The sequence below is a fragment of the Zymomonas mobilis subsp. mobilis ATCC 10988 genome (assembly GCF_000175255.2).
GTDB classification, from domain to species: domain Bacteria; phylum Pseudomonadota; class Alphaproteobacteria; order Sphingomonadales; family Sphingomonadaceae; genus Zymomonas; species Zymomonas mobilis.
The window spans coordinates 1,500,001-1,557,450 of record NC_017262.1 but is presented as its reverse complement, the minus strand read 5'-3'; the positions used below and the strand labels follow the sequence as shown (position 1 = coordinate 1,557,450).

The following is a 57,450-nucleotide window of genomic DNA, read 5'->3' as shown; positions in this document are numbered from 1 at the left end:
GAACGGATTAAAGGCGGTGCGGCAAAAGCTAAACGGTCATTTTCATGACGAATAGGCACCAGTCCAGCCTGACATTCCTGAATAATAATAGACTTTTTCGGACGACCACCAGCCTGTAGCCAAGCATGACAGCTCCCTAAAGTAGGATGTCCAGCAAAGGGCAATTCGGCGCGCGGGGTAAAAATCCGTAATCGGTAATCCGCATCAGGAGAGGTTGGCTTTAATAAAAAAGTCGTCTCGCTCAAATTCATCCATCTTGCAAAGCTTTGCATCTCTTCAGTGGATAAATGATCGGCAGAAGCCACAACCGCGACCGGATTTCCCTTAAATTTACCAGAGGTAAAAACATCAACTTGCTGGAAATCATATTCCATAGTGAGCCATCCTAATAACCCTATTTTTATAGTGATATTCGACAGAGTATAGCCGGAGGTCGCAAGATGAGAAACAATGTTATTTAATACATTTTATAGGATGACTTTAAAGCCCAAGGAAGCACAGCTTTTTCACCTGTTATTATTGACTCTATCTTTTCGGTGACTTTATTTAACAAAGAATATATTTTATTATCTTTGATAAGAAGATTCTGTCCGATAAAAATTGTCTCACTCGGGATAATAAGACCGGACTGGTCAGGAAAAGGAAATGCGATGATTCGTTCCGAACTGATCCAAACATTAGCCAATGATAATCCTGAACTTTCATCAGAAGAAATAGAGCATATTATAGATGTTTTCTTTGACGGGATTACCCATCATTTGGCCAAAGGTGGTCGGGTAGAGATTCGGGGTTTTGGTGCCTTTTCCACCCGTTTTCGGGACGCCCGTCTGGGCAGGAATCCCAGAACCGGCGAAAAAGTCGAGGTCGAAGCCAAACGTGTCCCCTATTTCAAACCGGGAAAAGAGATACGAGAACATCTTAATATTGAAATTTAGCTTGCATTTTACCCCCAAGCCCCGCTATGCGGATTCGGCATAATGTTGCGGGCGTGGCGGAATGGTAGACGCTACGGACTTAAAATTTTGAGTGCCCCTTCGGAAACGAAAGGTGCAGAACTGCTCAAATTCGGGGAAAGCTGTAAAATGCCGATCCCGAGCCAAGCCTGATTTTTTCAGGAAGGTGTAGAGACTAGACGGGCAGCACCTACCCCCTTTTTCAAAGGGCAGGGTGAAGGGATAGTCCAGACCCCAAACACTGCATAAGCAGTGGCGGTGAAAGCCGTGGCAGGTAAGAAAATCCGTTGGGCATTTGCCCGTGAGGGTTCGAGTCCCTCCGCCCGCACCATGATGCGTTCAATGAAATGAAGTGATTTATTTTAGAAATATCGGGTATCAAGATTTCTAAAACAGCCTGACAGGCTATGCCCCTGTAATAGGGCTTCCCTTGACCCCTCCCCCCTTTTTACGGCAAAAGGCCAAAAAGGGGACTGCATGTTAAAAAAATATTTTGGCTCTCGTAAAAAATTTCGTTCACTTTCTTCACAACAGTCTCACCCTCATAAAAAAGACCAAGCGCTTTCCCGTAATTTGTCATGGCCGCATCTTATTGCCTTAGGTGTCGGCGCGATTGTCGGGACAGGTATCTATACATTGGTAGGTGTCGGCGCTGATCGGGCGGGACCTGCTGTTGTTATTGCCTTTATTATTGCCGGCCTTATCTGTGCTACGGCTGCCCTTGGCTATGCCGAGTTATCCACATTGATACCGGAAGCCGGTGGCGCTTACACTTATGCCTATATGGCGATTGGCCGCCATATGGCATGGATTGTCGGATGGAGCCTCATCCTTGAATATTCACTGGCAAGCTCGACCGTCGCCGTTGGATGGTCGGCCTATCTTGTCGGATGGCTTCATTCTTTTGGTATCAATTTACCCGCGGCATTATTGGCGGGTCCTCATGATGGCGGGATTATCAATTTACCGGCGGTTATCGTGGCCTTGTCTATCGCCCTATTGTTGACCGCAGGTGCCAAGGAAAGCGCGACTCTGACTTTGGCGCTGGTTATTTTAAAATTATCCGCCTTGGTCTTATTTGTCGTTTTGACAATGCCCGCTTTCCATTTTGAATATTACCATCCTTTCATGCCTTACGGTTTTGTCAGCCATATTTCGCCGGATGGAAAAGTCAGAGGCGTTATGGCGGCCGCGGCTATTCTGTTTTTTGCCTTTTATGGATTTGATACTGTCGCCACAGCGGCAGAAGAAACCAAAAATCCCAAGCGGGATTTGACCATCGGTATTATCGGTTCGATGACTATTTCGGTTCTGATCTATATTGGTGTAGCGGCCTGCTTATTGGGGGCGGCACCCTTTAGCGAATTTATCAAAAGTGGCGAACCGCTGGCCCTTATTCTTAGAAATTTACATCATGAGACGGCAGCAAAATGGATTGCGGCGGCTGCGCTTGTTGCCTTGCCTTCGGTTATTATGGCGATGATTTACGGACAAAGCCGCGTCTTTTTTGTCATGGCGCGAGATCATCTGTTGCCGCCTTTTTTGGCAAAAGTAAACAAGCATGGCACCCCCAGTCAGGTGACCCTGTTTACCGGTATTGTCATTGCTTTAATTGCCGGTTTTTTCCGATTGGATGAATTGGCAGAATTAGCCAACGCTGGCACTTTGGTGGCCTTTATCGCTGTCGGTCTCTCTTTGATTATTCTGCGCGTTCGAGAAGGGGAAAGGACGCGGCGTTTTTCTTGTCCATTTCCTTTTGTGATAGGCAGCGTCACCGTTATCGGTTGCCTTTATTTATTCACCAGTCTGCCACTTCATACGACGATCCGCTTCTTGTTATGGAATGCGATCGGCCTTGTTTTTTACGGCAGCTATAATCTGTATAAGCGCAAAAAACAGAAATCTTTGTAACCACTGTTCCTGCTTATAGAGTGGAAATATTCCATTCTATAAGCAAAACAGGAATTTCTTTAGGCTTTAGCCTTCTGTTCCAGAAAGTCAGTAACTGATTTAAAATCAGGGCAAGTTACCTCAATCGGCACGCCTTCAATGGGCGTTCCATATCCATAAGAGGTAAAAATAAACGGAATACCAAGCGCCGCCGAGGCTTCCTGATCGGTTTCACCATCGCCGATAAACCAGCAATTCTGACTATTGCCCTTCATTTCTTCCAAGGCGACATTCAACAAAGCAGGGTTAGGCTTTCGAGGTAGGTCAGGTCTGGCACCGACCAGCGCGACCATATATTTATCAAAGCCAAGATCGCTCATGATTTTTTCGACCAGATTTTGCGGCTTATTAGAACAGACCGCCATTTTCATACCCAAGGCATAAAGCCGTTCGATACCTTCCCGCACCCCGGGGAACAAGCTGTCATCATGGGTATCGCGACCAGCACAAAGCCGCCGATATTCAGCCACATCAACCAAAGGATCGACACAATCATCGCCGAACAAACCGGCAATCATCGCCTCGCCCCCTAAAGTAACGAGCGGACGCGTTTCTTCTGGCTTGATAACCCGACGACTACCGCGTTCTTGCAGCATTTCATTCAAGACATCAGAAGAAACATAAACGGTATCGACTAACGTCCCGTCCAAATCGAATAATAAATCAAAAGTCATAAGCTCTTCCCAACCCAACACTATTCTATCTTTGGCGATAACACGGACTCAAATGGCAAGCGCGAGATCCCTGACGGATAAGCGAAAGTTTCAAATCAAAAAGCTCTATCGCCCAAAGTAACTATTTATCCTGTTTCCTATTTATGAAGCTGGTCAGAACAGAATGACAGCAAAAAATCCTGTAAGCGGCATAAGCCCATCAGACAGAGAAAAAGCGCAAAAGGAATTAAGAGCCTTTAAAACCCACACGGTCGGCATCAGTAATAGGCCGTATCACCCGACAAGGCACCCCTGCCGCAATCACATTGGCCGGAATATCTTTTGTGACGACGCTTCCCGAACCGATGATACTGTTATCACCGATTGTCACACCCTGATTGATGTTAACGCCACCGCCGACCCACACAGAATGACCAATTGTCACGGCTTTGGCATAACAAGCTCCGGCCTTCCGCTCATCGGGGTTGATCGCATGATTCGAGGTATAAATACCGACACGAGGGCCAAATAGAACATTATCCCCGATGGTGACTTCGCCCCCGTCTAAAATAATGCAGTCAAAATTGGCGTAGAAATTGTCGCCGATGCTAATATTGAAACCAAATTCACAACGGAAGCGCGGCTCAAAATAGGCATTTTTGCCTATTTTCTTCAATAATTGCCGCAGATAGCTTTCTCTTTTTGCCGGAGCTTCACCAAAGCTATCATTATAAAGATTGGAAAGCCGAACCGCCTCTTCTCTTGCCTTTATCAATTCAGGGGTGAGATCATTATAATAAGCGCCGCTTAGGATATGTTGGCGTTGCTGCGCGATATCCATATTCATTTGTCCTTCTTTTTTCAGATTATCTTAAAATAAAAAATAACGGCGTTGCCTTATTTAACATTTCCCAAATGTAACAAAACCTTTTTGCAACAAAGGTGAAACAAAATTGCAATCAATTGAATTTAAGAGGTTTTTATCAGGAATAATATTTTGAATAATAGCAATATTAGGAAATATCTTAATGTCTTTCCAAGTAAATTCAAAAACAGCTATTATTATAACGCTCAGTCTTGGAACAATAACATTACCGGCCGGATTACAGGCACATCAATATACTGAAACCAATAATAAATCAGATAATCTATCTTTGTCATCAGACCCTATTTCAGATTTAAAATCTTCTTTGCCTGATAAAAAAAACGATAAGGAAAAGAATTTTCAGAAAAATGAAGCGGATCATCACTCTAAAGACGAAAAGAATGTCTATTGGAGCGGCAAGGAAATAACCGTTATTGGGAAGGCCGAGCGTCTGGCGCCTTCCTCCGTACCTCTGAACATCACACAGCCGACATCCATCATTCAAAGTTCTTTTATGGCCAATAATATTATTCCCTTGGCCAGTGTGGATGACATTATCAAATATCAGCCCAGTGTCTGGACACAAAATCCCAATGGCCCCGGTATTGGTAAAGCTGAAACGATGAGCCTAAGAGGCTTTCAGGATGGGCAATATAATATGACCTTTGATGGCATCCCTTTTGGAGATGCCAGCGATCTACATCATTCGACCTCATCCTTGTTTATAGCCCATTTCCTCGGTCAAGCTGAAGTTGATCGCGGCCCCGGCACAGCTTCCACTATCGGGAATGCTACTTTTGGGGGAACCATTGGCTTTACCTCAAGAAAACCTTCTGAAAAATTTGGTATTACGCCCTATGGAACCTATGGCAGTTATAATACCCGCGCAGGTGGTTTAGAAATCGATAGCGGAGAAACCATTGCCGGAAAAATGGTTCTTGATTTGCAGCATGAAGCCACGGATGGCTATTTGACGCATTCAAATGAACGCCGCAGCAACATCATGTTTAAAGATGTTATCAAATTAGGGTCAGACATCACCCTTACGGCGGCCACTACCTTCAATAAAGAGCATCAATATACCACCCAAGGCGCAACCTTGGCCGAATATGCCCAATATGGGAAGAATTACGGCTTATGTAATGATCCTCAATTACAGTGTTTTTATAAATATAATCCAAGCACCTATAAATCTGATTTTAGTTATATCAGCCTAAAGGCGAAGCCGCTCTCTTGGTTAGAATTAGAGAATAAAGTCTATTCTGTCGGCTTTGAACATTCTTATACAAAAACAACCGATGCCAGCCAAAACAGTCCCTCGGCAAATGGGGTTACTTTTTATAATGCCGCCGGTAAAAAAGTCGGCAGCTATGCCAATGATGTTCCCGGCAAATATGCCGATGCTCAATTTCGAGCCTATGGGGACACGCTGGCTTTAAAGGCGAAAACACCTGTCGGCGATATTTTAACGGGGGTCTGGGCAGATGTTCAGAATGATCGACGCTATACCTATGCGGTTGATCTGTCCCAAAATTCTATCATGGTTCCGGGTAAGAATGGATCGGCCTACAGCTATAATATCCATGACATCAATACGACCCTACAGCCTTATTTAGAATTCGACTGGCATCCGATGAAAGGCATGACCGTAAAACCGGGTATAAAATATTCTTATTTTCACCGGAATTATGATGCGGCGATCAACAAGAATACCAAAACCGCGTTAAAGGATAACCAATCATTCAAATCATGGCAGCCCTCCATCGCAATCAATCAAATATTGATGAAAGGTTGGAGTGCCTATGGTCAAATTGCACGTGGTTTCCTAGCCCCGCCCCTCAGTGTCTTTCAAACGCAAAATGTCGGTTATGTAAAACCGGAAACAACGTGGAATTATCAAGTCGGAACGGTTCTTCAAAAGAAGAATTGGACGATTTCTGCCGATGGCTATTATATCGATTTTTCAAACTATATTGCTTCTGCCCAAATTAACGTCCCCAATATCGGCACAGAAACGACTTATGTGAATAGCGGCGGCGCAATTTACAAAGGATTGGAAATCGAAGGCCAATATGCCATCGGATATGGCGTTTCCCTTTATGGAAACTACAGCGTCAATAGCGCCCATTATAAAGATTCCAAAATACGGGTGGCCGCATCTCCAAAATCTCTGGCCTCTTTCGGCGTGTTATACGAGAAGAAAGATGGTCCCTATTTCTCTTTTATCGGGAAATATGTCGGCAATCATTGGGGATTGGATAGTACAACAGACACAGCTGGAAACACCGTCTTTAAAAACCAGTATTTAATACACAGTAACATCACCGCTGATATGGCGTTTGGCTGGCATTTCAAAAATGTCGGTGGCAATATCCTAAGAAATATCACGCCCAGCATTAAAATATCGAATGTTTTCGGTAGCCATGCCATCAGCGATTTTGCGGGTAATCAATCGAAAACCACCGCAGAATATCCAAATGGTGCGCCGCTATACTGGCGGTTGTCAGGAAGAAGCGTGTTCTTTAATTTAACGATGACGATTTTATAAAAAGACATCAAAAAAAAGCCTGCCCTTTTTCAAGGACAGGCTTTTTAACTTTAAGCCTTCTTTTTCTTTTTAGGGACAGTTTTGGGATCAACCAAAAGCGGCCGATAAATCTCGATCCGCATCCCTTCTTCTAAAGGCGCATCTAATTTAGCGACTTTACCAAAGATACCGACCTTCTGTTTTTCAAGATCGATCTCAGGGCACCGCTTTAAGATACCGGAAGCGTTAATACCGTCTTCGATAGTCGCGCCTTCTTTGACTTCACATTCAAGCCACCACTGGCGTTCCGGTTTGGCATAAGCGACGGATATCTTCATCTTTTTGCCTCCCTAAGCCCCATGCGCGCCGGACATAGAAATTTCTTTGCCCTGTGCCACGTCGATCATTCTTTTCCCGACTAAAACGAAGCCAGTCACCAAAAAGCCCCCCGGCGGTAAAACCATCATCAAAATATGACAATCCGTCGGTAACAGATGACATTCCAGAAAACGGAAGCTTGATCCCAGCAATAAAGCCGCATTGGCAAAAAGAGTGCCTGAACCGATAATTTCACGCAGGCCACCAATGATCGTCAGGGCAAAGGTAAAGCCCAATCCAGCAAAAACACCATCGGTTAAAGAGGCCAGAGGCGGTTTTTTGCCCGCAAAGGCCTCCAAATGGGCAAGCGGCAAGCAGTTTGAAACGATCAACGGAATGAACAGCCCCAACACCTTGTAAAGCGGGTGCATATAGGCATTCATCACCAGATCAACCAAGGTCACCATGGCCGCCACAATCAGGATATAAACCGGCACACGTACTTCATAGGTAATATGATGCCGAAACACAGAAACCAAAAGATTGGAAGCCGCCATCACTGCGGCGGTTGCCAATCCCATGCCCAAGGCATTTGTGGCACTGGTCGTAACAGCCATTGTTGGGCAAAGCCCCAACAACATACTTAGAATACCGTTATTGTCCCAAAGACCGTCTTTGGCGATACGGAAATACTCATTATTGGACATTTGAACTCTCCAACAGAGTGTTTTTATGCGTCTCGAAAAATTCCAGACCACGATGGATCGCCGCAACAACACCACGTGGCGTAATCGTTGCACCGGAAAATTGGTCAAACTGACCGCCGTCCTTTTTGACTTTCCATTTGCTTTCTGACGGATTGGTCAAAGACAGGCCGGTAAAGCGCAAGATCCAATTCGATTTATTGGCTTCGATCTTGTCACCCAGTCCTGGGGTTTCTTTATGAGCCAGCGCCCGCACCCCAAGAATATGACCTTCGGCATCGACACCCATCATCAAACGGATTTCACCACTATAGCCAGTGCCAGAAATTTCATAGGCAACACCCGTCACATGACCGGCCTTTGTCGCGCGAAAAACCGTTACATCATGCCCTTCGGCATCTTTTAGATGGAGCGGATGAGCAGAGATATCATTGTCATGAATCGAGGCAGGAATAACCTGTTCCAAAGAAGCCTGCTGATCTTCGACCCCGCGCGCTACGATTGTTTGAGCGGTCAAATGATAAGTTAAGGCCAATAAAGCCCCAAAGCCCAAACAAAAGGCGGCCAACACAAGGCCATGAAAGAAGAAAGCCTTCTCTTTCTCTGGCTTATCCCCTTCATGCATCGCCTCATCGGCCTGAAATAAAGCGTCTTGTTCGACGGCTTCTTTCCGGTTTTCGGCTTCATCCTTTTGATCGGTCATTTCTTGTCCCCAAATGCCACCGGTTGTCCTTGGCGAGTGCGACCGAACACACGAGGGCGGCTATAGTGGTCGATGATGGGGGTCGTCGCATTCATCAGCAACACGGCAAAGGCCACCCCTTCTGGATAACCGGCAAAGCTACGAATAATCCATGTCAGGAAGCCTACCCCAAAGCCGAATATGACCTGACCTTTTTTCGATACCGGAGAGGTGACATAATCGGTTGCAATAAAGAACGCGCCCAGCATCGAAGCACCGGACAGCAATTCAATAAGACCAGAAGCAAAGCGTGCCGGATTGATAGCTGAAAACAGACTTCCCAATAAAAACAGCGTCAACAACATTGAAACCGGAATATGCCAGCTAATAATCCGCCGCCACATCAAGAACAGACCCCCTAACAGAATAAAGATTGCCGAGGTTTCACCCATAGAACCGGGCTTAATCCCCAACAGCATATCTTTTAATCCGGGCAAGGTCTGAACCGTGCGGGTGACCGGAATCCCCCGCGTCAATTCAGTTTTGATATGACCCAGCGCAGAAGCCGCCGACAAAGAATCCAGATTACCTTCACAACCCAAAGTAATTTTTAGCCCTGTCAGAATATCTGGCGCATGGGCAGTCAATAAGGGATGTGGGGCAGCAAATTGCGTCATTTGTAACGGAAAAGAAATCAGCAAAGCGACACGGGCAACCATGGCAGGGTTAAACAAATTTTGTCCCAAACCACCAAAAACCTGTTTTGCCAAAGCAATCGCGAAAATAGCCCCCAATAAAGCAATCCACCAAGGTGCCCAAGGCGGTAAACTCATCGCAATAAGCCAGCCGCTTAAAATCGCAGAACCATCTTTTAACGCCGGAAGCACCGGACGTTTTGCCAGCATCAGGCATCCCGCCTCAATCAAAAGACAGAAAAGAATAGTCAGACCAAAAAGGAAAATGGCAGGCCAGCCAAACAGCCAAAGATCAAACAAGGTCGCTGGAACAAGCGCCAGCATAACCGTCTGCATGGTGCGCGAGACACTGTTATCCGCATGGGTAAAGGGCCCGCTGATTGCGATACTGCCACTCATTAAACTGCCTTTTCCTCTTTATTGGCGGCAGCTTTGGCGGCTTTCGCCCGCTCTGCCGCAAGTTGCCTCTGGCGCAAGACTTCAGCCAGACGCGCCTCTTTGGCAGCGGCCAAGGCCTTGATCTTGTTCTGTTTTCTCTCTTCGTCACGCCGATTCCAGATTTCGCCCTTGGCATAGTTGAAATATTGCACCAAAGGCAAATGGGACGGACAAACATAAGAACAGGAACCGCAAGAAAAGCAGTCCATCACCTGAAGCTTTTCAACTTCTTCCAATTTATCACGCCGGATCAAACTGGCCATTTCAACCGGACTTAGACCACAAGGGCAAACATCAACGCAACGGCCACAACGCAAACAGGCTTCGGTTGGGCGATGATCCATTTCTTCGGAAGTCAAAGCCAAAATACCGGCGGTGCCTTTGATAACCGGAACATCAATATTCGGCAGGCCGACCCCCATCAAAGGGCCTCCGGTGACGATCTGTTCGGCTTTTTCATTCATGCCGCCGCAGAAATCAATCAAGGCTTTAACCGGTGACCCAATCGGTGCATCTAATGTTTTCGGGTCATTCATGCCGCCGCCAGAAACCGTCACAATACGCGAGATAAGCGGCTCGCCATAACGGGCAGAACGCCAAACCGCGCGAGCAGTCCCGACATTTTGAACCAGAACCCCAACATCAGCGATACGGGTGCGGGCTGAAATTTCTAGACCGGTCAAGGCTTGCACCAAATGACGGGCAGAACCTACCGGATATTGCGCCGGTAAATCCGCGATCTCGACATTGTCATAGGCTTCGGCGGTCTTTTTCATTATCGCGATCGCTTCGGGCTTGTTCCGCTCAATCCCGATCACGACCTTCGGCGCACCTACCGCATGGGCAATCAGACGGCCGCCGGAAATAACTTCATCGGCATATTCCTGCATTACCCGATCATCGCCCGTCAGATAGGGTTCGCATTCGGCACCATTCAGCACCACCATTTTAATGGGTTTCTGGCTGCTCTGTTCTAATTTGACAGCTGCCGGAAAAGCCGCGCCACCCAAACCAACAACGCCAGCCCAAGCCACCCGTTCACGAATTAACTGCGGATCGACGGCGAAAGGATCACTATAGGCTTCGGGTAATTCCGCCCAGCTATCTTTGCCATCCGCTTCCAAAACCATCGTCATCCCCGGCAAACCGGAAGGATGAGGCGCGGTCATATTCTGGATTGCCCGAATAATACCAGAGGTTGGAGCATGAATAGGCGCGGATATCCGGCCAGCCGGAGCCGCCAAAAGTTGCCCCTTCCCAACATGGTCACCAATATTAACAACCGCTTCCGCCGGAGCGCCGGAATGTTGCCGCAAAGGCAGAAAATAGAATGGCACAATCGGCAAAGGCTCTATCTTTTTAGCTGTAGTCGCCTGTTTCCGATAACTGGGATGGATACCCCCACGGACTGAAAATAATTTCATCTCTGCTCCCCTAGCCCAAGCTTTCTTCTTCGGCTTCTTTTTCAAGAGAAGCTTTATAGGCTTTACCCTGTCCACCATCGGATTCATCCGTTATCCGATTGGCCAATGCCTGCGCCGCAAAGGCTGGATTAGCTAAACTATCCTGTATTGCCAGATTGGGTTTATCCCAATGCCAGTTGTCCAACGTGACCGCCACCGGCACCATTTCGATAGCCCCCGTCGGACAAGCCGTTTCACATTTGCTGCAACCATGGCAGACATCAGGAATAATCGTATGCACCTGACGCGCCGCCCCGATAATGGCATCACTGGAACAATCGCGAATACAGGCCGTGCATCCGATACATAAATCTTCATGGATCAAAGCGGTTTTGGGGCCAATATCTTCCGCTTGTGACAGATCAAGGCTGACACCCAAGGCCTTGGCCAAGGCTTCAGCAACACTTCTACCCCCAGGGGTGCATTGGGTTACAGGCGCGCCATCATGCGCCAAAGCGGCCGCATATTGTGAACAGCCGACATAACCGCATTGCCCGCATTGTGATCCCGGCAACAAAGCCTGTAACTGGCCTTCAATCGGATCTTCTTCTACCCGCAGCAATTTCGAGGACAGCCCCAGCATCAGGCCAAGTGCCAGCCCCATGACAGTCAGGCTTATAATGGCTATCAACATCGTTCTTTCTTCCCGTCTAGTGGACAGACATTCCAGAAAAACCCATAAAAGCCAGCGCCAGCAAACTTGCCGTCACAAAACCGATAGGAGGGCCTTCAAATAAACGAGGCGTTACCGATAACGCCAATCTTTCACGTAATCCCGCAAACAGCACCATAACGAGGCTGTATCCAACCGAGGAAGCAAAAGCGAAAACCGTGCTGTCCACAAATCCATAATGCTGTTCTACCAACAGCAAGGTAATGCCCAAAACGGCACAATTGGTTGTGATAAGCGGCAGATAAATGCCCAAAAGCCGAAACAAAGTCGGCGAGAATTTACGAAAAAACGATTCCGTCAGCTGAACCGCCGAAGCGATAATCAGAATAAAAGTGACCGTCCGAAGATATCCCAGACCAAAGGGGGCGAGTAACCAATGCTCCAAAGCCCAACTTGCCATAGAAGAGGTGGTAATAACAAAGGTGCAGGCCGCCCCCATCCCGACAGCAGTATCAACGCGCGTAGTTACACCCATAAAGGAACATAAACCTAAAAAGCGCGTTAGAATAACATTGTTGACCAGACAGGCACTTACCACCAGAAGTAGTATATCCGTCACTGTTTTATTCCTTCCTCAGGAGGTCTGAAGGCGAAAAGCTACGCCCCCTTGTTCATATTCCCGCCGGATATATCAACTGACAGACGAAATATGGAATGGGTTCTTTGTAAATTTTTTGAGCAAATCTTATGCCACTCTTATATTTAGCGCTAAATTGGTGATTTTTCAGAGCAAATGCGCCTTTTCTCGGCATTTATTGTCGCAAAAGTGACAAAACAAACACATTATGTCGCTGAAAAGAAAGCCTTTCCGTAAAAAGTTCAAGAGATTTTTGAAATTAAACTCTGCCGACAACAAGAATTTTTGAAAAAGATTTCACAAAAAAGCGACAAGTAAATCTTTTATAAAAAGACAAGAGCGGAATCCGCGTCTTGACGCTTTTTAATAATTAGAAAAGCCAAGCCGGATATTCCAAAAAATACCCGCTTGGCTTTTGACATCATGAGCGAGGAAAAGAAGAACGACTCCCTAAAGGGTGCATTCCAAAGTAAAGGAATAGGTTCGCGGTAAACCGGCATAAGCACTGTTGGTGCCTCCGGCAGCCCCATTGATAGAAGATGGATAGACCGAAGCCCAATAATGTTCGTTCATGATATTATTGACGGTAAAACGGGCAACCCAAGGTTTATTCGCCATTTTGAAAGGATAGCGGATACCAATATTCGCCGTTACGAATTGGGGCGCATATGTCGTATTGGTGTTATTCGCCGCCCGCGTTCCAGTGTAACGGACGCTCCCGTTAATCGCCAAACCATTTGCCAAACTCTCTTTTGAAAATGGCAAAGTATAATCAATCAGAATATTCGACTGGACAGGTGGCACCCCGACAATTTCCTTGTGGGAAGTTGTCAGATTGCCCGTCGAACCGACTTTGGCATCCAGCCATGTCACCCCACCCAATACCGACAGGTCATGACGGATATGACCCGCCATCTGGAATTCAAAACCCCAATTCCGCTGGGTGCCATACATGCCATAAACATTCGTGGTTGTATCGACATAGGCATAAGGTCGGGTCATTCTGAAACCGTCGATATTCAAGGACAAATTGCGCCATTTCACCTTATAGCCCAGCTCATATTGCTCGCTTTCATAAGGGTTAAGAATCTGGCTGACATTGGCACTTCCAGCCGGTGCCGTCATGCCCTGCTGAATACTGCGCCCCCATGTAAAATAAGCGGTATGATTTTCAATAGGATGATAAATCAGGCTGGTATTCGGGCTAAAAGCGCCTTGGGTATAATTATGGGCAGTACGGGTTCCGGCCTTATTCCAGCTTGAAGATGTCATCCAGCTCCAACTAAAGGCACCCAAGATCGACCAATGCTTGTTAAAGGTAATCGTATCGCTGACAATCAGCGATTGATTGCGGGCAATGGCTGAACGATAACTACCCGAGGAACGGGGGCGCGTGCCATCAAATCGGGTAGGATTATAAAGATTGCTGGTGCCTAAAGAAAAACTCTGGCTACTGGTTGGGTTATAATTGCTCATGACATAGCCATTGGAACCCAAAGCCACATCATGACGCACAAATCCGGTATGGAAATGCCCGTTTAAATAGGCAAGATTGCTGGCAATTTTAAATCGATAGGCCGTGGCAGCCGAGGCAATCGTCTGTTTATAATCGCCTATATTATCAATCAAAGTATTGGCATTGGCAAAGACATCCCGCCACGCATTCTGAAATAAGCCTCCGGCAACAAGGCTCCAATTGTCACCGAATTGATGTTTGATTTTACCAGAGGCCGTATCTGTCTGGGCGTTATATCCAGCATAGCTTTGCCCCAGATAAGGAGTGCTAAGATCGGGCGCCTTTGGAAGTTGAATATTGTTACTGTAAGAAAATCCGGGTGCGCCGCCTTTGATATCATAGACATAATGGCTGGCATTCAATTCGATAACGGTTTGGGGATCGACATGGATGTCGAAACTGCCACTCACCAAATTACGATTGATATGCCCTGTTCGGACATAGTTGGAACCGGCACCATGCACCAGATTGACGCGATAGCCGAACCAGTTGTTTTTACCCGTCGATCCTGAAATATCAGCGGCTTCAGTTACGGTGCCACGGGAGTCGATTCCGACCGAAAAATCCTCCATCATTTCGGTGGTTGGTCTTTTTAACGTATATTCAAAGGTGCCTGCCGGATTTTGAGGGCCATAGATCGCACCGGCCAACCCATTCAAAACTTGGAGATTTTCAAACTGCTCGGCAGCATAAGGCGTGGTGGTCGCAATATTAAAACCATCCATGCGGCTATTGGCAATCACATCCGCTTCAAAGCCTCGTGATTGAGGGCGGGAAGTTCCCGGATCACCGCGCATTTCCAGCTGCACCGAAGGCAAATATTGCATCAAATCATTCACATTCCGCGCTTGCTGGTTGCGGATAACATCATGAGGCACACTTAAAATTGAAAAAGGGGCGTTTTCCGGCTTTATATCACCCAAAGGGCCAAAATTGACGACCGGTAAAGCGGTTCTCGCTCCGGTACCGTTTTCTATTTTGGCATTAACGGTGATGTCTTGTGCGGAAGCGACCTCTTGCCCTGATTTCTGATGGGATATCGACGGCTTCTTTTTATTCGAATCATTTTGAGAAGAGTCGCGATCCAAAACAGAATCATTTTTACTGTAATCAACGGGGGGTTCCGCTTTGCTTTCGGTCATCAATCCTATTGATAATATTGCAGAATATAAAAGCAGCGTCTTATAGGATTGCCTTTTTTGCATTACCCGCCCCATCAAAAAATATCAATGATCGGGCAATTTTAAAAATTTTATTATAAAAATCAAATAGAAATAAATATAAATATACAAATTGAAGGTAATAATCATTATTAAATTTCAAAAATACAAAGATAAAAGCAAGAAAAATCTAAAGAGTTATCTCAAATAGCATCGAGTAATAAAATATTATATAAAAATAAGTGATTGTAATTTTATATTTCAATAATATTGGCTATGTAAAAAAAACAACCAGATAATCATGATATCTATTTCAAAAAATTTTATAATTTTAAGTTACAATGTTAAATTTTAATAAAAGCATAGATGAATATTTTGTTATTATTTTATTTAACACAATATCTTTCTCCCAAAATTCGATATTTTAAAATCGGACAAAGGACAGGACGAACCCCCCTGATATCTATCCTATAAAAAATAGGCGGCTTTCATTCTGCGTGTTAAATGCTAGTAACTTATTTATATTTAAAGCATTTTTTATCTTATAAAAATCCATATATTGATTCTTATTTATTTTATTGTTGCACTTTGTTGATGATGAGCTATCCTGACTTTCAATAGAGCTCGAGTAATTTCGACCTCATCAAAAGCCATTTCTCCCCCCGTTTAGATAACAGAATAGGGGATCTGACCATGCCTTCAAAACAATTTGCTTATAAAGATATGTCGCTAGGGAACAGAACGGCTTGGCCAGATATGGCCTTGTTCGGCCTTTATGAAATTTCAAAAATTCTCTGTGCGCCGATGGAAACGGTCACCCTTATCAAGCGGGTCATTTCTGTTCTTGAAAGCTTTATTGATCTCGATCATGCGATTATTGCATTTTTTGATGAAGATCAGGAAGCTGAAATTCTGGTTGGTGCGAAAAGTGACCAGCAAGGTGCCAAGATATATTTTGATTCTATCCCCGAACAAATTGTCGGACAAATTGTGACGGGCAAAATGCCAGTCATCATCAGGGATATTTCCAAAGACCCGTATTTTTCAAATAGCCGGTCTCATATTTGGCATATCAATCAAAAAAGCTGCGTCATCGGCGTTCCGATTTTGGATCGGAATAAAGTCTCCGGTATTTTATTGATAGACCGCCCGACGCCCAGAAATGAAAGAGAGGCTCTGGCACCGGATAGAGATGCCCGCCTGTTATCGATGGTTGCGGCTCTTTTGGGACAAACGGCAAGACTGCATCAGATGATCCGGCGCGAACATGAATTTCTGCTCCGGCAATCAAGCCATACCGCTCCTCGGCAGGCAGAAGATATGCCTCACCCCCGTATTATCGGGGACAGCCCAATCATTCGATCGATCCTCCAAAAAATCAATCTGATTGCCAAAAATAATGTGACAGTCTTGCTACGCGGAGAATCTGGCACGGGGAAAGAACTTTTCGCCCAAGCCATTCATCAGGCATCCCCCCGAAAAGAACTGCCTTTTATCAAATTAAACTGTGCAGCCTTGCCGGAATCGGTTCTGGAATCCGAATTATTCGGGCATGAAAAAGGGGCTTTTACCGGCGCTGCCCAAATGCGGAAAGGCCGTTTTGAGCTGGCAGATGGCGGCACTCTTCTTCTGGATGAAATCGGCGAAATATCACCCAATTTCCAGGCCAAATTATTACGCGTTTTACAAGAAGGCGAATTTGAACGGGTTGGCGGCACCAAAACCTTAAAGGTTAATGTCCGTGTCATCGCGGCAACCAATGTCAATTTGGAAGAGGCGGTCAGCCGTGGCAATTTCAGAGCCGATCTTTACTATCGCCTAAGCGTCATTCCCATTTTTCTTCCCCCTTTGCGTGAACATCCGTCAGATATTCCTCTGCTGGCGAAAGAATTCTTGCGGCATTTCAATCTGGAAAACAAAACCCATCTGACCATTGATCAAAATGCCTTGGATGTTCTGTCCCATTGTTATTTTCCGGGTAATATCCGAGAGCTTGAAAACTGTATTCGGCGGACAGCTACTCTTGCCAGAAATACAGAAATTACCGCCGAAGATTTCACCTGTTACAATGACAATTGTCTGTCCTCTATTTTCTGGCATCGCGAAGAAGAAAAGACTCCGCATGTCTGCAAAAATCATGGTTCAGAAGGCGAGATAAGCGAATGTCCTTCTGCCCAGCATTGTCAGGCTGCATCCAATGCGGAATCAGACAAGACAGATTTAGCTTTTCCCAAGGAAAAAACGACACAATCGGAATTTCGTAGCCAGAAAGAACAACTGATCGACGCTATGGAACAAGCCGGTTGGGTGCAGGCAAAAGCCGCTCGTATCCTAGGCTCAGGACTCATTCTTTGAGATAGAAGATGAAACTTGCTGCGATATGGATTGCTGACATGAATGTGTGAGCGCACCGGTCGTATCGTGTTGCGACACGCCGCCAGTCTTTGAGCTTTGCGAACATATTTTCGATGAGGTGACGCTTTTTATACAGATGCCAGTCGTAAGGCGGCTTTGATTTCCGGTTCTTCTTCGGCGGAATACAGGCGGTGATATTCCGGTCTGCGAGAGACTGTCTGATTTTATTACTGTCGTATCCCCGGTCCCCGAGAATTTCTTGTGTTTCTTCCGGCAGATTTGCCAGCAGAACATCCGCGCCTTTGAAGTCACTGACCTGACCTGCGGTCAGATGCAGCCGGACAGGGCGGCCCTGACTATCGCATACAGCGTGAAGCTTTGAGTTCAGTCCGCCTTTCGTGCGTCCGATATGGCGGGGAAAAGCCCCTTTTTGAGCAGGGAGGCCGCTGTCCGGTGTGCTTTCAGATGTGTTGCATCGATCATCAGACGCTTCGAACGGCCTGCCTGCTCCGTCAGGGCGACGAAGATCCGGTCAAAGACACCCAGGCGGCTCCACCGGATAAACCGGTTGTATAAAGTCTTGTGCGGGCCATACGCTTTCGGGGCGTCTTTCCACTGAAGGCCGTTGCGGATCACGTAAACGATCCCGCTCAGGACACGACGGTCATCGACACGCGGCACACCATGCGCCAGTGGAAAAAACGGCTTAATCCGTTCCATCTGGTGCTCAGACAGCAAAAACACGTCACTCACAGCTTCACCTCTATCGGTAAACCTGTGAATCACAACAGCCCGCTCAACTCAAGAAATTAACAGGTCCTGAGCCTAGGCATGACCCCGCGCCAGATAGGCTATGCGCTGCGGAAAAACGGGATATCTATCAAAAAATTCTAAAGCTGTTTTTTTGTAATGCCATTACTTTATTTTTGGCGAATAATGTCTGATTATTCCAAAAATTTTACCGATACCGACAATTTTGTAAGAGTTAAGACAATTTATGTCTGAGACAAAAAGGCCATTTTCCTGAATTTAAAGCGATGTCAGCTTATGGCACGCCCATTGCATATCCTTTTGGTAAAGCGTGTTAGCCGTTAGGAATGTTATGTCCCAGCTCATCCATATCCAGCCATTGGAACCCAACGGGGGTATCCCTAGCCCCCGCCCCGCGACACAGGGTTGTGCTTCATCGGCCTGTGGTAAAATGTCAGATGCAAAGGATTTGGCAGATGATATCTGGGAAAAAGTCAAAGACCACCCCTGCTATTCCGAAGAGGCACATCAATATTTTGCCCGTATGCATGTAGCGGTCGCTCCGGCTTGCAATATCCAATGTAATTATTGCAACCGAAAATATGACTGCGCCAATGAAAGCCGCCCGGGGGTCGTCTCGGAAAGGCTGACACCGGAACAAGCGCTGCGAAAAGTCATTGCCGTTGCCAATGAAGTCTCTCAGCTTTCAGTTCTGGGTATCGCAGGCCCCGGAGATGCCTGTTACGATTGGGAAAAAACCAAAGAAACCTTTGAACAGGTAGCCAAGGCTATCCCTGATGTAAAATTCTGCCTTTCAACCAATGGATTGGCTTTGGCGGATTGTATCGACGACATTGCCAAAATGAATATTGATCATGTCACTTTGACGATCAATATGGTTGATCCTGAAATCGGGGCAAAAATCTATCCTTGGATTTTTTTCGAGAATAAACGCTGGACGGGGAGAGAAGCCTCCCGAATTCTGCATGAACGGCAAATGCTGGCTTTAGAATTGCTGAAAGAACGCGGCATTCTCACCAAAGTCAATTCAGTCATGATACCGAACATCAATGACACGCATTTGTTAGAAGTTAATCGGGTCGTCAAAGAAAAAGGCGCATTTCTTCACAATATCATGCCGCTGATTTCTGATCCGGCACATGGAACCCATTTTGGCCTGACCGGACAGAGAGAGCCCAGCCATCAGGAATTGATGGCACTTCAAAATCAATTAGCCGATGGCACAAAATTGATGCGCCATTGTCGGCAATGTCGGGCGGATGCCATTGGTTTATTGGGGGAGGATCGGGGACAAGCCTTCTCGATGGATAAAATCCCAGAAACACTGGAATATAACCCCGCCAATCGTGCCAGCTATCGTGAAATTGTTGCCCAAGAGCGGGGTGAACATTTGGAACAGAAGAAATCGGCTGAGAAGAAATTGGCCGAATTAGAGGCCAAGCCAACTATCCTTGCTGCCGTTGTTTCCAAACAAGGCGGGCGGATTAACCAGCATTTTGGCCATGCCCAAGAATTTCAGATTTACGAAGTTTCCCCTTATGGCGTAAAATTCATCAGTCATCGCAAAATTCCGCTTTATTGTGCGGAAGGCAATGGCGATGACCAACGGCTGGATAGTATTATCACAGCCTTAGAAGGTATTCAGGCGGTTTTATGCGCCCGTATTGGTGATTGTCCTCGGGAAAAACTGGAAAAAGCTGGTATCGAAGTCAATGTCGATTATGCCCATGACTGGATAGAAAGTGGCCTTTCTTCTTGGTATGCGGCACGGTTTTCCAAAGAGAATCGCCGGATAGCCTGAATATCCGTTTATCATTACTTTAGTAGAAGGATTGGAACTATGTCTTATAAAATTGTTGCTGAAAATTGCACCGCTTGTGGCGCTTGTGAATTTGAATGCCCCAATTCAGCAATCAAAATGAAAGGCGATGTTTTCATCATCGATCCCAATAGCTGCACCGAATGCGACGGTCAGTTTGACGAACCGCAATGTGCGGCCATCTGCCCGATGCCAGACACCTGCATTCCGGCCTAATTTTAAATTCTGACTTCGGGAAAGGCTGAATGGATGAATGACGAAAATGAAATTCAAAAAGCACCGGTCTTTCCCGTTGGAACCAAGGTAAAATCACGCCTTTATATCAAAAATGACGGGACTTTTATCGGTGCCGATATTGGCGAAATCCTGATTAACAAAGGCGATGTCGGTTATATCCGCGATATCGGTGTCTTTCTTCAACGCTATTATATTTATGCCGTCGATTTCGTCGAACGTGGCAAAATTGTTGGTATGCGGAAACGAGAATTAGACATCGCGCTTTAGACTTCTTTCGGAGACACAATATGAAAATAATGCTGCGCCAAACAGCAAGAGGGCTTTCCGTCTATGTTCCGAAAAAAGACCTTGAAGAAGCGGTTATCGAACAGGAAAAGCCTGATATTTGGGGCGGCTGGATACGCTTAAAAAACGGATGGACATTGGAATTGCCAGATATGGCCGCCGATACCCCATTACCGATTACTATCGAAGCGCGTAAACGCGCAGAAGAAAACTGATGGATATCCTGTCAGATATTTCTGACCATTTATCGCGTCAGGCGCTCGCTTTTTATCTAGGCCCCGATGTCACCGCGATCACCGCCAATCAGTGGACGCCGGTTTCCATAAAGGGGCTAGCCGATTTTTTCGGGAAGAAGGTCGCCCTTCCTAAACGGGCAAAAGGTAATCCTTGGGCTGCCGCGCAATATATCGAAAGCCGCCGCCATCGAAAAACCCTGACGGCGATTATGAATGCCGCCTTTGAAAATCCGGTGCCCCCTTCCCCACTGCATCAGCTTATCGCCGCGCTTCATCCCCCGCTTATCGTTGACAGTTGGTATGATGGCGCCATGCGTCAGGCTTTATCCCAAGACAAGACTTTGAACTGGGGCGAAATTCAAGGCATCAATCACGCAGCGATTAACGAATATCGCTGGTTCACAGCTTATGATGCCACGGGCGAAGAAGTCCCGATGGAAAGCGTTAAAGAATGGCAAACCCTTCTTTACAAACCGCATGGCTCTGTTTCACCGCATCAGAATTATCTGATTTCAGATTCCGATTATGTCGAAGTCTTGACCGAAATTGATATTCAGACCCCCATCCCTGAATCAGTGCAAGAAAGGCGGTCATCATGCAGCTTCCTGTTCATCGGTTGCCATTTTGATGACCAAATGCTGAGAAGTTTTGCAAGGCAGATAATCAAAAGATCAAAAGCGCCTCATTTTGCCCTAGTCGATATCGAGAATCTGACCAGAAATGAACGGCGCTTTTTGGAAGAGATGCAGATAATCGCGTTACCGCTTTCGCTCAAAAAAATAGCGGATTTTTTATCTGATTATCTTTCTTCAACTCTCCTCGAAAGGAGAGCTGAATAGAACCCGCCTCTTTTATAAAGACACGCTGATCGTTCCCCTGAAATTCAGTGGAGCGCCCGGCATGTTCAGATTGGCATTGGTGCCATGTCCTGAAACGACATAATGGGCATTCGATAGATTATAGGCATTGATCTGGAAACGATATCGCCCGAATTGTGCCCATCCCATGGCATCACCCGTCACATAATGCGGTAAAATAACGGTATTGCTTGGATCAGCCCAACGATTACCAACGTAATTCATGCCGCCGCCAATACCGAAATGCTTGCCAAAACTCTTGGTGATATAGAAATTGCCTTGGTTATGAGGTGCCAAGGTGCCTTCTTTCCCAACATAAGCCGGCACAGCCGAAGCCAGATTTTTGGTTCTTAAATAGGCATAGCCCGCAATCAAATGAATATCTTTCCCGACATCAAGGGTGGCCGAAAATTCAGCCCCCTCATTGCGTTGGGTGCCTATCGCCATCGTGCTATTATCCAGTGGATTGGTCGCCTGAATATGGGTTTTCTTAATGATAAAACCGGCAATCTGTATCGTTAAGCGATCATGCCACAGGTTATATTTGGCACCTATTTCCTTTGACGTTGTCGCAGAAGGAATCAAATCCGCTTGCGTGGCCACAATATTCAGCGTTTCACCAGAGGGCTGATAACTTTTACTCCACGAGATATAATAGGATTGGTGGTTATCCGGTTCATAGGTCAAACCAACACGGGGACTCCATGTATGATCGAGGCGATGGGCATAGCTGGCGGATCCAGCCAAAGGTAAAGTCGTCTGACTAAAGGAATCCCAGCGGATACCCGCCAGTAATTTAAATCCATGAGAAAAATCGACCGCATCCTGAATATACAGGCCATAATCATAAAAAATGCCGCGATTCTGGTTGGTAATACTGGTAAGGTCATCCCCTGTAATAGTGGGCAAAACCGGATTATAGGCATCGACATAAAAACTGGCTTTCTCGGCGGCCGAAGCATTTTTACCGGGATAAGTCGCATAGGTAGTAGAAAGTTTACTTTGACGAGAAACTTCAAAGCCATAAAGCAATGTCTGATGAATTTTGCCGCTGTCGATTTTTTGCGTCAGCTCTAACTGGTTATCCCATCCGCTTTCATCTCGAGAAGCCGGATGGTGAGAAAGCTGGACTAATCCATCAACGACCCCGCTCGCCGGACTGGTATTGCCCCGAAACATCTTATAATCATAATGACGAAAGCCATCCCTTAATGATAAATTATCAGAAAAATGATGGACGGCGTTGATCGTCTGAGAAAATACGGTGGATTGGGTATAGTCATATTTAGCCGCATCGGCTGACCCGTAATAGATTTCGGGGTGATCGACATTGATCGTGCGACCATTCAAAGAAGGGTTGCCTAAATCGGCAATTCGGCGATCTTTCAAATAATCGGCCTGAAACGTCACAACCGTATCCGTGCCTTTCCCATACATGAAAGAGGGTGCTATCGCGAAACGATGGACAAATTGTTGATCGCGATAGCTGTCACCATTCTCGATCGCCCCCGTTAAACGGAAACCATTACCGGTTCTTTTGCTGTTACGACCAAAGTCCCATTGACCACGATAATCATTCCATGACCCACCGGTAAAAGTCACATTGGTTATATTGGTATCAGCCTGTTTTGTGACCCGATTGACAATACCGCCCGCTGATCCGCGTCCAAATAGGGCGGCCGATGGCCCCTTTAAAACCTCGATATTTTCAATATTGGACATATCCCTGAAATAAAGGGCATCATCCCGAAAACCATTTACAAATTCATCACCAAAAGCATTAAAACCACGGATAAAAACCTGATCGCGCTGACCATCCCCCGTAGAAAAAGAAACGCCCGGAACATTTTTCAAGGCATCTTGCTGGGATAGAACCATCTGATCCCGCATTAACTGCGCCGATACAGTATTGACGGTTTGGGGCAAATCACGATTGGCAATATCTATCTTGGCCGCCGTATTGCGTTTTTGCCCATAGTCATCGCTGTCTTTTTTGGCGGTAATCACCAGATCAGCGGGATCCTCTTTTTTACCTTTTGCAGCATGTGATGGCGATGAAAGCAAAAGGGCAACAAGACATGTTCCGCTTTGCAGCATTCCCCATTTCTGTAACGGGTTTCTCATTCATTCCTCTATTTTTTATTGATAATGTCTCGCAATGGAAGGGGAATATGATAACAAAAATAATGAGAATCAATATCAAATTTAACCTGTAAAATAATTTACCTTTTATCCGTGCATTAAAAGCACATATTATTATTTTATAATAAAAAATTAAAAATTATAAATATAATATGTTTTGCGACATCATAATGTATGATTTGTCGCGCTTCGAACAAAGAACCTTACAATTTATAAATCGCACTCCTTTTTTCTGATGATATCACCGCCTATCCGCGCCTTTTTATGGGCAATCTTGGAATTGGCACGCTGTTTGCGATGAAATGACTGTCGGGCCGAACGGTCCGCCTATCGCGACTTATCGGAAACAGGACAGTATCATGAGCAAAATTCGCCAGATTGCTTTTTACGGCAAGGGAGGCATCGGAAAATCAACGACCTCTCAAAATGCACTCGCGGCTTTGGTCGAGCTTGGCCAGAAAATCCTTATTGTGGGCTGCGATCCCAAGGCTGATTCTACCCGCCTTATTCTTAATTCCAAAGCACAAGATACGGTGTTGAGTCTGGCTGCCGAAGCCGGATCGGTCGAAGACCTTGAACTCGAAGATGTCCTGAAACTCGGCTATAAAGATATTAAATGCGTGGAATCCGGCGGGCCAGAACCGGGCGTTGGTTGTGCCGGTCGCGGGGTTATTACCTCGATCAATTTCCTCGAAGAAAATGGCGCCTATGACGATGTCGATTACGTTTCTTATGACGTTTTGGGCGACGTTGTTTGCGGCGGCTTTGCTATGCCTATCCGCGAAAACAAAGCGCAAGAAATCTATATCGTCATGTCTGGCGAAATGATGGCACTTTATGCTGCCAATAATATCGCCAAAGGTATTTTGAAATATGCCGGAACCGGCGGTGTTCGCTTGGGTGGCCTGATTTGTAACGAACGCCAGACCGACCGTGAATATGAACTCGCCGAAGCCTTGGCCAAAAGGCTGAATTCCAAGCTGATCCATTTCGTCCCACGGAACAATATCGTGCAGCATGCGGAATTGCGCAAGCAAACCGTGCTTCAATATGCACCGGATTCCGATCAGGCCAATGAATATCGCGAATTAGCCAGAAAGATCCACGAAAATTCAGGGAAAGGCACCATCCCGACCCCGATCACGATGGAAGAATTGGAAGAAATGCTGCTCGAATTCGGGATCATGAAAACCGAAGAGCAAGAGCTGGCTGAACTCGCTGCCAAGGAATCCGCGGTCGCCAAGTAAGGAGCGCAAGATGAGCTTGAATGAAGAAGAAACCATCTTCAACACCCGCCTCATCGAGGAAGTGCTTGAAGCCTATCCGGCCAAGGCCAAAAAGCGCCGTCAGAAACATCTGACGGTTGCCAAAGCCCCCGACACCGAAGCCGATCCGGGTGCCTTAAGCGAATGCAGCGTTAAATCGAATATCAAATCTATTCCGGGTGTGATGACGATCCGCGGCTGTGCTTATGCCGGTTCAAAAGGTGTGGTCTGGGGGCCTGTCAAAGACATGGTTCATATCAGTCATGGCCCCGTTGGTTGCGGTCATTATTCATGGTCGCAACGCCGGAATTTCTATAACGGCACCACCGGCGTGGATAGCTTTGTCACCATGCAATTCACCTCCGATTATCAGGAAAAAGATATTGTTTTCGGCGGTGATAAAAAGCTGAAAAAAATTCTCACCGAAATTGACGAGTTGTTCCCGCTTAATCATGGCACGACTATTCAATCAGAATGTCCGGTCGGCTTGATCGGTGATGATATAGAATCCGTTGCCCGCGAACAGAAAAAAATCAGCGGAAAAACCATCGTTCCGGTGCGCTGTGAAGGCTTTCGCGGGGTATCCCAGTCTTTGGGGCATCATATCGCCTGCGATGTCATTCGTGACTGGGTGCTTGACCAAGACGGTAATCAGGTTCCCTTTGAACCTTCGCCCTATGATGTGAATATTTTGGGTGACTATAATATCGGCGGTGATGCGTGGTCTTCCCGTATTCTTCTCGAAGAAATGGGTTTGAGGGTAATCGGTAGCTGGTCGGGTGATGCCACTTTGGCTGAAATCGAACGAGCGCCTAAGGCCAAGATGAATCTGATCCATTGCTATCGGTCATTGAATTACATCAGCCGCTATATGGAAGAAAAGCACGGTATTCCGTGGATGGAATATAATCTGTTTGGCCCCAGCCAAATTGCCGCTTCCTTACGGAAAATTGCCGAAAATTTTGATGACAAGATCAAAGAAGGTGCCGAGCGCGTTATCGCCAAATATCAGCCTTTAGCCGATGCGGTGATTGCCAAATACCGCCCCCGCCTCGAAGGCAAAAAAGTGCTGCTTTATGTCGGCGGATTGCGGTCACGCCATGTCGTCAATGCCTATACCGATCTTGGGATGGAAATCGTCGCGACTGGCTATGAATTTGCCCATAACGATGATTACCAACGGACAGGCCATTACGTCAAAGAAGGCACGTTAATTTATGACGACGCCTCAACCTATGAGCTGGAAAAATTCATCGAGGCCATTCGCCCCGATCTGGTCGGTTCCGGCATCAAGGAAAAATATGCGGTTCAAAAAGCCGGCATACCGTTCCGCCAGATGCATTCATGGGATTATTCGGGGCCTTATCATGGTTATGACGGCTTTGCCATTTTTGCCCGTGACATGGATTTGGCCATCAATAGCCCAGTCTGGGGCATGTTCAAAGCCCCTTGGAAAACCGCTGCTTAAATGGGGCAGCCTATGGCAGGGCAAAGTCCCTGCCACCCCTGATAAAAGAGGATTAGACGATGCCTCAATCTGTTGAAAAAACCCTTGATTATGCCTCTCTTTTTCTGGAACCAGAATATAAAGAGATGCTGTCGGCCAAAAGCAAACTTGAAAATATGCCGGAAGCCGACAAGGTCAAAGAGATTGCCGATTGGACTAAAAGCTGGGAATATCGCGAGAAAAACTTTGCCCGCGAAGCCCTGACGATCAATCCCGCAAAATCATGCCAGCCTCTAGGTGCGGTCTTTGCCGCCGCCGGTTTTGAAGGTACCTTAAGTTTTGTGCATGGCTCGCAGGGATGTGTAGCCTATTACCGCTCTCATCTCGCCCGCCATTTCAAAGAACCAGCCTCGGCAGTGTCCTCTTCGATGACCGAAGATGCAGCAGTTTTTGGAGGCTTGAACAATATGGTTGATGGGCTGGCCAACGCCTACAGCCTGTATAACCCGAAAATGATCGCGGTTTCGACGACCTGCATGGCCGAAGTAATCGGGGATGACCTGCAATCCTTTATCAATACGGCCAAAGAAAAAGGCTCGGTTCCGGCTGATTTCAATGTGCCTTTTGCCCATACTCCGGCTTTTGTCGGCAGTCACATCACCGGCTATGACAATATGATGCGGGGTATTCTAGAAAATTTCTGGAAAGACAAAACACGAACCCCCAATGACTCCATCAATATTATTCCGGGTTTTGATGGTTATGCCGTCGGAAATAACCGTGAATTGAAACGGATGCTTGATCTGATGGGGGTCAAATACACGATCCTGTCTGATGTATCCGACCAGTTTGATACCCCGTCAGATGGCGAATTTCGGATGTATGATGGTGGCACCGCCTTGGAAGCGGTGGCAGAGGCTATCAATGCCAAAGCCACGGTTTCAATGCAGTCTTACTGCACCCCAAAAACGCTCGAATATATCGAAAATATCGGACAGGAAACCGTCGCCTTCCATTATCCGTTAGGGGTATCAGGCACCGATGATTTTCTGATGAAGATTTCGGCATTAACCGGAAAAGCTATTCCGGCCGAACTCGAAAAAGAACGCGGTCGGCTAGTCGATGCCATCACCGACAGCCAAGCCTATCTCCATGGCAAAAGCTATGCGATTTATGGCGATCCTGACTTTGTTTACAGCATGGCACGCTTTGTCATGGAGACGGGGGGCGAACCCCGCCATTGCCTTGCCACAAATGGCAGCAAGGCATGGGAAAAGAAAATGCAGGCGCTATTCGACAGCTCGGCTTTTGGTCAAGACTGCAAAGCATGGGGTGGCAAGGATCTTTGGCATATGCGTTCCCTGCTCGCGACTGAAAAGGTCGATATGCTGATCGGGAATTCCTATGGCAAATATCTCGAAAAAGATACGGATACCCCGCTTGTTCGGCTGACTTTCCCGATTTTCGATCGTCATCATCATCACCGCTTCCCGTTATGGGGCTATCAAGGCGGCATTAGAGTGGTTGTTGCCCTGCTCGACAAATTTTTCGACGAAATGGACAAGAAAGCAACCGCCTCTGATGACACGGCCTATGCTTTCGAATTAACGCGCTAACCCCCAAGACGGACAGAAGCCGATCTGTCCGTCCCCCTTTCCAGACCTTCCCTTTTCAGGAGCCATTGATGGATAACAGGTTAAAGGCAAAAGTAATCAGTCTGTTCAATGAACCGGCTTGTGCCAAGAATGTGGCCAAGGGAAAAAAAGAACGTCGGAAAGGCTGTGGCAAACCTTTAACCCCCGGGGCAACCGCCGGAGGTTGCGCCTTTGATGGCTCTAAAATCGTCTTACAACCCATTACCGATGTCATCCATATTGTGCATGGCCCTTTGGCCTGCGAAGGCAATGGATGGGATAACCGCCAGTCCACCAGTTCTGGCTCTACACTTTACCGGAATGGCATTACGACAGACCTAACCCAAATGGATATCATCATGGGAACGGGTGAAAAACGCCTGTATAAAGCCATTCGTAATGCCGCCGAACGCTTCAATCCCCCTGCCATTTTTGTCTATGTCACCTGCGTTCCGGCCTTAATTGGCGACGATGTCGAGGCGGTCTGTAAACATGCCGCCCAAAAATTGAATATTCCGGTTATTCCCGTCAATTCACCGGGTTTTATTGGCACCAAAAATTTGGGCAATAAATTGGCCGGTGAGACACTATTCGATCACGTCATCGGTACAATGGAACCGGAACAAAGCAGCGATACCGATATCAATATTATCGGCGAATATAATCTGTCCGGCGAATTATGGCAGATCAAACCCCTTTTCGATCAATTAGGTATTCGGGTGCATAGCTGCATTACCGGAGATGCTCGCTATCGGGACGTGGCCTCTGCCCATCGCTCCCGCGTGAATATGATGGTCTGCTCTGCGGCTCTCATCAATCTTGCCCGAAAAATGGAAGAGAAATGGGGCATTCCTTTCTTTGAAGGCTCTTTCTACGGTATCGAGGAAACCTCTCGCTCGCTTCGAAAAATAGCTAAACTTCTGGTCAAAGGTGGGACAGCGGCTGATCTGATCGATAGAACAGAGGCTTTGATCGAGGCTGAAGAAAAACGCTGCTGGGAAAGACTGGAACCTTATCGCCAAAGATTACAGGGCAAACGGGTTTTTCTTTATACTGGCGGGGTGAAATCATGGTCTATCGTCTCGGCCTTGCAACAAACGGGTATCGAGATTGTCGGCACCTCTGTTCGGAAATCGACCGAAACCGATAAAGAAAAAATCAAAAAGCTGATGGGCAGCGATGCCCATATGATCGAAAAAATCCCGCCACGCGATATTTATAACCGCCTGAAAGCAGGCGAAGCCGACATCATGCTTTCAGGAGGACGCACCCAATTTATCGCTTTAAAAGCCAAAATTCCGTGGGTCGATATCAATCAGGAACGCCATAAAGCCTATGCGGGCTATAGCGGCATTTTGGCTTTGGTTCAGGATATCGACTGCACCCTTTCCAATCCGGTCTGGCAAGAAGTCAGACAGCCTGCCCCTTGGGAGGAAGGCTGGGAAGCACCGGAAATAGACGACCTTTTTGATGACAATCATCTTTTTAACGAGAGGGCATCATGAGCATTGTTGTCGAAAACAAAAAACCGGAATCCATCAATCCACTGAAAGTCTCGCAGCCACTTGGGGCAGCCTTGGCTTTTCTTGGTATTGATAAGGCGATTCCCCTCTTTCATGGTTCCCAAGGCTGCACTTCTTTTGCGTTGGTTTTGGCCGTCCGGCATTTCAAAGAAACAATACCGCTACAAACCACCGCGATGAATGAAGTCTCGACTATTTTGGGTGGGCATAACCATCTGGAAGAAGCCATTCTCAATCTGACAGCCCGTGTTGATCCCCGTTTTATTGGCATTGCCTCCACGGCCTTAGTTGAAACGCGGGGCGAAGATTATGTCGGTGCCTTAAAAGAAATCAGAGCTAAAAACCCCGATCTTGCCAATCGCCAAATCACCTTTGTTTCAACGCCTGATTATAACGGGGCTTTGGAAGACGGTTGGTCAAATGCAGTTACCGCGATTATCGACGGTGTTGTCATTCCGTGGAGCACCGCTGTCACCTCTTTCCAACAAATCAATGTTTTGCCGGGGGTGCATCAGACCGCTGCCGATATTGAAGCACTTCGGGATATTATCGAAAGTTTTGGATTATATCCGGTTATTCTTCCCGATATTTCCTCATCCCTTGATGGTCATATCCCTGAAAACTGGATGACAACGACGATGGGCGGCACCCGCCTTGAAGAAGTCGCCCATATGGCACGTTCAGCGCATACGATTGCGATTGGCGAACATATGCGGAAACCGGCTGATTTATTGGAAAGTCTGACAGGTATCCCGACCAGCTTATTTCCTGACATAACGGGCCTATCCGCATCAGATCGGTTGATGGCCTTACTTTCGCGCATATCTGGAAAATCCATTCCGCAACGCTACCGGCGACAAAGAAGCCAATTGGTAGATGCCATGCTGGACGGTCATTTCTATTTTGGCGGGAAGAAAGTCGCCATTGCCGCCGACCCTGATTTACTGGTCAGTTTGAGCCATTTTTTCCATAATTTGGGCGCAAAGATTGAGGTCGCGGTTTCATCAACAAGCCATTCGCCTCATCTGAAAGATATTCCGACAGAAAAAGTTATCGTCGGTGACCTTATGGATTTTGAAGATGGGGTGCGTGACCATCCAGTCGATATGTTGGTGACCCATAGTCATGGCAGACAAGCCTCAGAACGGCTGGGTATTCCGTTATTTCGGGTTGGATTCCCAATTTTTGACCGGATCGGCAATGCCCATAGTCTGACCTTGGGATATCAAGGCACCCAAAATTTAATCTTCCGAATTGCCAATCTGTTTTTGGAAAAAACGCATCACCCGAAACCGGCTGATTTCGCTGACAACAGCGCAGATATTTTGAAGGAGCCGCTTTATGCCTGAACGTCGTCTGCAATTGGTTGAATCCCACGGGAAAGAGGCTGTCTCAGGCAATACGGATGTTGCCCCGTTATTACGGATCGCGATTGCCACCAATGACATGAAATCTTTGAATGCCCATTTTGGTGGTGCCAATCGCTTTTCTATATGGGATGTCACTTCTGACGATGCCCATTTTGTCGAAGCCTTGGGTTTTCAAAAAATCTCCGATCAAAGCGGCAGCCATATCGAAGGCGAAGACAGCATCACGCCCAAAGTAGAAGCCTTGGCTGATTGTAAATTGCTTTTCATCCTCGCCATTGGTGGGCCCGCCGCCGCCAAGGTCGTGAATGCCGGTATTCACCCCGTCAAACTGCCTGCTGAAGAATCCATCGCGTCGATTATCAAACGGGTGCAAGAGATGATGAAAGGTAACCCGCCGCCATGGTTAAGGAAGGCTATGGGGATGCCGTCCCGTTCGATGGATTTTCTCGACGAAGATGACGACTAAGGGAGGCTGGGCGATGAGCGATCTACACAGCCCCTTTATGCGGATGTTAATCACTCGTATTCGGGCAGAAGACAGCTTTGGGGCATGGGAAAATAAACAGGATGCAGCGCTCCTTTCCGAATATATCGTCACCAAAGAGGAAAGACGCGCCATCCCGATCATCGGCGATCCTGACCCTGAAATTATTGATCGTATTGATTATTTCTATCAAGCAGTCGCTTTAGCCATTGAAGAAAAAAGCGGGCAGATGGCCGTCCCAATCCTGAAATTAAATCATGAAGGTTTCGGACGGTTATTCGTGATTGTGGGTCGATTGGTTGTCTTGGCAAAAAGCATGCGGGATGTTCATCGTTTCGGCTTTGAAGATATGGCCGCCCTTAATCAAGAAGGCTGTCGGGCTGTCGATAACGCGATCGAAATCATCAAACAATTTCCCGATGCAGCCGCCGCCTAGCAAAGTCGCTATCCCCCTTTTGCAAAGGAAAATGCTATGCCTGTTTATACGCGTGATGGCCGCGAATGGCAGCCGCAATATCTGATATCTATCAATCCTGAACTCTGCATCGGCTGTGGCCGCTGTTACAAAGTCTGCGGTCACAATGTCCTCGGCCTTTATGGCGTCGATGAAGACGGCCAATTGATCGACCCTGAAGAGGATGATGACGGCGATATTATCAAAACTGTCATGACTGTTCAGGACGAAGGTGCCTGTATCGGTTGCAGTGCTTGCGCCCGTGTTTGCCCAACCAAAAGCCAGATTCATGCCGCCGCCTGATAACGGGGAAGTCCTATGTCCATCTATGATCGATTGATGTCACAACGAGGAAGTATATGCGATCAATTTGAAAGCCATATCCTCGCCTCGATTATCGCCATCAGCTTGGAAGAGGCTGAAAAAGATAAAGCCCCGCTTTCTGAAAAACTGGGGCATAGCGGGGCGATGGTAACCGAGATTATCGCCGATTATTTTCCCCATGCCACAGAAATATTTCAGCCTTATAGCGACGAAAAAGCACCGAAATGTGCAGAAGACGAAAATTATTTACGGGATTTACTCTGTCGCAATACCAGTCAGGATTCCCGATTTGAATATATCTTGGCCGGAATGATTGCCCGCCGTTCCATGGCCCCCCATCATCTATGGCAGGATTTGGGATTAAGAAATCGCCGCGAACTTGGCTGGCTCATGGAACGCTATTTCGAACCTTTGGCGCAAAAAAACACGAAAGACATGAAGTGGAAAAAATTCCTGTTCCGCCTCATCTGCCGTGATGACCATTATGGTCTATGCCCCTCCCCTATTTGCGAAGAATGTGACGATATGGAACATTGCTTCGGGGATGAAAAAGGCGAAAGCCTGTTAGCACACAGTCTTTAAATCCGGCTTCCTTAATCGACCAGATGGAAGATTGTTCAAAAGCCTACATTTTGTCCCATAGTCACAGTGCATAACCCGACATTTTTCTAAAAAAGAGCCAAAGGATAGCGGCTCTTTTATGTGGCACAGGATTTGCTTCGATCTGTTGAGAGACTCCTCAATACAGGAAACGGCGATGCTTCATCTGACTGACAGTGCTTCTGATGCTATCCGCAAATCCATAACCGGAACAGAAGATGCCTCCGTGCACGCTATTCGTATCATGGTTGAAACAGGCGGTTGCGCCGGTTTGATATACCGGATGGCGTTGGCACGGAAAGCCGAAGTCGATGATATTATTGTCGAAGAAAAGGGCATTAAAATCTTTGTCGAAGCAGAATCCGCCCCTCTTTTAGAAGGGACAAAAATAGACTTCGTAACCGACCTCGAAGAATCTGGGTTTACTTTTGACAACCCGAATGCCGGTTCAAAATGCTCCTGCGGAAAATCATTTCACTAACAACCGTCCGAAAACGATTTTTTGCCGTCCCTCGATAGATAGGAAGGGGTTCTGAAAATGGATCTACAGCAGCATCAACAGGATATCGTTATCGCGATTGAAGAAATTCGCCCGACGCTGAAACGTGATGGCGGCGACTGCGAATTTATCTGTATCGAAGATAACAAAGTCATCGTCCGTATGACAGGCAGTTGTATCCAATGCCAATTATCGACATTGACGGTGCATGGCATCCAGAAAACTCTGATTGATCGCATTGGTGTCCCGTTGCGGGTCATTCCCATGCCGCCCGGCCATTAAAAGCAGAAAGGGCGCAACAGGAATGAGGCTTGTCTATCTTGATAACAATGCAACGACCCGCATTGATCCTGAAATCCTTTCAGCGATCATCCCCTATTTTAGCGAGCATTTCGGCAATCCGTCTTCTCTGCACAGATGGGGTCGCAAGGCTAAAACCGCGCTTAGAACCGCAAGACAGCAAGTCCAAAAGCTGCTGAATGCCAAGGAAGAACAGGAAATCATTTTTACCAGCGGCGGGACAGAGGCCAATAATACAGCCCTCTTATCCGCTCTGGCTTTCGATCCCGAGCGTAATGAAATCATCACGAGTAGAGTTGAGCATCCCGCCATTTTAAGCCTCTGCGCATGGCTCCAGAAATATCGCGATATCAAAATTCACTATATCGGTGTCGATGCCAAAGGATGTCTTGATATTGAAGCCTATCGACGCGCCTTGAATCCCAAAACTGCGCTAGTCTCTTTTATGTATGCCAATAACGAGACAGGCACCCTTTTCCCGATAGAAATTTTAAGTCGGATGGCACATGAAGCCGGTAGCCTTTTTCATAGCGATGCCGTCCAAGCTATCGGTAAATTACCCGTTTCCTTGCATAATTCTGATATCGATATGGTGTCACTGTCGGGACATAAATTACATGCACCGAAAGCTGTTGGCGTTCTTTATTTGCGTCAAGGATTAAAGCTACAGCCCCTGATCCGAGGCGGTCATCAAGAAAGAGGCAGACGCGGCGGCACAGAAAATATACCGGCGATTGTCGGATTGGGGCTGGCCGCCGAGAAGGCCTTCAATACAATTTCAAAAGACAATGCCGTAATAGCGGCTTTACGCGACAAATTGGAACAAGGCCTGTTAGCCTTGGATAGCAAAGCTTTGATTCTGGGCGACAGAGAACATCGCCTATCGAACACTCTCAATATTGCTTTTGAAAATAAAGACAGCGAAGCCCTTTTAACCTTTCTCGACCAATCCGGCATTGCGGCTTCTTCCGGTTCAGCCTGCGCCTCTGGCTCAATAGAGCCCTCCCATGTCTTGAGAGCCATGAGAGTGCCTTACCCATTTGCCCATGGCGCTCTTCGTTTTTCTTTCTCGCGAGAGAATAGCGAAGAAGATGTCAGCTATGTCCTAGAACAAATGAATAAAATTTTAAAAGACCCTCGATCAAATAGAGATATATTATAATAATATTTGATATTAAATTATATAAAAATAACTCATAGAAACAGAAGGTGGTTGTTATGCCTGCAAAAAGTGACAAACATCTCATCATTAACGACACGACATTGCGCGATGGAGAGCAGGCTCCGGGTGTCGCCTTTACGCTATCCGAAAAATTACATATTGCCAAAGCCTTGGATGAGGCGGGCGTTGATGAAATCGAAGCTGGTATTCCCGCCATGGGTGCCAGCGAAATAGAAGCCATCCGCCAAATTGTCCAACAGAGCCAAACAGCACGGGTCATTCCTTGGTGTCGGATGAAAATTTCCGATGTGGACAAAGCCTTGGAAACAGGTGCCAAGACCGTCCATCTTTCTATTTCTTCATCGCCTTTTCAAATGGCCGCCAAATTTCCCGATCTGTCGGCAACGGATATATTGGGGCTCTGCCAAAAGGTCATCAGCTATGCCAAAGATCGTGGATTAGAAGTCTCTGTTGGTGCAGAAGATGCCAGCCGAGCCGAAATATCTTTCTTGACCGATTTGCTGGGCGTGATTGAAGAAGCCGGAGCCTTCAAAATCCGTTTTGCCGATACCCTAGGGATTCTTGACCCCTTTGCGACCTATGAAATTATCAGCCAGCTTCATCAAATAAGCCCACTTGATATTGAGTTTCACGGCCATGATGATCTAGGACTAGCTACCGCCAACAGCCTCGCCGCGATCAAGGCCGGAGCCAAAGGCGCTAGTGTCACGGTTCTCGGTTTAGGAGAACGCGCAGGCAATGCCTCACTCGAACAGGTAGTGATCGCTGCCAGCCATATCGCAGGCAAAGAGACACGGATTCGCCCCGAAAAACTCTATAATCTAGCGCAATATGTGGCCCAAGCGGCAGGTCGAACCATTCCACCGGATAAAGCCATTGTCGGGGAAGCCGTTTTCCAACATGAATCCGGTATCCACGTGGCTGGTCTTTTACGCAATCCTGCAAGTTATGAAGCCTTGAACCCCGAAAAATTGGGAAGACAGCGTGAAATCGTTTTGGGAAAACATTCGGGACGGGCAGCAATCCGTCATGCGCTCTCTTTATTGGGCATCAAAGCGCAAGAAGACATGATCCAAAATCTGTTGGCGGCGGTCAAAATGCAGGCCAGCCATCAAAAACGCGCCATAGGATTATCAGAAATTGCCTTAATCCATCAAAATTTCACCCATACCCAGCCCAATGCGGGCTTGCGGCAAATCCTTTTTCAACAGGGATTTTGCCCCATCCATAATGCCGAGGAATGATCATGTCTTTTGCTGATACATTACGCCAATTATCTTCTGCCGAAGATTTCTTCTCGGCATTGCATGTCGATTATGACCCGCAAATATTGAACGTCGCCCGATTACATATTTTGCGAAAAATGCGTCTCTATCTTGAAGCGGATAAGGGCGATCTAGCGGATGAATCCTTACAAAAGCAGCAATATCAACATTATCTTGCCCAAGCCTATAATGATTTTGTCCATTCTTCACCGATCAAAGAACGGCTTTTTAAGGTGCATCAAGAGGCTGTCAAACCAGTCAAATTACCGATGGTTAAGCTAACTTCACTGACAATACCGCCAGAATAAGAACCCTCCCACGGTGCCTTCGCGATTGTCGAAAAGATTTATTCATTTCTCAAAAAACAGAAGAGAAAGTCATGTCGAGTCAGCCTTTTTCAGCCCTTCCTTTTTTACCGATCTCGACTGGTTTGATAGAAAATTTATGGATGGAAGATGCCGGTTATGGAGATTTAACAACCCGATCCTTGGGCATCCAAGATCACCCCGCTCATATCACCTTTACGGCGCGAGATGACCAGATCGCGAGCGGCGTCGAAGAAGCCGCTGCCCTTTTAAAACAACTGGGGGCATCGATAGACTATGCGATACCCTCTGGTAGTCGAGCCTTATCCGGCACGTTACTATTGGAGGCGAAAGCCTCGGCAGGTCAACTTCATTTAGGTTGGAAATCTGCCCAGAGCTTGATGGAATGGAGTGCAGGCATCGCCACCATGACCCATAAGATGGTGACTTTAGCCAAAAAGATATCGCCGATGGCGGTTGTCGGTTGCACCCGAAAAGCCCCTCCTTTAACCCGCCCTTTAGCGGTCAAAGCCGTATTGGCAGGCGGCGGCGTAATGCACCGGATCAATCTTTCAGAAACGCTGCTGGTTTTTGCCGAACATCTGACTTTTATGAATTTCGATATTGGTAAAGCCATCGGGCGACTGAAACAAACCGCGCCAGAAAGAAAAATCACGGTAGAGGTTGAAACCATAGAACAGGCTTTAACCGTCGCCCAATTTTCGCCCGATATCTTACAACTGGAAAAATTCACCCCCCAGCAGCTTCACCATTTACATGAGCGATTGAAATTTTTCGACCATATTCCCTCACTCGCCGCCGCCGGAGGCATCAATCCCGAAAATATAGCCGATTATATAGAGGCTGGGGCTGATATTATCGTTACCTCTGCGCCTTATTATGCCAAGCCCTGTGATGTACAGGTGAAATTGGAAGCCGCTTAAATCAGCCTATCTTAAAAAGATAATCAGACGCAAAATCTCTAGCTTTCTATAGAAAATCAGCTCTGCCGCCGCCGCTTTTTAGAAGAGATGCCAGCCCTCTCAAAAAGGGCTGGCACAGCTTTATTATGCTTCGATTCCGACCATAATATCGGAGGCTTTAATCACGGCGACAGCCAACTTGCCTTCTTCCAATTTCAGGTCTTCTACCGCCTCATTGGTAATAGAAGCCATAAGCGTGGTTCCGGCGGCATCCAAGGTAATATGGGAAGTGGTGGCTCCCTTGGCAATTTTGATTATTTTGCCTTTAATCTGGTTTCTGGCGCTTAATTTTAACATGGGATATCCTAAAAAATATATTGTTCTATATTCGTAAAAATATACAATAAATTTTAAATTATTCCATATTTTTTTTAATAAAATTCCAAAATATAAGATTTAAAAAGAATTTTAAAATAAATGATTCGCCATCGGATGAGGCCGTTTTTCTAAAAAATAGAACAGAATCCCTTTCCCCTGTCATAAAAGAAAATGGCATCATCTTTTATGAAAAAGATCGCTCATTTTAGAAAAATCAACAGTCAGGACAGAAATAACTCTGTCTTTTTATCCCATAAGACAAAGCCCAATTTCAGACGAACAAAATAGAGGATAATACCCCTATCGCCATGCGCATAGACAGCGACCAAGCCAGCGCTTGGCATCTTCAAATCGTCGGCATCAAATATAACTTGTAAGAGCGCTTTTTGTATCAACAACAGTAGCAAAAGCAGCGGCCAGAATCGCTGTAGTCATATCCAATATTTGTTGAGCCGACAGATTATAAGTAGGAAGATCGAAACTTAACAGCGCATCTTTGACCACAACAATCTCAAAGCCGAGATCCTTTCCGGCACGGACGGTTGAATTTACACAAAAAGCCGCGACGGCTCCGACAATAACCAGATGCGAGATGCCTGCCTTGCGAAGGCGATCTGTCAAATCAGTCGAAGCAAAAGCCGAAGAAGTTGTTTTATATAAAACCGTTTCCCCTTCGATCGCTTCAGCGCAAGGCATTGCTTGATAGCTTTCTTTCTGGGGATAAATCTCTGACATTTTTTCGTCTTGCTGATGCCGTATATGAAAAACAGGCTTACCCGCAGCCCGAAAGGCCGATAACAATGCCGGAATATGGGTTTTTATTTTGTCACTTGTATAGTCACGCCCTTTATCAATATTTTCCTGCATCAACATTTGCATATCAACGACGAGAAGAGCGGTTTTCATAACCGGATATCCTTATTTAAAGCAGCGCTTTAGAAGGTATCTGCGGTTTTTCAGTAATGACAATATAAAATTGAATTATTTTAAAACAAATAGCCGCTTCTAAATAGAGAAGCTAGCCCGCCACTCGACGGACAAATTGAAGGCTGTTTCCGCTTCTTTTGGTGAAATAGCGGTTACCCAGCCAAACACAAGCAAAGCCAACCGCCAAGCCCAATAAACTGGCCAGTGCCGCCAAGCCATCCCCAAAACCCAAGCTATATTTGGCAAAAATGGCAAAAACCAGCAATGTCAGCAAAGGCATACCATAAGAAAACAAAGCCGTTTTAACCAATAAATGAGCAGAGGTCGCAACGATCACCTGTTCACCCAAAATAAAATCATGGTCATTTGGAAGCGAGAAGCGACGGCTTTCAGCCGGTGTTTTTTTCGTCAAAGCAGAAAGGCATCCGGCTGAATGGCTACAGCCCGCGCAACCGCTGGCAATATCCGGTTCCAGCCAGACAATATCCTTGTCAACGGCGACGACTTTTGCACAACTTTCAAGATTATTGGCCGTATTTCCGGTAAAATCATCCGATAAAACGGGAGAAAGTTTTGAAAAACCGTCGCTCATCTTTTTACGCCTCAATAATCTGACTGACGCCATTCGGCGTGACAAAGATGGCTTTGTCGCCACCACCAGCCACCAATAAAGGCCGCCGTTGTTCGGCTGGCACTAACAACATCGCGGTGGACAAGCTGTCACCAATCGTGGCGTTTGGCGCAATGACAGAAACCCCCATCAAAGCGGGTGCCGTCAAACCGGTTTTTGGGTTGATGATATGGGTGAATTTACCATTATCATCGAATAAGGTGCCATATCCACCAGAAGTCGCCACGCATTTGTCACGGACATTGACTTCGGTAATCGCTTGTGACGGATCGGCCGGATTGGCAATACCGATATGCCACGGCTTGCCATCGGGGCGGGATTTCAAAGCGCGCGGCTCGCCCATATCGACCAACATAGAATCAAAACCATGTTGCCGCAGAACATCGGATACCCGATCAGTAATATAACCCTGCCCGATACTATTCAGGGTCAGCGCCATATCAGGACGGGCAAAGGCCACGTTTCTATTAGCCGTATCAATATTGATCTGTTGCCAACCGATTTTGGTCATGGCCTGTTGAATAGCCGATTTGGCAGGCCCAGCAGGATCAGGCTTTTCCTGCATAAAATGATTAAAATATAAAGACCATAAAGGCTGGATCGTCGGATCGAAAATACCATCCGTCAATTTGGCAATATTCAAAGCCGTACCCAGCAAATCCATAAATTCAACAGGTGCCTTATCAATGCGCCCCGTGGTATTTAATCGGCTAAGAACAGAATCCGCGCGATAAATACTGAAAATAGCTTCCAGCCGATCCAGTTCCTCACGCGCGGCATCAATCGCCTTTTGGGCAACCGCTTCATCTTTGTGATAGAGTTTGATAGTCGAAGGCGCGCCTAAAGTCGTTCCATGCCAGACAATTTCGCGGAGATCGCCCCCCATCCCAAGCTTGAACAGAAAAGGTGCGGCTGCAACGCCAGCCGCTACAGCTGATAAAGCAATCGCACGGCGGCGGGTCACTTGCCGAAAGAGTGGTGCCGAAACAGTTAAATTATCAGCTGCATTCATAATCCAATATCCATATTTACTATTGGGGAAATTATAGCCTGAATGGCGTACTGCAACAAGCGCCAAGCATTATTTCGGCTATCCATTAAGACAACGATTGAGAAAAATTGCAAGATTTTTCAAGTTAAAAATGAAATTTAATAATTAAAAATGCTAAAAAATTTGTTTTTTATTATAAAAAACAAGGGTTTATTTTTTATTCAATTTTACATTGAGGCTCTCTTTTTATTACCGAAAAAAGAAAAAACAGAATAGTAAAATTATAAAATCATCCCCAATTTTATGATCGAGGAGAGGCCGGATGATTCTCCCTTTCCTCTCCCCAAGAATAAAATCTATTTTTTCTCAAAAGCCTGTTTTTCAGCATTGGTCAAATCAGGGGCAATTCTTTCACCCGACTGGTTCGACAAAATGGCAGCTTCAATCACAGCCATAACGGCAATAGCCTGTATCGGCGTTACCGGATTAGAGGCTGAACCCGTCAGGGCTTCGTAAATTTCACGGTAATATTGCGTTTGGTCACCTGAAGGCGTTGGATAAGAAGAAGATTTTCCGTCAGCATCCCAGAACAAAATCGGGTCAGCATCCTTGCCCCAATCTTTATCCAATGGCTTCATTCCTGAACGAAGCTGCGCTTCCTGCGGATCAGGATAGCGCTTTATCAAGCTGCCTTTTTCGCCATGCAGGGTAAAACGAGCGGTTCCACCAGCCACCAACATGCTTCCCTGTAAAATGACCCGTTTTTCACCATAAGACAGAATGACATGCACCCAATCTGTCGTTTTTGCACCAGAACGCTGGGCAGCAAAGCTGGCCTGAACATTATCCGGCAATCCGAAAATATCCAAAGCCTGATCGACCATATGCGGTGCCAAATCATACCAAAGGCCGCCGCCTGCTACGGCTTCTTCTCGCCATCTTTGGCGAACAACGGGGCGGAATCTGTCTAGATGGGATTCAAATTGGGCAATATCACCCAGCAAGTCTTTTTCAATCGCCTGTTTAACACCCAAGAAATCGCTGTCCCAACGGCGATTTTGGAAAACCGATAATAATTTCTTTTCTTTTTCAGCCAAGGCCGCCAGATAACGGGCATCTTCTGTTGTCAGGGTAAAAGGTTTATCCACCACCACATGTCGGCCAGCTAACAAAGCCCGTTCAGCCAAGGGCTTATGGGTATCATTCGGCGTCGCAATAACAACCAGATCAACGTTACTATTGCTCAACATAATATCAATATCGGGATAAACCGCCATATCCGGCCAGTCTTCTCTGACCGTTTCAGGATGGCTGGAAACAATCGCAGAAAGTTCTAACCCCTCGACGGCATCAATAAAGGGCGCATGAAAGGTTTTCCCAACATAACCATAGCCAATCAGACCGACCTTGATGATTTCTTTTTTCTCGACCATTGAGACATCCTCTTTATCGTTTCCGGTCACATTTCAAAGGAAGATAACCGCCAAATTATTTTCAAAAATACTTCCGAAAACAATTCGCGGCTATTCTTCATCATCTTACGAGAGCAGGCCTAGCCTGACTGGAAAGATTAACGCTTGCGAACAAATTCGGTTCTAAGCACTAACCCCTTAATATCCGATGTGCGGCAATCGATTTCTTCAGGATCAGAGGTCAGACGGATATTTTTGATAACCGTTCCGCGTTTCAGCGTTTGCCCTGCCCCTTTGACTTTCAAATCTTTAATCAACAGAACACTGTCGCCATTCGCAAGCGGGGTGCCATTGCTGTCTTTAACGGCCGGCTGATCGCTATCTTCTTCGGAAGTAACCGTGTCGTTATCTTCTTCCCAATCCCATTTCTGCTTTTTCGGCTTCTTCGCCATAATAAAATCTCCTCATTTGTGGGTTTTCGTCATCCGTTTATAGCGGGCATCGGCTATTGGACAGCAAGATTTTTAGATTGAACGCTATTCCCGATCGCCAAGAAAAATAAAAAAGCCCTGATAAGACATCCTTTACTCAACCGATTCCCATGACAAAGCGATATTTTCATCAATATTATAGAGGGCTTCTATCGCTGATCGGGTTAAAACCGATTTTGGCGCACCATCTGCAATAATCCGTCCCTGTTGTAACAAGATAGCCCGCGAAAATATCTGGCGCGCTCGCAAAGGGTCATGTGTCGTTGCCACTATACAATAGCCTTCGTCCGCAAGTCTTTGGAGCAAAACGGCCAAGCGAAGCTGTTGCCCGAAATCAAGACCGGTTTCCGGTTCATCCAAAACCAGAATAGACGCGCCTTGCGCCAAAGCCCGTGCTAAAAGGACACTTTGCCTTTCACCCCCAGAAAGCTCGGTATAAGGGCGCGCGGATAAAGACGCGATATTGAGATAATCCAAAGCCTGCTTCACCGCCTGTTTATCGGAGAGAGACAGATTTTGCCCAAAAGCAATATAAGGCAGCCTGCCAAGCGAGACGACCTCTTCTACTGTATAGGGGAAAATAGCCTTATGTTCTTGCGGAACATAGGCAATATGGCGCGCGATCGTTTTCCGGCTGATCGCTTTCAACGGTTTATTTTGAAGGAAAATGTTACCTTCATCCGGCGGCATCAACCCTAATAACAGGCGCAATAAAGTCGATTTTCCGGCACCATTGATGCCGAGTAAAGCTGTCAATTCGCCTTGGTGAAAAGAAAGGCTAATATCATCTAAAATAACAGTTTTTTGCCGCCGATAGCGAAGATTTCTAGCCTGTAGCAGGGTCATAGGGATATTTCCCGCGAAGAAGCCAGAACCCATAAAAATAACAGACACCCTACCAGATCAGTAATAATGCCGACCGGTATTTCTTCAGGGGAAAGGCAACGCGCCAGATCATCCGATAGCAGCAAGAAAATCGCCCCGATAATCGCGCTCAGATTGATAACTCTTTGATTGCTTGTGCCGCCCATCACGCGGGCAATATGCGGAACAACCAAACCAACCCAACCAATCATACCGGCCATCGACACGGTTAACGCCGCTAACATTGTCGCCACCGCAATGACAGAATAGCGGATATAATGCACAGACACCCCAAGGGTGCAGGCCTCATCATCCCCCATAGACAGCGCATCCAGTAGCCTTCCGGCAAAGGATAACCCTAGAATACCGCCTGCCACTGGAAGAAAAACCATCGCAAGCTGGGTTGAACTGATTTGTGTCAGGCTACCCAATAACCAAAAAACAATATCGGGTAATTGGCTTTCGGGATCGGCAATATATTTCAGGATAGATAAGAGTGCCGTAAAAAAAGCCGCACTAATCAGGCCGCCGAAAATAAGAATTAAAACCGAATTTTGTCCTAATATTCTTTGGACTAAAATCGAAATTAAGACCGCAGAGATACCACCTAAGAAAGCACAAATCTGGGTCAACACCGGATTAAAACCGACGATAATCGATAAAGCTGCCCCAAAACCAGAACCTGCCAAAACACCCAATAATCCGGGAGAAACCAGCGGATTTCTGAAAATAGCCTGATAGGCAGCCCCCGAGGTTGAAAGGGCGGCACCGACGCAAAGGGCTGCTAAAATACGCGGTAATCGGGATTGCCAGAGAATAGAATGGATTGTTTCCATTCGGCTGGATGACGCTGTTTGCCCAAGATAGGAAAAGCTTTGCCATAATTCGGTAGGAGAAAAGGAAAACCGACCGATAAAAAGAGAAAATACCGCCAAAGCAAAACATAGCCCAAGACAGGAAAGGCTTAGAAAAGGGCTATGGCGAAACCGCATGTCTTTCTAGGCATCCTTCGGCGGTAAAGCCGCCAGAATAGCCTCCACCTCTTCATGGCTAGGCGTATAATGGAGATAGCGCTTATAAAAATTTGTTGTTTCTTGGCGAATATCCAAAGATGGGAAAAGCGCAGGATGGAATAGCTGGGCAGCCCATTGCAGTTGCAGCGGATATTCCAAACCGTAACGATCCCATGCAAAGGCACCCGCCGGATTACGATAAACCCTTCCTTCTTTCACTGCTCGTAAATCATACCAAACTGAAGAAAGCGGTGAGCCATCCTTCTTCGGACGGTCACGACATGACCGTCCCAAAATAATGATATCAGGATTCCACTGGGCTAATTGCTCGGATGAAATGATCTTTTTATTGCCCGTAATCGCCTCGGCGGCGTTGCGGCCACCTGCAACCGTAATCCATTCATTGATAATGCTTTTGTCACCATCCACCTGTAACGGTGATAAAGACTGGATATGCAACACGCGGGGACGATCGGTTACCGCTAAAGAATTGGTTTTTGAACTGACAGAGGCAACAACCTGTTGCAACTGGTTCGTATAATCTTGGGCAGCTTTTCGGGCATCGTCGGTATTCACCATTTCTGCCAATAAAGAAATCGACTTTTGAAGAGAGGCTGTATCCGTAAAACCGGCCTCGATGACGGGAATACCGGATCTTTCAACAATCGGGGTCGCGGGTGAGTTACTTGATGTAATCGCAATATCTATATGGGCAGCTTTCAAGGTTTCGACATTCGGGACAAGGCCTTTAATCGCGATGGCTTTTTTAAGATCGGGAGCCATATGGAATAGCCAAGGTAAAAGCGGCTTATTCCCAACAGTCACGGTGATTTTATCGCTGGCACCCAACATCACCATTACTTCGTCTATTGGATACCACAAATCGGCAAAATGCTGGGGGTGATCTGGAATAACGACCTGATGGCCGCGACTATCCGTCACCTTTCGTCCCGAAACAGTCGGTGTTGAAGCATGGTAACCACTCCAAAAAAGGAGAGCCACAACGATAACAATGATGGCTGTCACGCCAAACATTTTACGCTTCAATGTTATTCCCCGATAGCTCGATTTTTGGGCATCAAATAACTATTTTTCTATTCGAAACAGAATATAATATTAACAATACCACCAAAATAGGAAACAACAATATATTTTAAACATAAATTTATTTTAAAAATTACCTAAGCAGGATTTGCAGGATTTGCAGGATTTTATATTGAAATGATATTCGATCAATCCGGCGGCCAAATCTAAATCAGAAAAGGCGCCTAAGATATTTTAGGGTGATTATCTCTTTTTAAGGATAGGCAAGGATAGCCTAATCTGAGAGACCTCGATAAAAGGACTATTCTCTTTATTCAGAAGATTTTAGAGCAATGGCAAAGCTAAATTGGATATTGGATAAATTTTTAATCCTGAAAAAACAGCTTAAAACCGATAAATGAAAACAAGCCGCCGCCCGACAGAAAATATTTTATTTTTTTGGCGGATTTCCTTTTTATACGGCTTCTTTAAGGTCTTTTAATCTCGGCTAGAGTAAAAGAATAATGCCTTAATTTTTATTACCCCATAGCAGACTCATCCCTGCAAAAAAGACCAGATTTTATGAATAATAATATTTCTTCAATAAAGAATAAAAATATCATTCCTACCAACAAACAGTCTAAATGATAGCTCTATTACCAATCATAGCTATCATACTTTATCTTTATCTAAGCTAATAATTACTTTGTATAACGGCTTACAGAAATTTTATAATTTACTCTCTGAATTACCCTCAAAAGCGGGATGTTTTCGGTAATCAGAGGAATGGTTTTTGTCTAAAATTCAACCGGATATGACTAGGAATGATAAGGGATTTTACCCACATTATCGTATTCTTCTTCCGCTGTTGATTTTACCTGTCTTATCTCTTTTCATGAACCAAGCGGCACAGGCCGATACCGCCGCCGTTAAGGGAGAAAAACAGGATATAGATAAATCATTGGCAAGCACCATGCCGATTGCAGATAAAAAAACGGATATGTCGGCACCCCTTCCTAGCCTCCCGCCGATTGAGAATTTTCCTCATGCGAACCCCGTCGGACAGCCTTATTACGTTCCCCAAGCTGTCAACCGCCATATTGGCCATCAATATAATTGGGGTGTTTTCAATCGGGGAAATGGTGAAGCCGCCGGATTTGGCCCCGTTGGGCGTTATGGTGTGGCCGCATGGGCAGAAGATTGGAGCGACCTTCGAGATCCCAAGAACAGAAAAGATCCGTTTGATTTTCTAAAATATGTGCCTTTAAACAAAAGCGGCTCTTTATGGATCAGCTTTTCAGGCGAAACCCGTTTCAGAAACTGGTTTGAAACAAAGCCTCAATTAGGCACTCAAAAAATCAACAATTCCGGTCGTTTTGGTATCCGTAATCTTTACGGAGCCGATTTACATGTCGGCTCACATCTAAGATTTTTTGCCCAGATCGTGAATGCAGATGCCTCTGGATGGAATGTCTATGGCTATAACGCAACCTACAAAAAAACGCTCGACTTACAGCAAGCCTTTGTAGAAGTGAAAGGCACTGTCCTTGGTGCCAAAAGCGGTATCATTATCGGACGGCAACAGTTCCTCGATGCGCCTTCCTATATGCTTTACAATCGGGAAACGCCCAATGTGCCTTTGTCGTGGAACGGTTTCCGCAGCTATGCCCTATGGTCACGATTCAGGGTGGATGGTTGGTATTTTGTTGGCACCAATACCGATAAACAGGCGATTTTTCACGATAACCAAGATTATGACACTCGCCTTTACGGTTTCAACAGCACATGGGCGCCGCCGGATTTTTCCTTTTTAGGGCAAAAAGGCTATTCTTTTCTGGATGCTTTTTACATCGGCTATCGGCTGACAGGTAAATTAGGGGCCATTTCTGCCCCGAATAACAAAAGCAGCCAAGGCACCGATATACGCAACAATTTTGGTATTCGATGGCACGGGGCGGCTGGGCCTATCGAATTTTCATTAGGCGCTATCTGGCAAGGTGGTTCTTTCCGCTATGCCGGAACTGATCGCAGCCGGAACGTCAACGCCTATGCCATCAACTCGATTGTCGGCTACCGCTTTCCCAAAAATCCGCTACGGCTTTTTGCCGGCATCCAAAGCGATGTCTATTCTGGCGGGAACGCCTCAAAAACATCAGGGAGCATCGGGGGCTATATCTCGCCCTTTAATCCCCAAACCAATTATCTCGACACAACAACCTATATTGCGCCGTCCAACCTTATCAGCGTGGCACCGCTTGTCCGACTAACACCCCAGAAATCCGTCAGTCTCCAGCTCAAACTGCCTCTTTTCTGGCGAGAAAATACCAATGACCCGATTTATAAATCATCCGGTCTATACAGCTTTGCCCGCGACTTTGACGGAAAATTCATCGGCACTGCACCGCAAGCGGCTTTGACATGGCAGATCAACACACATTTCTCATGGACGCAATATGTATCCCGATTTGTAACCTCCCATGCCCTTCATGAGGCGGGTGCCAAAAGTGGCACCTATTACCAATCGAATTTCGTTTTCCGCTTTTAAGCCAAGCGAAATTTTACCTCATCGGAAGCTATCGCAGATAGGCCTATCCTAACGGCCATAATGATATTCATCATCACCAATTTGGCGAAGACCACTTAAAAACAGCCTTTAATGGACAGATTCCAACCTATTGGAGACCTGCTTTACTTGTTTTAGATAGCGCTCACATTGCTGGATACGATCATACCCGAGCAAACTGCCAAGGATAAAATCCTGCTCTGGCGTTAAATCAACCAGTGGACGGGTGACAATATGGCGGATTGTCTCAATACAGGCCGACCGCCCAAAAAAAACATTAACTTTGGTTAGGCTGACTTTCTGAATAAAATAGTCAACAGACTCTTTTTCCAGCCTTTTTTGAACCGCCATCGCTTCATGAGGCGTCATGGTCAACAGAAAAAGTAACCTTACACCTTTATGATATTCATAAAGATATTGGCTGAAATAGGATATAACAGGCGGCCTTGTCATAAGATTTGTTTCAACCAGCTGGCAATACGATCATCTGTTTCAAAAGGCTGATTATCCTCGTCCAGAGCCAAGCCAACAAAATGGTCATCACGCACAGCCAGCGATCTTGTAAACTGATATCCAGCGGTATCGGTAAAGCCGATAACCTTCGCCCCTCGCTCGATGACGATATCATACAGAATGCCAATCGCATCGACGAAAGAATCTGGATAGATATCCTGATCGCCAGTGCCAAATATAGCGACCGTTTTATTGTCAAGATTGGCTTCTTGCAAAAGGGCTAGATTATCCTCCCAGTCAATTTGTAATTCGCCATCCCCATAAGTCGGACAAGCCAATATCAAAAGGGAACAATCAGTAAAATCAGACGGCTCGGCTTTCAGAATATTGACAGCTCGGCCATCTATTCTTTTCGCCATATCCAAAGCTATTTTCTTCGTGCATCCGCTGTCAGAACCAAAAATGATATTGATGCTCATAGTAAATAGTATCCCATAACGATCGAAATTTACGCAAAGAAGCAAAAGTCTATCTTTAAAAGAATAATTTAAATGATTATCAATATCAATAAAAATATGGAGCATCAGAAAACAGTTTCGATTATCCTATCCATCAATCTAATTCAGAATAAAAATACATTACAGGAGAATAATTTTAAAATTTACAAATGTATAAATTTATCTCGTTATAAATATTAGGTAGATTACATTACCTATAAGGTAAAATAATCCACCTAATAAAAATCAATTCATATTATTTTCAACAATCGCGCGTTTTAATTTATCTTGATCCTTCATAGAAATCGGCATCAAAGGCAGCGGTAAATTATTTTTATCTGTCAGTCTCAAGATAGAGGCCGCCGCTGCAATAGGACGGATACTACCGCCATAGTGACGTGACATTTCCCAAAAAGGTTCAAATTGAAGAGATAGATGAAAAATCTTTTCTTCATCTCTGGCAAAGGCCGCTTCAAGCAATTCTTTTGCTTTCTGAGGGAAAATTCCGCCCCATTCTGAATACCAAATTTTGGCACCCCGTTTGAGGGCATTCGCCGCCGTTGGATCACCACTAACCCCAATTTGAATAGAGGATGGCAAGCTTTTCATCAGGCGTTGCAAACGCAAGTAAGCCTCTGGCTCGTTTGGCCACGCACTCGGTACTTTTATGGATTGGATATGAGGCAGTTGGCATATCCGCTGATATAAATCATCGGAAAAAGCAAATCGGCTAATAAGTGGGGAATCATAGACAATAACAGGGACAGAAACATGCTTGCTGACCGTCTCATAAAGAGAGAAAACCTCATCTTCATTCAGGGCATGATAAGAGACTAGTGGCAAAAGCAAAGCGCTAACCCCCGATTTCTGAAGCTGTTCGGATAACAACAAGATATCTCTTGTCCGAAAAGCCCCGATGCTGGCGATAACTGGAATCTGACGGGAAGCCTTAACCGCAAGCGCCGCATATTGAATCCGCTCTTTCTCGGTCAGATAGGGATAATTACCCGTAGAGCCTTCAACACCAATAGAATTGACACCGGCATCGACTAATCTCTGTAAAATCTTTTCAAAAGTGGCCTGATCGACACCCTCTTCATTCATAGGGGTAATTGGAAATGCACTTAATCCTGAAAAATCCATGATGATTACCTTCCAAAATACATGATGATGAAAGGCAGGATAAGGAACAATGTGACACCCTAAAAGTGCCGGTTTTTATAAAAAACCATAGGCCAGATTACTATAAACCCACAAAGGAACAGAGGGTTTTCCTGACAAGCATAGTCAGTCTATCGCGTCTGGGCGTGATTGCAGGAGTAAAGAGACCGCATGACGAATTTCATCCTCATTCAAATGGGCATAACCAAAGCGGAAATAATTTAAAGGATAGGAATCATCGAGAGAAAATCTTTGTCCGTCTTTTATACGGAGACCTCTTTCAGCAGCGCCTTCCGCCCATATTTGAGCATTTAACCTGTCCGTTAACCGCAACCAGATAGCCAATCCTCCAGCCGGTATAGTAAAAGTAAAAGCATCCCCCAAATGCGTCTTTAATTCTTCGGCCAAGACATCCCGTCTAGCCGCATAAACGCGCCGCGCTTTACGGGAATGGCGCCCTAAATCACCGTTTTCTATCATGCTAGCCAAAGCCAATTCCAGCGGGATATCCCCTTGGCGATCAATAGATTCCCGATAGGCCATCATCCGAGCCATAATATCAGGCGGCGCAATGACATAACCAAGCCGGATAGTCGGCGCTAATAATTTGGAAAAAGAACCCAAATGAATAAAAGGCTGTTGATGATAGGCACGTGCCACAAGGGGCAAAATAGGCTTACTGTCAAAACGATATTCGTGATCGTAATCATCTTCAATAAGGGTCAAATTATGCTGCCGTGCGATTTCCAATAACCGAAGTCGTCGCCCCATCCCTAATGTTACAGTTGTAGGATATTGATGATGAGGCGTAACATAGACGGCCTGTAAGGCAGGTGTTTCTTCTGCGATTGTAGCCAGCTTTTCGACATCAATCCCATCTTCATCCACTGGTATCCCGATAATTTTTGCGCCCGTCGCCCGAAAAGCCGCCCATGCATAAGGATAGCCTGGATTTTCGACTGCAATCACATCACTCGGCTTTAAAAGAGCCGAAGCCGCCAGAAATAACCCCATCTGACTGCCATGTGTTATCATAATTTCATCGGGGGATATGCTGACCCCTCGCGCATCAAAAAAAGTCTCAGCAAGAGCCATCCGCAATTCTGTTGTTCCACGCGGGTCAACATAACTTGCCCCAGAAAGAAAGGCTGGCGTGCCAAGGGCATGTCGAAAGGCTCTAATCAACTCGCTCCGTGGGACAAGGCGCGGATCAGGCGTGCCATCCGATATATTGAGCATTCGGGTAGCGATAATTTCTCTTTTTGACGGCCTAGAGGATGGAGGATTGATAGGCGCGATTGGTGCAAAATCGGGCAAATCATCAGCAACAAAAGTCCCGCGAGAAGATTGCGCCACTAGCCAGCCTTGCATGGTTAGTTCATGATAAGCGGCATCAACTGTATTCCGATGCAAGCCCAGATTTTTCGCTAAAATTCGGGTGCCGGGTAAACGCTCACCGGATTTCAGACGTCCCTGCTCTATCTCGCGGATAATGGAAGCGGCTAAACACAGATAGATGGGCTTGTTACTATCTCTTGCTAATTCAAGAGAAAATTCATTGCGGAATAACAACTGGCCTACTCGATTTTATAAAACTGGCACTCTTATTAGAGCCGGTTACAAGATATATCCTTTTGACCGATAAAATCTAGTTCACAGTCAAAGACATTGCTTCACGCTTCTTTTTTGAAACAGGATTACCGATGAAAATTCATTTTATCATTCACGAGGCCTTTGAAGCGCCAGGTGCTTTTGAAATATGGGCTCATAAAAATAACTATCAGACCAGCTACTCACGTCTTTATCAGGGAGAGTCCCTCCCACAACCCGATAAACTTGATCTTTTGATCATACTCGGAGGGCCTCAATCGCCAGCGACAACAATAGAGGAATGTCCTCACTTTAATGCCAAGGCAGAGTCGAGACTGATTGCTGACTGTATTGCAGCCGGTAAAGCCGTGATAGGTGTCTGTTTGGGATCCCAGTTGATTGGAGGAGCCTTAGACGCGCCTTACACCCATAGCCCAGCAACAGAAATTGGGAAATTCCCGATCACAATCACGCCAGAAGGCAAAAAAAATCTAAAATTCACAGCTTTTGGCGATGGTCTGGAGGTCGGTCATTGGCATAATGACATGCCAGGCTTAACAGCAGAGGCAACGATTATAGCCTATAGCGAAGGCTGTCCCCGTCAAATCATAGAATATACGCCGCTCGTCTATGGTTTTCAGTGCCATATGGAGTTCACAGCAGAGGTTATTGAGCTGTTAATTGCAGCCTCGGAATCAGAGCTCAAGGCGATGTCCGACCGTCCCTTTGTGCAGTCACCCGATAGCCTACGCCAGAATAATTATGACGATATGAACCGCAAACTTTTTAGCTTTCTGGATAAATTAACAGAAGCCTATCAGGAACAAGTTGATTTCAATCATTCCAGCAAGATGAAACAGAGCAAATAAAAAGGTAAAGTAAAAATCTGAAACAGCCTGTTATATCTATTCAGGCTGTTTTTATCGATTATTGTGAGATTTATTCAATGTTATCTTGGTAAAAACCGAGAATAACCAGATAAGGTTTTCTTTTTTTCTCAACTATAGCAAGCTAGGCTTTGCAATTATTTTCCTAAATATGTCCTGCTTGCCAAAAATAATGCAATAAGTAGTAGCCATCGCCTTCTTTTCCATTCTCCAAAGGTTGAATTCTTACGAATTTCACACCCTGGGAAAGATAGGTATGGCTTTTTCTAGAAAAATTTAAGAAACGTTACACAGGATAAGCTTAATATTCTAAAATATATAGACCCACAAATTATACATAATACTTAAATTTTACCGTTAACACGAATAATTTCAACATTTTTGCCATCTATTGCAACGCGAAAAATCGAACCATCAGCTTCTATTTCAAATAAATGAACAACGCGAGACAAGAAAATCATTGGACTATTATCGGCAATAGCTTTATCCAATTTTATTTCAGCAAGGTTATTCTTATGATATCCCCAAGCATCTTCTTTAGAATATCGTAAAAGTTCTATTGTTTTAGGAAGTTCACCCAACTCATCAAAAATGGCTTGGACAGCAAGAACGGCAGCTCCATTTCGTGCAAACAGAACAGGCCTAGAAAAAAAACACCGCAGACGGGAATATATTTTACCCCACGCATCAAGGTTGTTTTTTATTAAAGCTCCAGAAAAAAAAGCCCGAGGATAACCTTAACCGACGTGGGTACGTTATTAAGAGCTGTAACAAATGCAGGAAGATCGGCTCCTGGTCCAATATTAGCGGTTCGGAAATCAGACTGGAACTCTTGATCTAAGGCCCGTCGATATTTTTCACTTGCTTGTGGATAAGAATGATCATCTGAATATCGATATGCTTCATCGATAATAACAACAAATATCTGATTAGCATTTTCAATAGGCTGTAACATTATATAGTCACTTAAATTTATTTATAAAATAATTTTCAGCTAAAAAACTTAGCGTATATTTACTAGTGGTCAAGTAATTTTTGGGCATCTTTTATGATGTGGCTCCATCCCCATTTCCCCGCCCCAATCTCTTTTACTTGCTTATCGAGGGATCCATGTCCTTTTGGTGGTCACCTCATCAACAGGTTAATAGGAATGCAGCAGGAATCTTCAAATAAAAGATGGCATGATAGGCAAAGAGCTAGATTATCTTGATACACAGTAGGAATTATCTGGGATCATTGGTGCGCTTATGGAGAAGATTACCGTCCGTCCCAGCATGCTTGCAGCCGGTTTCCAACCAGCCTGAGCCAACTATCGCGCGCCTCCGTTACTCTTTAAGCCGAAGATACATAGCAAAACTGCATGATGCGCCGTTTTGCTATGTGGGGTTTCTCGCAATCAAGAGAGTAGAGCGTTGAAGGGGGGGTATCTAACTGGAGAAGGATAGTTTTAGCTAGAGATAGGGAGACAGATACGGAGTATCTGGGGAGAGTATTCGGAAAAGGTGCCGTCAATTAGGCAAAAAAAAGCCGTTAGCTGGATACTAACGGTGTTGGTTGCGGGGGCAGGATTTGAACCTGCGACCTTCAGGTTATGAGCCTGACGAGCTACCGGGCTGCTCCACCCCGCGACACTGGGCAAGAAAACGAGCAAGTAGCTAATTAAAATTGGAATGGAAATTCAAGCACAAGTGACAAAGCCTGGCGACGACCTACTCTTCCGTTACTTAAGCAACAGTACCATCGGCGCAGGACAGGTTTCACGTCCGAGTTCGAAATGGGATCGGGTGGGTCACTGACGCTATAGCCACCAAGCTATGACACCTGTGCGTGAAGAAATTGAAAATCGAAGATATTCAAAAGAGCTGAGAGAAAACATTATCAGGTCAGCAATGCTGACATTGACAGTGGAGTTCTCAAAAGCGTGAATAGAGCAATTAGGACCAGTTAGCTACATGTGTTACCACACTTCCACATCTGGCCTATCAACGTCGTAGTCTTCGACGGCTCTGAGATATCTTATCTTGAGGGAGGCTTCCCGCTTAGATGCTTTCAGCGGTTATCCCGTCCATGCATAGCTACCCTGCTGCGCGGCTGGCGCCACGACAGGTCCACCAGAGGCATGTTCACCCCGGTCCTTTCGTACTAAGGGCAACTCCTCTCAAATATCGACGCCCACGGCAGATAGGGACCAAACTGTCTCGCGACGTTCTGAACCCAGCTCACGTACCACTTTAATTGGCGAACAGCCAAACCCTTGGGACCTGCTCCAGCCCCAGGATGTGATGAGCCGACATCGAGGTGCCAAACAACCCCGTCGATATGAGCTCTTGGGGGTTATCAGCCTGTTATCCCCGGCGTACCTTTTATCCGTTGAGCGATGGCCCTTCCACGAGGGACCACCGGATCACTATGACCGACTTTCGTCTCTGTTCGACTTGTCAGTCTCACAGTCAGGCTGGCTTATGCCATTGCACTCTTGCAGCCGGTTTCCAACCGGCCTGAGCCAACCATCGCGCGCCTCCGTTACTCTTTAGGAGGCGACCGCCCCAGTCAAACTACCCGCCACAGAGGGTCCCTGAACCAGTTTCATGGTTCTAGGTTAGACATCAGAAAACAACAGGGTGGTATTTCACCTATGGCTCCACTCAAGCTGGCGCTCAAGTTTCAAAGCCTCCCACCTATGCTACACAGTTCTTTCCTAATGCCACTCTGAAGCTGCAGTAAAGGTGCACGGGGTCTTTCCGTCTAACCGCGGGTACTCCGCATCTTCACGGAGAATTCAATTTCGCTGAGCAGGTGTTGGAGACAGTGGGGAAGTCGTTACGCCATTCGTGCAGGTCGGAACTTACCCGACAAGGAATTTCGCTACCTTAGGACCGTTATAGTTACGGCCGCCGTTTACTGGGGCTTCATTTCAGAGCTTGCACTCCTCCACTTAACCTTCCAGCACCGGGCAGGCGTCAGGCCCTATACGTCGTCTTGAAGCCGACTTTGCAGAGCCCTGTGTTTTTGCTAAACAGTCGCTACCCCCTGGCCTGTGCCCCCTTAGAATAGTTGCCTATAATAAGGGCCTCCTTCTTCCGAAGGTACGGAGGCAATTTGCCGAGTTCCTTCAACACCCTTCTCTCAAGCGCCTTGGTATACTCTACCTGTCCACCTGTGTCGGTTTAGGGTACGGTCTATATGGAGAGGCTATTTCCTGGAACCGCTTATGAGCATGTCCAATCCGATAAGGACATACAATTTACACGATCCGTCACATCTCTCCAGGTACAGGAATATTAACCTGTTTCCCATCGACTACCCCCTTCGGGCTCGTCTTAGGGGCCGACTCACCCTGCGCGGATTAGCCTTGCGCAGGAACCCTTGGACTTTCGGCGATAGGGCATCTCACCCTATTTATCGCTACTCATGTCTGCATTCGCACTTCCGATACCTCCACAGTCCATTACCAGACTGCTTCACAGGCTTACGGAACGCTCCGCTACCACTGTTACTAATGTAACAATCCTAAGCTTCGGTGCATGTCTTGAGCCCCGTTACATCTTCGCCGCAAAGACCCTTATTTAGACCAGTGAGCTGTTACGCTTTCTTTAAAGGATGGCTGCTTCTAAGCCAACCTCCTGGTTGTTTTGGGGTCTTCACAAGCTTTCCCACTTAGACATGACTTGGGGACCTTAGCTGTAGGTCAGGGCTGTTTCCCTCTCGACGACGGACCTTAGCACCCGCCGTCTGTCTCCCATGTTAAACTCGTTGGTATTCGGAGTTTGGTTAGATTTGGTAGGTCGCGAAACCCCCGCATCCATCCAGTGCTCTACCCCCAACGGTCATCACATGAGGCACTACCTCAATAGTTTTCGCGGAGAACCAGCTATTTCCCGGCTTGATTGGCCTTTCACCCCTAAACACAGTTCATCCGATAACTTTTCAACGTTAATCGGTTCGGACCTCCAGTAAGTGTTACCTTACCTTCATCCTGACCATGCCTAGATCGCCGGGTTTCGGGTCTAATGCATCAAACTAAATCGCCCTATTCAGACTCGCTTTCGCTGCGCCTACACCTATCGGCTTAAGCTTGCTTGATACATTAAGTCACAGACCCATTATGCAAGAGGTACGCAGTCAGGCCTTAAAGACCCTCCTACTGCTTGTAAGCATTCGGTTTCAGGAACTGTTTCACTCCCCTAATCGGGGTTCTTTTCACCTTTCCCTCACGGTACTTGTTCACTATCGGTCATACACGAGTATTTAGGCTTGGAGGGTGGTCCCCCCATGTTCAGACAAGGTTTCACGTGCCCCGCCCTACTCAAGACCTTCAATATTGTTTTAACATACGGGACTGTCACCCACTATGGTGTCTCTTTCCAAAGACTTCTGCTAACGCAATCAAAGGTACTGGCCTACTCCGCGTTCGCTCGCCACTACTAACGGAATCTCGGTTGATGTCTTTTCCTCCGGGTACTTAGATGTTTCAGTTCGCCGGGTTCGCTTCACCAAAGCTATGTATTCACTTTGGTAATATCCTTCCCACCTAACTCCGATACTGCAGAACAATATCGAAATTAAATGGTGAGGATGGGTTTCCCCATTCGGAAATCTACGGGTCAAAGATTGCTCACATCTCGCCGTAGCTTATCGCAGCGTGCCACGTCCTTCATCGCCTGTGTATGCCTAGGCATCCACCAAATGCTCTTACCTCACGCTTGAGAACTTCCACCATCAATGTCAGAATTGCTTCTTCCACCGATGATGCTTTTTGTTAAATCTCAGCATCAATTGAATATCTTTACTTTTGCAACTTTCGCTTTCTAAACAACCACCGAAGCAGTCATTCAAAAATCGAAGTCGCGGCATCGATTTTCAATATTTCCATTCACAATTTCAAATAACATTCAGGGATAAATCCCCTACCCTCCTGATATCATCAGAAGGATCTCTTTTCCTCTTCATCTTTCTTTGGAAAACAACCAGATAATTTCTGGTGGAGCCTATCGGGATCGAACCGATGACCTCAAGCTTGCAAAGCTAGCGCTCTCCCAACTGAGCTAAGGCCCCTTTGAAATTCCCTACCTGAACCATGGTGGGCCGGGGAGGAGTTGAACCTCCGACCTCACGCT

Annotated in this window: 55 protein-coding genes, 3 tRNA genes and 2 rRNA genes (2 of these 60 cut by a window edge); 26 read left to right on the top strand and 34 right to left on the bottom strand. The window is 46.2% G+C overall.

Going from position 1 to position 57,450, the window contains the following annotated elements; genetic code table 11:
- Window positions 1-374, bottom strand: the 5' portion of a protein-coding gene (locus ZMOB_RS07025; RefSeq protein WP_014501014.1) for a PhzF family phenazine biosynthesis protein. 466 nt of this gene lie to the left of the window's left edge; the window shows 374 of its 840 coding nt (coding positions 1-374); it begins with the start codon at window positions 372-374; its stop codon lies off the left edge, out of view.
- Between the two features lie 276 nt (window positions 375-650).
- Between ZMOB_RS07025 and ZMOB_RS07020 the strand changes: the two genes are divergently transcribed.
- Both ZMOB_RS07020 and ZMOB_RS07015 read left to right on the top strand, forming a co-directional pair.
- Window positions 651-935, top strand: coding sequence for an integration host factor subunit beta (locus ZMOB_RS07020; RefSeq protein ID WP_011241534.1), 285 nt, complete (start codon window positions 651-653; stop codon window positions 933-935).
- A gap of 495 nt (window positions 936-1,430) precedes the next feature.
- The gene (locus ZMOB_RS07015) at window positions 1,431-2,864 is read left to right on the top strand and encodes an amino acid permease (protein WP_011241537.1); all 1,434 of its coding nucleotides are present in this window, start codon (window positions 1,431-1,433) and stop codon (window positions 2,862-2,864) included.
- A gap of 59 nt (window positions 2,865-2,923) precedes the next feature.
- On the opposite strand, the gene ZMOB_RS07010 is transcribed toward ZMOB_RS07015, so the two are convergent.
- Both ZMOB_RS07010 and ZMOB_RS07005 read right to left on the bottom strand, forming a co-directional pair.
- A complete protein-coding gene (locus ZMOB_RS07010; protein ID WP_014501013.1) occupies window positions 2,924-3,577 on the bottom strand; it encodes an HAD family hydrolase in 654 nt (217 codons plus the stop codon).
- Between the two features lie 226 nt (window positions 3,578-3,803).
- Window positions 3,804-4,397: a sugar O-acetyltransferase gene (locus ZMOB_RS07005; protein WP_014501012.1), complete on the bottom strand. Its 594-nt coding sequence runs from the start codon at window positions 4,395-4,397 to the stop codon at window positions 3,804-3,806.
- Between the two features lie 187 nt (window positions 4,398-4,584).
- Between ZMOB_RS07005 and ZMOB_RS07000 the strand changes: the two genes are divergently transcribed.
- Complete coding sequence (locus ZMOB_RS07000; protein ID WP_014501011.1) at window positions 4,585-6,969, top strand: TonB-dependent receptor; 2,385 nt, start codon at window positions 4,585-4,587, stop codon at window positions 6,967-6,969.
- A 50-nt stretch (window positions 6,970-7,019) separates the two neighbouring features.
- On the opposite strand, the gene ZMOB_RS06995 is transcribed toward ZMOB_RS07000, so the two are convergent.
- From ZMOB_RS06995 to ZMOB_RS06960, 8 genes are all read right to left on the bottom strand, one after another.
- Window positions 7,020-7,286, bottom strand: coding sequence for an RnfH family protein (locus tag ZMOB_RS06995; protein WP_011241541.1), 267 nt, complete (start codon window positions 7,284-7,286; stop codon window positions 7,020-7,022).
- 12 nt (window positions 7,287-7,298) lie between these two features.
- Window positions 7,299-7,973 carry an electron transport complex subunit E gene (locus ZMOB_RS06990; RefSeq protein WP_011241542.1) on the bottom strand — a complete coding sequence of 225 codons (675 nt, stop codon included), beginning with the start codon at window positions 7,971-7,973 and terminating at the stop codon, window positions 7,299-7,301.
- Window positions 7,963-8,673, bottom strand: a complete 711-nt coding sequence (gene rsxG, locus ZMOB_RS06985; protein WP_011241543.1) for an electron transport complex subunit RsxG — start codon at window positions 8,671-8,673, stop codon at window positions 7,963-7,965. Before rsxG ends, ZMOB_RS06990 begins: the two co-directional genes overlap by 11 nt.
- Window positions 8,670-9,746 (bottom strand): RnfABCDGE type electron transport complex subunit D, encoded by a 1,077-nt coding sequence (locus ZMOB_RS06980; protein WP_011241544.1) that lies wholly within the window; start codon window positions 9,744-9,746, stop codon window positions 8,670-8,672. The genes rsxG and ZMOB_RS06980 overlap by 4 nt, the downstream gene beginning before the upstream one ends.
- Complete coding sequence (rsxC, locus tag ZMOB_RS06975; RefSeq protein WP_014501010.1) at window positions 9,746-11,209, bottom strand: electron transport complex subunit RsxC; 1,464 nt, start codon at window positions 11,207-11,209, stop codon at window positions 9,746-9,748. Before rsxC ends, ZMOB_RS06980 begins: the two co-directional genes overlap by 1 nt.
- Before the next feature lie 10 nt (window positions 11,210-11,219).
- Window positions 11,220-11,882, bottom strand: coding sequence for an RnfABCDGE type electron transport complex subunit B (locus ZMOB_RS06970; RefSeq protein ID WP_011241546.1), 663 nt, complete (start codon window positions 11,880-11,882; stop codon window positions 11,220-11,222).
- Window positions 11,883-11,898: 16 nt separating this feature from the next.
- The gene (gene rsxA / locus ZMOB_RS06965) at window positions 11,899-12,480 is read right to left on the bottom strand and encodes an electron transport complex subunit RsxA (RefSeq protein ID WP_011241547.1); all 582 of its coding nucleotides are present in this window, start codon (window positions 12,478-12,480) and stop codon (window positions 11,899-11,901) included.
- A 468-nt stretch (window positions 12,481-12,948) separates the two neighbouring features.
- Window positions 12,949-15,156: a TonB-dependent receptor gene (locus ZMOB_RS06960; RefSeq protein WP_014501009.1), complete on the bottom strand. Its 2,208-nt coding sequence runs from the start codon at window positions 15,154-15,156 to the stop codon at window positions 12,949-12,951.
- Window positions 15,157-15,867: 711 nt separating this feature from the next.
- On the opposite strand from ZMOB_RS06960, the gene nifA reads away from it, so the two are divergent.
- Window positions 15,868-17,529 carry a nif-specific transcriptional activator NifA gene (gene nifA, locus ZMOB_RS06955; protein WP_049779046.1) on the top strand — a complete coding sequence of 554 codons (1,662 nt, stop codon included), beginning with the start codon at window positions 15,868-15,870 and terminating at the stop codon, window positions 17,527-17,529.
- Here nifA and ZMOB_RS09915 read toward each other — a convergent pair.
- A protein-coding gene (locus tag ZMOB_RS09915) for an IS5 family transposase (RefSeq protein ID WP_099045773.1) occupies window positions 17,519-18,282 on the bottom strand; the annotation gives its coding sequence in 2 pieces (ribosomal slippage) (window positions 17,519-17,949 and window positions 17,949-18,282; 765 coding nt in all). The genes nifA and ZMOB_RS09915 overlap by 11 nt on opposite strands.
- A 349-nt stretch (window positions 18,283-18,631) precedes the next feature.
- Between ZMOB_RS09915 and nifB the strand changes: the two genes are divergently transcribed.
- Genes nifB through ZMOB_RS06925 form a run of 5 tightly spaced genes read left to right on the top strand, consistent with a single transcriptional unit; the run spans window position 18,632 to window position 21,716 of the window.
- Window positions 18,632-20,101, top strand: a complete 1,470-nt coding sequence (nifB, locus tag ZMOB_RS06945) for a nitrogenase cofactor biosynthesis protein NifB (RefSeq protein ID WP_014501007.1) — start codon at window positions 18,632-18,634, stop codon at window positions 20,099-20,101.
- 39 nt (window positions 20,102-20,140) lie between these two features.
- Entirely contained in the window at window positions 20,141-20,335 is a 195-nt protein-coding gene (locus ZMOB_RS06940; RefSeq protein WP_011241551.1) for a 4Fe-4S binding protein, read from the top strand.
- Between the two features lie 33 nt (window positions 20,336-20,368).
- Entirely contained in the window at window positions 20,369-20,623 is a 255-nt protein-coding gene (locus tag ZMOB_RS06935) for a nitrogen fixation protein NifZ (protein WP_014501006.1), read from the top strand.
- Window positions 20,624-20,643: 20 nt separating this feature from the next.
- A complete protein-coding gene (nifT, locus tag ZMOB_RS06930) occupies window positions 20,644-20,856 on the top strand; it encodes a putative nitrogen fixation protein NifT (RefSeq protein ID WP_011241553.1) in 213 nt (70 codons plus the stop codon).
- Complete coding sequence (locus ZMOB_RS06925; protein WP_014501005.1) at window positions 20,856-21,716, top strand: SIR2 family NAD-dependent protein deacylase; 861 nt, start codon at window positions 20,856-20,858, stop codon at window positions 21,714-21,716. Before nifT ends, ZMOB_RS06925 begins: the two co-directional genes overlap by 1 nt.
- A gap of 12 nt (window positions 21,717-21,728) precedes the next feature.
- Here ZMOB_RS06925 and ZMOB_RS06920 read toward each other — a convergent pair whose 3' ends face one another.
- Window positions 21,729-23,858 carry a TonB-dependent receptor gene (locus ZMOB_RS06920; protein ID WP_014501004.1) on the bottom strand — a complete coding sequence of 710 codons (2,130 nt, stop codon included), beginning with the start codon at window positions 23,856-23,858 and terminating at the stop codon, window positions 21,729-21,731.
- A 377-nt stretch (window positions 23,859-24,235) separates the two neighbouring features.
- Here ZMOB_RS06920 and nifH point away from each other — a divergent pair, with 377 nt between their 5' ends.
- The 15 genes from nifH to modD all read left to right on the top strand — a co-directional run bounded on the left by nifH (window position 24,236) and on the right by modD (window position 37,473).
- Window positions 24,236-25,123: a nitrogenase iron protein gene (gene nifH / locus ZMOB_RS06915; protein WP_014501003.1), complete on the top strand. Its 888-nt coding sequence runs from the start codon at window positions 24,236-24,238 to the stop codon at window positions 25,121-25,123.
- Window positions 25,124-25,133: 10 nt separating this feature from the next.
- A complete protein-coding gene (nifD, locus tag ZMOB_RS06910; RefSeq protein ID WP_011241557.1) occupies window positions 25,134-26,609 on the top strand; it encodes a nitrogenase molybdenum-iron protein alpha chain in 1,476 nt (491 codons plus the stop codon).
- A gap of 59 nt (window positions 26,610-26,668) precedes the next feature.
- Window positions 26,669-28,204: a nitrogenase molybdenum-iron protein subunit beta gene (nifK, locus tag ZMOB_RS06905; RefSeq protein ID WP_014501002.1), complete on the top strand. Its 1,536-nt coding sequence runs from the start codon at window positions 26,669-26,671 to the stop codon at window positions 28,202-28,204.
- A gap of 68 nt (window positions 28,205-28,272) precedes the next feature.
- Window positions 28,273-29,727, top strand: coding sequence for a nitrogenase iron-molybdenum cofactor biosynthesis protein NifE (nifE, locus tag ZMOB_RS06900; RefSeq protein ID WP_014501001.1), 1,455 nt, complete (start codon window positions 28,273-28,275; stop codon window positions 29,725-29,727).
- Window positions 29,724-31,094: a nitrogenase iron-molybdenum cofactor biosynthesis protein NifN gene (gene nifN / locus ZMOB_RS06895; protein WP_014501000.1), complete on the top strand. Its 1,371-nt coding sequence runs from the start codon at window positions 29,724-29,726 to the stop codon at window positions 31,092-31,094. Before nifE ends, nifN begins: the two co-directional genes overlap by 4 nt.
- On the top strand, window positions 31,087-31,581 hold the full coding sequence (nifX, locus tag ZMOB_RS06890) for a nitrogen fixation protein NifX (RefSeq protein ID WP_014500999.1): 495 nt from the start codon (window positions 31,087-31,089) through the stop codon (window positions 31,579-31,581). The genes nifN and nifX overlap by 8 nt, the downstream gene beginning before the upstream one ends.
- Window positions 31,571-32,035: a NifX-associated nitrogen fixation protein gene (locus ZMOB_RS06885; RefSeq protein ID WP_041573393.1), complete on the top strand. Its 465-nt coding sequence runs from the start codon at window positions 31,571-31,573 to the stop codon at window positions 32,033-32,035. Before nifX ends, ZMOB_RS06885 begins: the two co-directional genes overlap by 11 nt.
- A gap of 36 nt (window positions 32,036-32,071) precedes the next feature.
- Window positions 32,072-32,356, top strand: coding sequence for a ferredoxin III, nif-specific (gene fdxB, locus ZMOB_RS06880; protein WP_011241719.1), 285 nt, complete (start codon window positions 32,072-32,074; stop codon window positions 32,354-32,356).
- A 15-nt stretch (window positions 32,357-32,371) separates the two neighbouring features.
- Window positions 32,372-32,959 carry a nitrogen fixation protein NifQ gene (locus tag ZMOB_RS06875; RefSeq protein ID WP_014500997.1) on the top strand — a complete coding sequence of 196 codons (588 nt, stop codon included), beginning with the start codon at window positions 32,372-32,374 and terminating at the stop codon, window positions 32,957-32,959.
- A gap of 118 nt (window positions 32,960-33,077) precedes the next feature.
- Window positions 33,078-33,458: a HesB/IscA family protein gene (locus tag ZMOB_RS06870; RefSeq protein ID WP_252507265.1), complete on the top strand. Its 381-nt coding sequence runs from the start codon at window positions 33,078-33,080 to the stop codon at window positions 33,456-33,458.
- Window positions 33,459-33,515: 57 nt separating this feature from the next.
- Entirely contained in the window at window positions 33,516-33,758 is a 243-nt protein-coding gene (locus ZMOB_RS06865; RefSeq protein ID WP_011241565.1) for a NifU family protein, read from the top strand.
- 22 nt (window positions 33,759-33,780) lie between these two features.
- The gene (gene nifS / locus ZMOB_RS06860; protein ID WP_014500995.1) at window positions 33,781-34,938 is read left to right on the top strand and encodes a cysteine desulfurase NifS; all 1,158 of its coding nucleotides are present in this window, start codon (window positions 33,781-33,783) and stop codon (window positions 34,936-34,938) included.
- 56 nt (window positions 34,939-34,994) lie between these two features.
- Window positions 34,995-36,203 (top strand): homocitrate synthase, encoded by a 1,209-nt coding sequence (gene nifV, locus ZMOB_RS06855; RefSeq protein ID WP_014500994.1) that lies wholly within the window; start codon window positions 34,995-34,997, stop codon window positions 36,201-36,203.
- Between the two features lie 2 nt (window positions 36,204-36,205).
- Window positions 36,206-36,532: a nitrogenase-stabilizing/protective protein NifW gene (nifW, locus tag ZMOB_RS06850; protein WP_014500993.1), complete on the top strand. Its 327-nt coding sequence runs from the start codon at window positions 36,206-36,208 to the stop codon at window positions 36,530-36,532.
- A 71-nt stretch (window positions 36,533-36,603) separates the two neighbouring features.
- On the top strand, window positions 36,604-37,473 hold the full coding sequence (gene modD, locus ZMOB_RS06845) for a ModD protein (RefSeq protein ID WP_014500992.1): 870 nt from the start codon (window positions 36,604-36,606) through the stop codon (window positions 37,471-37,473).
- 123 nt (window positions 37,474-37,596) lie between these two features.
- On the opposite strand, the gene ZMOB_RS06840 is transcribed toward modD, so the two are convergent.
- The 10 genes from ZMOB_RS06840 to ZMOB_RS06800 form a co-directional block, all read right to left on the bottom strand.
- Window positions 37,597-37,809, bottom strand: a complete 213-nt coding sequence (locus ZMOB_RS06840) for a TOBE domain-containing protein (RefSeq protein ID WP_011241570.1) — start codon at window positions 37,807-37,809, stop codon at window positions 37,597-37,599.
- Between the two features lie 242 nt (window positions 37,810-38,051).
- Window positions 38,052-38,174 (bottom strand): hypothetical protein, encoded by a 123-nt coding sequence (locus ZMOB_RS10495; protein ID WP_260432245.1) that lies wholly within the window; start codon window positions 38,172-38,174, stop codon window positions 38,052-38,054.
- 16 nt (window positions 38,175-38,190) lie between these two features.
- Window positions 38,191-38,736 carry a cysteine hydrolase family protein gene (locus tag ZMOB_RS06835; RefSeq protein WP_014500991.1) on the bottom strand — a complete coding sequence of 182 codons (546 nt, stop codon included), beginning with the start codon at window positions 38,734-38,736 and terminating at the stop codon, window positions 38,191-38,193.
- 112 nt (window positions 38,737-38,848) lie between these two features.
- On the bottom strand, window positions 38,849-39,349 hold the full coding sequence (locus tag ZMOB_RS06830; RefSeq protein ID WP_011241572.1) for a SoxR reducing system RseC family protein: 501 nt from the start codon (window positions 39,347-39,349) through the stop codon (window positions 38,849-38,851).
- Window positions 39,350-39,353: 4 nt separating this feature from the next.
- Entirely contained in the window at window positions 39,354-40,400 is a 1,047-nt protein-coding gene (locus ZMOB_RS06825; RefSeq protein WP_011241573.1) for an FAD:protein FMN transferase, read from the bottom strand.
- Between the two features lie 335 nt (window positions 40,401-40,735).
- Window positions 40,736-41,812 carry an oxidoreductase gene (locus ZMOB_RS06820; RefSeq protein ID WP_011241574.1) on the bottom strand — a complete coding sequence of 359 codons (1,077 nt, stop codon included), beginning with the start codon at window positions 41,810-41,812 and terminating at the stop codon, window positions 40,736-40,738.
- A gap of 137 nt (window positions 41,813-41,949) precedes the next feature.
- Window positions 41,950-42,243: an alkylphosphonate utilization protein gene (locus ZMOB_RS06815; protein ID WP_014500990.1), complete on the bottom strand. Its 294-nt coding sequence runs from the start codon at window positions 42,241-42,243 to the stop codon at window positions 41,950-41,952.
- A 132-nt stretch (window positions 42,244-42,375) separates the two neighbouring features.
- Window positions 42,376-43,128: an ABC transporter ATP-binding protein gene (locus tag ZMOB_RS06810; protein ID WP_014500989.1), complete on the bottom strand. Its 753-nt coding sequence runs from the start codon at window positions 43,126-43,128 to the stop codon at window positions 42,376-42,378.
- Window positions 43,125-44,138: a FecCD family ABC transporter permease gene (locus ZMOB_RS06805; RefSeq protein ID WP_014500988.1), complete on the bottom strand. Its 1,014-nt coding sequence runs from the start codon at window positions 44,136-44,138 to the stop codon at window positions 43,125-43,127. Before ZMOB_RS06805 ends, ZMOB_RS06810 begins: the two co-directional genes overlap by 4 nt.
- A gap of 6 nt (window positions 44,139-44,144) precedes the next feature.
- Entirely contained in the window at window positions 44,145-45,206 is a 1,062-nt protein-coding gene (locus tag ZMOB_RS06800; protein ID WP_252507264.1) for an ABC transporter substrate-binding protein, read from the bottom strand.
- A gap of 790 nt (window positions 45,207-45,996) precedes the next feature.
- On the opposite strand from ZMOB_RS06800, the gene ZMOB_RS06795 reads away from it, so the two are divergent.
- A complete protein-coding gene (locus ZMOB_RS06795) occupies window positions 45,997-47,727 on the top strand; it encodes an alginate export family protein (RefSeq protein ID WP_252507263.1) in 1,731 nt (576 codons plus the stop codon).
- Between the two features lie 108 nt (window positions 47,728-47,835).
- Here the strand turns inward: ZMOB_RS06795 and ZMOB_RS06790 are convergent, their stop codons facing one another.
- From ZMOB_RS06790 to pdxR, 4 genes are all read right to left on the bottom strand, one after another.
- Window positions 47,836-48,198 (bottom strand): DUF2023 family protein, encoded by a 363-nt coding sequence (locus ZMOB_RS06790; RefSeq protein ID WP_014500985.1) that lies wholly within the window; start codon window positions 48,196-48,198, stop codon window positions 47,836-47,838.
- Window positions 48,195-48,677 (bottom strand): flavodoxin FldA, encoded by a 483-nt coding sequence (fldA, locus tag ZMOB_RS06785; RefSeq protein WP_014500984.1) that lies wholly within the window; start codon window positions 48,675-48,677, stop codon window positions 48,195-48,197. The genes ZMOB_RS06790 and fldA overlap by 4 nt, the downstream gene beginning before the upstream one ends.
- Before the next feature lie 264 nt (window positions 48,678-48,941).
- Window positions 48,942-49,838, bottom strand: a complete 897-nt coding sequence (locus ZMOB_RS06780; RefSeq protein ID WP_014500983.1) for a dihydrodipicolinate synthase family protein — start codon at window positions 49,836-49,838, stop codon at window positions 48,942-48,944.
- Window positions 49,839-49,982: 144 nt separating this feature from the next.
- Entirely contained in the window at window positions 49,983-51,428 is a 1,446-nt protein-coding gene (pdxR, locus tag ZMOB_RS06775) for a MocR-like pyridoxine biosynthesis transcription factor PdxR (RefSeq protein WP_014500982.1), read from the bottom strand.
- A gap of 131 nt (window positions 51,429-51,559) precedes the next feature.
- On the opposite strand from pdxR, the gene ZMOB_RS06770 reads away from it, so the two are divergent.
- On the top strand, window positions 51,560-52,315 hold the full coding sequence (locus ZMOB_RS06770) for a type 1 glutamine amidotransferase (RefSeq protein ID WP_014500981.1): 756 nt from the start codon (window positions 51,560-51,562) through the stop codon (window positions 52,313-52,315).
- Between the two features lie 362 nt (window positions 52,316-52,677).
- Here ZMOB_RS06770 and ZMOB_RS06765 read toward each other — a convergent pair whose 3' ends face one another.
- From ZMOB_RS06765 to ZMOB_RS06735, 7 genes are all read right to left on the bottom strand, one after another.
- Complete coding sequence (locus ZMOB_RS06765) at window positions 52,678-52,914, bottom strand: hypothetical protein (protein ID WP_041573392.1); 237 nt, start codon at window positions 52,912-52,914, stop codon at window positions 52,678-52,680.
- 122 nt (window positions 52,915-53,036) lie between these two features.
- A complete protein-coding gene (locus ZMOB_RS06760) occupies window positions 53,037-53,288 on the bottom strand; it encodes a hypothetical protein (protein WP_041573391.1) in 252 nt (83 codons plus the stop codon).
- Between the two features lie 596 nt (window positions 53,289-53,884).
- A tRNA-Met gene (locus ZMOB_RS06755) sits at window positions 53,885-53,961 on the bottom strand.
- A gap of 68 nt (window positions 53,962-54,029) precedes the next feature.
- Window positions 54,030-54,145: ribosomal RNA gene (gene rrf, locus ZMOB_RS06750) — 5S ribosomal RNA — on the bottom strand.
- A gap of 103 nt (window positions 54,146-54,248) precedes the next feature.
- Window positions 54,249-57,038: ribosomal RNA gene (locus tag ZMOB_RS06745) — 23S ribosomal RNA — on the bottom strand.
- A 274-nt stretch (window positions 57,039-57,312) separates the two neighbouring features.
- A tRNA-Ala gene (locus ZMOB_RS06740) sits at window positions 57,313-57,388 on the bottom strand.
- A 23-nt stretch (window positions 57,389-57,411) separates the two neighbouring features.
- Window positions 57,412-57,450 (bottom strand) — tRNA-Ile (locus tag ZMOB_RS06735) (it continues 38 nt past the right edge of the window).

Excerpts from the sequence above, each read along its gene's own strand:
- ZMOB_RS07020 (WP_011241534.1), top strand. The coding sequence starts at position 651 with ATGATTCGTTCCGAACTGATCCAAACATTAGCCAATGATAATCCTGAA.
- ZMOB_RS07015 (WP_011241537.1), top strand. The coding sequence starts at position 1,431 with ATGTTAAAAAAATATTTTGGCTCTCGTAAAAAATTTCGTTCACTTTCT.
- ZMOB_RS07010 (WP_014501013.1), bottom strand. The coding sequence starts at position 3,577 with ATGACTTTTGATTTATTATTCGATTTGGACGGGACGTTAGTCGATACC.
- ZMOB_RS07005 (WP_014501012.1), bottom strand. The coding sequence starts at position 4,397 with ATGGATATCGCGCAGCAACGCCAACATATCCTAAGCGGCGCTTATTAT.
- ZMOB_RS07000 (WP_014501011.1), top strand. The coding sequence starts at position 4,585 with ATGTCTTTCCAAGTAAATTCAAAAACAGCTATTATTATAACGCTCAGT.
- ZMOB_RS06995 (WP_011241541.1), bottom strand. The coding sequence starts at position 7,286 with ATGAAGATATCCGTCGCTTATGCCAAACCGGAACGCCAGTGGTGGCTT.
- ZMOB_RS06990 (WP_011241542.1), bottom strand. The coding sequence starts at position 7,973 with ATGTCCAATAATGAGTATTTCCGTATCGCCAAAGACGGTCTTTGGGAC.
- rsxG (WP_011241543.1), bottom strand. The coding sequence starts at position 8,673 with ATGACCGATCAAAAGGATGAAGCCGAAAACCGGAAAGAAGCCGTCGAA.
- ZMOB_RS06980 (WP_011241544.1), bottom strand. The coding sequence starts at position 9,746 with ATGAGTGGCAGTATCGCAATCAGCGGGCCCTTTACCCATGCGGATAAC.
- rsxC (WP_014501010.1), bottom strand. The coding sequence starts at position 11,209 with ATGAAATTATTTTCAGTCCGTGGGGGTATCCATCCCAGTTATCGGAAA.
- ZMOB_RS06970 (WP_011241546.1), bottom strand. The coding sequence starts at position 11,882 with ATGTTGATAGCCATTATAAGCCTGACTGTCATGGGGCTGGCACTTGGC.
- ZMOB_RS06960 (WP_014501009.1), bottom strand. The coding sequence starts at position 15,156 with ATGACCGAAAGCAAAGCGGAACCCCCCGTTGATTACAGTAAAAATGAT.
- nifA (WP_049779046.1), top strand. The coding sequence starts at position 15,868 with ATGCCTTCAAAACAATTTGCTTATAAAGATATGTCGCTAGGGAACAGA.
- nifB (WP_014501007.1), top strand. The coding sequence starts at position 18,632 with ATGTCCCAGCTCATCCATATCCAGCCATTGGAACCCAACGGGGGTATC.
- ZMOB_RS06940 (WP_011241551.1), top strand. The coding sequence starts at position 20,141 with ATGTCTTATAAAATTGTTGCTGAAAATTGCACCGCTTGTGGCGCTTGT.
- ZMOB_RS06935 (WP_014501006.1), top strand. The coding sequence starts at position 20,369 with ATGAATGACGAAAATGAAATTCAAAAAGCACCGGTCTTTCCCGTTGGA.
- nifT (WP_011241553.1), top strand. The coding sequence starts at position 20,644 with ATGAAAATAATGCTGCGCCAAACAGCAAGAGGGCTTTCCGTCTATGTT.
- ZMOB_RS06925 (WP_014501005.1), top strand. The coding sequence starts at position 20,856 with ATGGATATCCTGTCAGATATTTCTGACCATTTATCGCGTCAGGCGCTC.
- ZMOB_RS06920 (WP_014501004.1), bottom strand. The coding sequence starts at position 23,858 with ATGAGAAACCCGTTACAGAAATGGGGAATGCTGCAAAGCGGAACATGT.
- nifH (WP_014501003.1), top strand. The coding sequence starts at position 24,236 with ATGAGCAAAATTCGCCAGATTGCTTTTTACGGCAAGGGAGGCATCGGA.
- nifD (WP_011241557.1), top strand. The coding sequence starts at position 25,134 with ATGAGCTTGAATGAAGAAGAAACCATCTTCAACACCCGCCTCATCGAG.
- nifK (WP_014501002.1), top strand. The coding sequence starts at position 26,669 with ATGCCTCAATCTGTTGAAAAAACCCTTGATTATGCCTCTCTTTTTCTG.
- nifE (WP_014501001.1), top strand. The coding sequence starts at position 28,273 with ATGGATAACAGGTTAAAGGCAAAAGTAATCAGTCTGTTCAATGAACCG.
- nifN (WP_014501000.1), top strand. The coding sequence starts at position 29,724 with ATGAGCATTGTTGTCGAAAACAAAAAACCGGAATCCATCAATCCACTG.
- nifX (WP_014500999.1), top strand. The coding sequence starts at position 31,087 with ATGCCTGAACGTCGTCTGCAATTGGTTGAATCCCACGGGAAAGAGGCT.
- ZMOB_RS06885 (WP_041573393.1), top strand. The coding sequence starts at position 31,571 with ATGACGACTAAGGGAGGCTGGGCGATGAGCGATCTACACAGCCCCTTT.
- fdxB (WP_011241719.1), top strand. The coding sequence starts at position 32,072 with ATGCCTGTTTATACGCGTGATGGCCGCGAATGGCAGCCGCAATATCTG.
- ZMOB_RS06875 (WP_014500997.1), top strand. The coding sequence starts at position 32,372 with ATGTCCATCTATGATCGATTGATGTCACAACGAGGAAGTATATGCGAT.
- ZMOB_RS06870 (WP_252507265.1), top strand. The coding sequence starts at position 33,078 with ATGTGGCACAGGATTTGCTTCGATCTGTTGAGAGACTCCTCAATACAG.
- ZMOB_RS06865 (WP_011241565.1), top strand. The coding sequence starts at position 33,516 with ATGGATCTACAGCAGCATCAACAGGATATCGTTATCGCGATTGAAGAA.
- nifS (WP_014500995.1), top strand. The coding sequence starts at position 33,781 with ATGAGGCTTGTCTATCTTGATAACAATGCAACGACCCGCATTGATCCT.
- nifV (WP_014500994.1), top strand. The coding sequence starts at position 34,995 with ATGCCTGCAAAAAGTGACAAACATCTCATCATTAACGACACGACATTG.
- nifW (WP_014500993.1), top strand. The coding sequence starts at position 36,206 with ATGTCTTTTGCTGATACATTACGCCAATTATCTTCTGCCGAAGATTTC.
- modD (WP_014500992.1), top strand. The coding sequence starts at position 36,604 with ATGTCGAGTCAGCCTTTTTCAGCCCTTCCTTTTTTACCGATCTCGACT.
- ZMOB_RS06840 (WP_011241570.1), bottom strand. The coding sequence starts at position 37,809 with ATGTTAAAATTAAGCGCCAGAAACCAGATTAAAGGCAAAATAATCAAA.
- ZMOB_RS10495 (WP_260432245.1), bottom strand. The coding sequence starts at position 38,174 with ATGCCAAGCGCTGGCTTGGTCGCTGTCTATGCGCATGGCGATAGGGGT.
- ZMOB_RS06835 (WP_014500991.1), bottom strand. The coding sequence starts at position 38,736 with ATGAAAACCGCTCTTCTCGTCGTTGATATGCAAATGTTGATGCAGGAA.
- ZMOB_RS06830 (WP_011241572.1), bottom strand. The coding sequence starts at position 39,349 with ATGAGCGACGGTTTTTCAAAACTTTCTCCCGTTTTATCGGATGATTTT.
- ZMOB_RS06825 (WP_011241573.1), bottom strand. The coding sequence starts at position 40,400 with ATGAATGCAGCTGATAATTTAACTGTTTCGGCACCACTCTTTCGGCAA.
- ZMOB_RS06820 (WP_011241574.1), bottom strand. The coding sequence starts at position 41,812 with ATGGTCGAGAAAAAAGAAATCATCAAGGTCGGTCTGATTGGCTATGGT.
- ZMOB_RS06815 (WP_014500990.1), bottom strand. The coding sequence starts at position 42,243 with ATGGCGAAGAAGCCGAAAAAGCAGAAATGGGATTGGGAAGAAGATAAC.
- ZMOB_RS06810 (WP_014500989.1), bottom strand. The coding sequence starts at position 43,128 with ATGACCCTGCTACAGGCTAGAAATCTTCGCTATCGGCGGCAAAAAACT.
- ZMOB_RS06805 (WP_014500988.1), bottom strand. The coding sequence starts at position 44,138 with ATGCGGTTTCGCCATAGCCCTTTTCTAAGCCTTTCCTGTCTTGGGCTA.
- ZMOB_RS06795 (WP_252507263.1), top strand. The coding sequence starts at position 45,997 with ATGACTAGGAATGATAAGGGATTTTACCCACATTATCGTATTCTTCTT.
- ZMOB_RS06790 (WP_014500985.1), bottom strand. The coding sequence starts at position 48,198 with ATGACAAGGCCGCCTGTTATATCCTATTTCAGCCAATATCTTTATGAA.
- fldA (WP_014500984.1), bottom strand. The coding sequence starts at position 48,677 with ATGAGCATCAATATCATTTTTGGTTCTGACAGCGGATGCACGAAGAAA.
- ZMOB_RS06780 (WP_014500983.1), bottom strand. The coding sequence starts at position 49,838 with ATGGATTTTTCAGGATTAAGTGCATTTCCAATTACCCCTATGAATGAA.
- ZMOB_RS06770 (WP_014500981.1), top strand. The coding sequence starts at position 51,560 with ATGAAAATTCATTTTATCATTCACGAGGCCTTTGAAGCGCCAGGTGCT.
- ZMOB_RS06760 (WP_041573391.1), bottom strand. The coding sequence starts at position 53,288 with ATGTTACAGCCTATTGAAAATGCTAATCAGATATTTGTTGTTATTATC.